At 73.5% G+C, this 57,101-nt stretch carries 47 protein-coding genes and 1 tRNA gene; 26 read left to right on the top strand and 22 right to left on the bottom strand.

Features of this window, described 5'->3' with window-relative positions; genetic code table 11:
• Positions 1-115: 115 nt before the first annotated feature.
• The 3 genes from ACFVYI_RS16775 to pdhA form a co-directional block, all read right to left on the bottom strand.
• Positions 116-1,504 carry a dihydrolipoamide acetyltransferase family protein gene (locus tag ACFVYI_RS16775; RefSeq protein ID WP_387886015.1) on the bottom strand — a complete coding sequence of 463 codons (1,389 nt, stop codon included), beginning with the start codon at positions 1,502-1,504 and terminating at the stop codon, positions 116-118.
• 5 nt (positions 1,505-1,509) lie between these two features.
• A complete protein-coding gene (locus tag ACFVYI_RS16770) occupies positions 1,510-2,472 on the bottom strand; it encodes an alpha-ketoacid dehydrogenase subunit beta (protein ID WP_387886014.1) in 963 nt (320 codons plus the stop codon).
• 83 nt (positions 2,473-2,555) lie between these two features.
• Complete coding sequence (gene pdhA, locus ACFVYI_RS16765) at positions 2,556-3,698, bottom strand: pyruvate dehydrogenase (acetyl-transferring) E1 component subunit alpha (protein ID WP_387885900.1); 1,143 nt, start codon at positions 3,696-3,698, stop codon at positions 2,556-2,558.
• A 148-nt stretch (positions 3,699-3,846) separates the two neighbouring features.
• Between pdhA and ACFVYI_RS16760 the strand changes: the two genes are divergently transcribed.
• On the top strand, positions 3,847-4,308 hold the full coding sequence (locus ACFVYI_RS16760) for an Lrp/AsnC family transcriptional regulator (RefSeq protein ID WP_387885898.1): 462 nt from the start codon (positions 3,847-3,849) through the stop codon (positions 4,306-4,308).
• A gap of 377 nt (positions 4,309-4,685) precedes the next feature.
• On the opposite strand, the gene ACFVYI_RS16755 is transcribed toward ACFVYI_RS16760, so the two are convergent.
• The gene (locus tag ACFVYI_RS16755; protein ID WP_387885896.1) at positions 4,686-5,270 is read right to left on the bottom strand and encodes a TetR/AcrR family transcriptional regulator; all 585 of its coding nucleotides are present in this window, start codon (positions 5,268-5,270) and stop codon (positions 4,686-4,688) included.
• Between the two features lie 126 nt (positions 5,271-5,396).
• On the opposite strand from ACFVYI_RS16755, the gene ACFVYI_RS16750 reads away from it, so the two are divergent.
• The 3 genes from ACFVYI_RS16750 to ACFVYI_RS16740 all read left to right on the top strand — a co-directional run bounded on the left by ACFVYI_RS16750 (position 5,397) and on the right by ACFVYI_RS16740 (position 10,195).
• Complete coding sequence (locus tag ACFVYI_RS16750) at positions 5,397-6,665, top strand: hypothetical protein (protein ID WP_387885893.1); 1,269 nt, start codon at positions 5,397-5,399, stop codon at positions 6,663-6,665.
• A gap of 148 nt (positions 6,666-6,813) precedes the next feature.
• The gene (paaN, locus tag ACFVYI_RS16745; RefSeq protein WP_387885891.1) at positions 6,814-8,514 is read left to right on the top strand and encodes a phenylacetic acid degradation protein PaaN; all 1,701 of its coding nucleotides are present in this window, start codon (positions 6,814-6,816) and stop codon (positions 8,512-8,514) included.
• A 151-nt stretch (positions 8,515-8,665) separates the two neighbouring features.
• Entirely contained in the window at positions 8,666-10,195 is a 1,530-nt protein-coding gene (locus tag ACFVYI_RS16740; protein ID WP_387885888.1) for an FAD-dependent monooxygenase, read from the top strand.
• A 64-nt stretch (positions 10,196-10,259) separates the two neighbouring features.
• On the opposite strand, the gene ACFVYI_RS16735 is transcribed toward ACFVYI_RS16740, so the two are convergent.
• A complete protein-coding gene (locus tag ACFVYI_RS16735) occupies positions 10,260-10,826 on the bottom strand; it encodes a CGNR zinc finger domain-containing protein (RefSeq protein WP_387885886.1) in 567 nt (188 codons plus the stop codon).
• Between the two features lie 263 nt (positions 10,827-11,089).
• Between ACFVYI_RS16735 and ACFVYI_RS16730 the strand changes: the two genes are divergently transcribed.
• On the top strand, positions 11,090-13,249 hold the full coding sequence (locus ACFVYI_RS16730; protein ID WP_387885884.1) for a protease pro-enzyme activation domain-containing protein: 2,160 nt from the start codon (positions 11,090-11,092) through the stop codon (positions 13,247-13,249).
• Between the two features lie 243 nt (positions 13,250-13,492).
• Positions 13,493-14,533: a hypothetical protein gene (locus ACFVYI_RS16725; RefSeq protein ID WP_387885882.1), complete on the top strand. Its 1,041-nt coding sequence runs from the start codon at positions 13,493-13,495 to the stop codon at positions 14,531-14,533.
• A 39-nt stretch (positions 14,534-14,572) separates the two neighbouring features.
• Here the strand turns inward: ACFVYI_RS16725 and ACFVYI_RS16720 are convergent, their stop codons facing one another.
• From ACFVYI_RS16720 to ACFVYI_RS16710, 3 genes are read right to left on the bottom strand one after another with little or no spacing between them, the layout of a single operon-like run.
• Positions 14,573-14,710 (bottom strand): hypothetical protein, encoded by a 138-nt coding sequence (locus ACFVYI_RS16720; protein ID WP_387885879.1) that lies wholly within the window; start codon positions 14,708-14,710, stop codon positions 14,573-14,575.
• Positions 14,711-14,731: 21 nt separating this feature from the next.
• Positions 14,732-15,064 carry a DMT family transporter gene (locus ACFVYI_RS16715; protein WP_387885876.1) on the bottom strand — a complete coding sequence of 111 codons (333 nt, stop codon included), beginning with the start codon at positions 15,062-15,064 and terminating at the stop codon, positions 14,732-14,734.
• A gap of 28 nt (positions 15,065-15,092) precedes the next feature.
• The gene (locus ACFVYI_RS16710) at positions 15,093-15,623 is read right to left on the bottom strand and encodes a TetR/AcrR family transcriptional regulator (RefSeq protein ID WP_387885874.1); all 531 of its coding nucleotides are present in this window, start codon (positions 15,621-15,623) and stop codon (positions 15,093-15,095) included.
• Between the two features lie 653 nt (positions 15,624-16,276).
• On the opposite strand from ACFVYI_RS16710, the gene ACFVYI_RS16705 reads away from it, so the two are divergent.
• The 9 genes from ACFVYI_RS16705 to ACFVYI_RS16665 all read left to right on the top strand — a co-directional run bounded on the left by ACFVYI_RS16705 (position 16,277) and on the right by ACFVYI_RS16665 (position 26,404).
• On the top strand, positions 16,277-17,467 hold the full coding sequence (locus tag ACFVYI_RS16705; protein ID WP_387885871.1) for an aminotransferase class I/II-fold pyridoxal phosphate-dependent enzyme: 1,191 nt from the start codon (positions 16,277-16,279) through the stop codon (positions 17,465-17,467).
• Positions 17,464-18,066: a hypothetical protein gene (locus tag ACFVYI_RS16700; RefSeq protein ID WP_387885868.1), complete on the top strand. Its 603-nt coding sequence runs from the start codon at positions 17,464-17,466 to the stop codon at positions 18,064-18,066. The genes ACFVYI_RS16705 and ACFVYI_RS16700 overlap by 4 nt, the downstream gene beginning before the upstream one ends.
• Positions 18,063-19,001 (top strand): class I SAM-dependent methyltransferase, encoded by a 939-nt coding sequence (locus tag ACFVYI_RS16695; RefSeq protein WP_387885867.1) that lies wholly within the window; start codon positions 18,063-18,065, stop codon positions 18,999-19,001. Before ACFVYI_RS16700 ends, ACFVYI_RS16695 begins: the two co-directional genes overlap by 4 nt.
• Positions 18,998-21,547, top strand: coding sequence for an MMPL family transporter (locus tag ACFVYI_RS16690; RefSeq protein ID WP_387885864.1), 2,550 nt, complete (start codon positions 18,998-19,000; stop codon positions 21,545-21,547). Before ACFVYI_RS16695 ends, ACFVYI_RS16690 begins: the two co-directional genes overlap by 4 nt.
• Complete coding sequence (locus ACFVYI_RS16685; RefSeq protein WP_387885861.1) at positions 21,544-22,293, top strand: type II CAAX prenyl endopeptidase Rce1 family protein; 750 nt, start codon at positions 21,544-21,546, stop codon at positions 22,291-22,293. Before ACFVYI_RS16690 ends, ACFVYI_RS16685 begins: the two co-directional genes overlap by 4 nt.
• A gap of 61 nt (positions 22,294-22,354) precedes the next feature.
• Positions 22,355-23,308, top strand: a complete 954-nt coding sequence (locus tag ACFVYI_RS16680; protein ID WP_387885859.1) for a PfkB family carbohydrate kinase — start codon at positions 22,355-22,357, stop codon at positions 23,306-23,308.
• 87 nt (positions 23,309-23,395) lie between these two features.
• Positions 23,396-23,863, top strand: coding sequence for a VOC family protein (locus ACFVYI_RS16675; protein WP_387885856.1), 468 nt, complete (start codon positions 23,396-23,398; stop codon positions 23,861-23,863).
• A gap of 30 nt (positions 23,864-23,893) precedes the next feature.
• On the top strand, positions 23,894-24,811 hold the full coding sequence (locus ACFVYI_RS16670) for a pyridoxamine 5'-phosphate oxidase family protein (RefSeq protein WP_387885853.1): 918 nt from the start codon (positions 23,894-23,896) through the stop codon (positions 24,809-24,811).
• Between the two features lie 252 nt (positions 24,812-25,063).
• Positions 25,064-26,404 carry a peptidoglycan-binding protein gene (locus tag ACFVYI_RS16665; protein ID WP_387885850.1) on the top strand — a complete coding sequence of 447 codons (1,341 nt, stop codon included), beginning with the start codon at positions 25,064-25,066 and terminating at the stop codon, positions 26,402-26,404.
• A gap of 5 nt (positions 26,405-26,409) precedes the next feature.
• On the opposite strand, the gene ACFVYI_RS16660 is transcribed toward ACFVYI_RS16665, so the two are convergent.
• The 5 genes from ACFVYI_RS16660 to ACFVYI_RS16640 form a co-directional block, all read right to left on the bottom strand.
• Positions 26,410-27,195, bottom strand: coding sequence for a TrmH family RNA methyltransferase (locus tag ACFVYI_RS16660; RefSeq protein WP_387885847.1), 786 nt, complete (start codon positions 27,193-27,195; stop codon positions 26,410-26,412).
• A 118-nt stretch (positions 27,196-27,313) separates the two neighbouring features.
• Positions 27,314-29,485: an FUSC family protein gene (locus ACFVYI_RS16655; RefSeq protein WP_387885844.1), complete on the bottom strand. Its 2,172-nt coding sequence runs from the start codon at positions 29,483-29,485 to the stop codon at positions 27,314-27,316.
• Positions 29,486-29,495: 10 nt separating this feature from the next.
• Entirely contained in the window at positions 29,496-30,752 is a 1,257-nt protein-coding gene (locus ACFVYI_RS16650) for an HTTM domain-containing protein (RefSeq protein ID WP_387885842.1), read from the bottom strand.
• Positions 30,749-31,408: a DUF5819 family protein gene (locus tag ACFVYI_RS16645; RefSeq protein WP_387885839.1), complete on the bottom strand. Its 660-nt coding sequence runs from the start codon at positions 31,406-31,408 to the stop codon at positions 30,749-30,751. The genes ACFVYI_RS16650 and ACFVYI_RS16645 overlap by 4 nt, the downstream gene beginning before the upstream one ends.
• A gap of 120 nt (positions 31,409-31,528) precedes the next feature.
• Positions 31,529-32,692, bottom strand: coding sequence for a rhodanese-like domain-containing protein (locus ACFVYI_RS16640; protein ID WP_387885836.1), 1,164 nt, complete (start codon positions 32,690-32,692; stop codon positions 31,529-31,531).
• Between the two features lie 304 nt (positions 32,693-32,996).
• On the opposite strand from ACFVYI_RS16640, the gene ACFVYI_RS16635 reads away from it, so the two are divergent.
• Positions 32,997-35,780: a SpoIIE family protein phosphatase gene (locus ACFVYI_RS16635; RefSeq protein WP_387885833.1), complete on the top strand. Its 2,784-nt coding sequence runs from the start codon at positions 32,997-32,999 to the stop codon at positions 35,778-35,780.
• A 341-nt stretch (positions 35,781-36,121) separates the two neighbouring features.
• Here the strand turns inward: ACFVYI_RS16635 and ACFVYI_RS16630 are convergent, their stop codons facing one another.
• Positions 36,122-36,811, bottom strand: a complete 690-nt coding sequence (locus tag ACFVYI_RS16630) for a hypothetical protein (protein WP_387885830.1) — start codon at positions 36,809-36,811, stop codon at positions 36,122-36,124.
• A gap of 288 nt (positions 36,812-37,099) precedes the next feature.
• The gene (locus ACFVYI_RS16625; RefSeq protein WP_387885827.1) at positions 37,100-38,929 is read right to left on the bottom strand and encodes a phosphatidylglycerol lysyltransferase domain-containing protein; all 1,830 of its coding nucleotides are present in this window, start codon (positions 38,927-38,929) and stop codon (positions 37,100-37,102) included.
• A 253-nt stretch (positions 38,930-39,182) separates the two neighbouring features.
• Between ACFVYI_RS16625 and ACFVYI_RS16620 the strand changes: the two genes are divergently transcribed.
• Positions 39,183-39,917 (top strand): response regulator, encoded by a 735-nt coding sequence (locus ACFVYI_RS16620; protein ID WP_387885825.1) that lies wholly within the window; start codon positions 39,183-39,185, stop codon positions 39,915-39,917.
• The gene (locus ACFVYI_RS16615; protein ID WP_387885822.1) at positions 39,914-41,059 is read left to right on the top strand and encodes a sensor histidine kinase; all 1,146 of its coding nucleotides are present in this window, start codon (positions 39,914-39,916) and stop codon (positions 41,057-41,059) included. The genes ACFVYI_RS16620 and ACFVYI_RS16615 overlap by 4 nt, the downstream gene beginning before the upstream one ends.
• 85 nt (positions 41,060-41,144) lie before the next feature.
• On the opposite strand, the gene ACFVYI_RS16610 is transcribed toward ACFVYI_RS16615, so the two are convergent.
• Positions 41,145-41,228: transfer RNA gene (locus tag ACFVYI_RS16610), tRNA-Leu, on the bottom strand.
• 421 nt (positions 41,229-41,649) lie between these two features.
• Here ACFVYI_RS16610 and ACFVYI_RS16605 point away from each other — a divergent pair.
• From ACFVYI_RS16605 to pknB, 6 genes are all read left to right on the top strand, one after another.
• On the top strand, positions 41,650-42,528 hold the full coding sequence (locus tag ACFVYI_RS16605) for an FhaA domain-containing protein (protein ID WP_387885819.1): 879 nt from the start codon (positions 41,650-41,652) through the stop codon (positions 42,526-42,528).
• Between the two features lie 46 nt (positions 42,529-42,574).
• A complete protein-coding gene (locus ACFVYI_RS16600) occupies positions 42,575-43,117 on the top strand; it encodes an FHA domain-containing protein (protein ID WP_387885817.1) in 543 nt (180 codons plus the stop codon).
• Positions 43,118-43,170: 53 nt separating this feature from the next.
• Positions 43,171-44,820, top strand: coding sequence for a PP2C family protein-serine/threonine phosphatase (locus ACFVYI_RS16595; protein ID WP_387885814.1), 1,650 nt, complete (start codon positions 43,171-43,173; stop codon positions 44,818-44,820).
• A gap of 172 nt (positions 44,821-44,992) precedes the next feature.
• Entirely contained in the window at positions 44,993-46,369 is a 1,377-nt protein-coding gene (locus tag ACFVYI_RS16590) for an FtsW/RodA/SpoVE family cell cycle protein (protein WP_360632745.1), read from the top strand.
• On the top strand, positions 46,366-47,823 hold the full coding sequence (locus tag ACFVYI_RS16585) for a peptidoglycan D,D-transpeptidase FtsI family protein (RefSeq protein WP_387885811.1): 1,458 nt from the start codon (positions 46,366-46,368) through the stop codon (positions 47,821-47,823). Before ACFVYI_RS16590 ends, ACFVYI_RS16585 begins: the two co-directional genes overlap by 4 nt.
• Before the next feature lie 261 nt (positions 47,824-48,084).
• A complete protein-coding gene (pknB, locus tag ACFVYI_RS16580; RefSeq protein ID WP_387885809.1) occupies positions 48,085-50,226 on the top strand; it encodes a Stk1 family PASTA domain-containing Ser/Thr kinase in 2,142 nt (713 codons plus the stop codon).
• Positions 50,227-50,314: 88 nt separating this feature from the next.
• On the opposite strand, the gene ACFVYI_RS16575 is transcribed toward pknB, so the two are convergent.
• The 5 genes from ACFVYI_RS16575 to ACFVYI_RS16555 all read right to left on the bottom strand — a co-directional run bounded on the left by ACFVYI_RS16575 (position 50,315) and on the right by ACFVYI_RS16555 (position 54,213).
• Positions 50,315-51,163, bottom strand: coding sequence for a class E sortase (locus tag ACFVYI_RS16575; protein ID WP_387885806.1), 849 nt, complete (start codon positions 51,161-51,163; stop codon positions 50,315-50,317).
• A 55-nt stretch (positions 51,164-51,218) separates the two neighbouring features.
• Positions 51,219-52,400, bottom strand: a complete 1,182-nt coding sequence (locus ACFVYI_RS16570; RefSeq protein WP_387885803.1) for a class E sortase — start codon at positions 52,398-52,400, stop codon at positions 51,219-51,221.
• Between the two features lie 5 nt (positions 52,401-52,405).
• Positions 52,406-53,068: an aminodeoxychorismate/anthranilate synthase component II gene (locus tag ACFVYI_RS16565; RefSeq protein WP_387885802.1), complete on the bottom strand. Its 663-nt coding sequence runs from the start codon at positions 53,066-53,068 to the stop codon at positions 52,406-52,408.
• 55 nt (positions 53,069-53,123) lie between these two features.
• Positions 53,124-53,300 (bottom strand): hypothetical protein, encoded by a 177-nt coding sequence (locus ACFVYI_RS16560; RefSeq protein ID WP_329488814.1) that lies wholly within the window; start codon positions 53,298-53,300, stop codon positions 53,124-53,126.
• A gap of 151 nt (positions 53,301-53,451) precedes the next feature.
• A complete protein-coding gene (locus ACFVYI_RS16555) occupies positions 53,452-54,213 on the bottom strand; it encodes a DUF881 domain-containing protein (RefSeq protein WP_387885799.1) in 762 nt (253 codons plus the stop codon).
• A gap of 168 nt (positions 54,214-54,381) precedes the next feature.
• Here ACFVYI_RS16555 and crgA point away from each other — a divergent pair, with 168 nt between their 5' ends.
• Positions 54,382-54,630, top strand: a complete 249-nt coding sequence (gene crgA / locus ACFVYI_RS16550) for a cell division protein CrgA (RefSeq protein WP_387885797.1) — start codon at positions 54,382-54,384, stop codon at positions 54,628-54,630.
• Between the two features lie 314 nt (positions 54,631-54,944).
• Here the strand turns inward: crgA and ACFVYI_RS16545 are convergent, their stop codons facing one another.
• Positions 54,945-55,847, bottom strand: coding sequence for a rhomboid family intramembrane serine protease (locus ACFVYI_RS16545; RefSeq protein ID WP_387885795.1), 903 nt, complete (start codon positions 55,845-55,847; stop codon positions 54,945-54,947).
• Positions 55,848-56,109: 262 nt separating this feature from the next.
• On the opposite strand from ACFVYI_RS16545, the gene ACFVYI_RS16540 reads away from it, so the two are divergent.
• A complete protein-coding gene (locus ACFVYI_RS16540) occupies positions 56,110-56,985 on the top strand; it encodes a DUF5324 family protein (protein ID WP_387885793.1) in 876 nt (291 codons plus the stop codon).
• Positions 56,986-57,101: the final 116 nt, after the last annotated feature.

Genomic DNA, 57,101 nt, shown 5'->3' with positions numbered 1-57,101 from the left:
CCGACAAATCGCGCGAAGCCCGGACACCCGCCCCCCGTACGCGCTACTCTCGCTCGATCTGCGGTCGCCCTGGGTGTCCGGGCAGCCACCCAAGGCGACCGCCCGGACCCTTTGGTCACAACTGCCGTAGCAGCATGCCCGGTTGCTCGACACAGTCCGCGACGAACCGCAGGAACCCGCCCGCCGTACCACCGTCGCAGACCCGGTGGTCGAAGGTGAACGACAGCTGGGTCACCTCGCGCACCGCCAACTCGCCCTGGTGGACCCAGGGTTTGGCGACGATCCGGCCCACACCGAGCATCGCCGCCTCGGGGTGGTTGAGGATCGGGGTGGAGCCGTCCACGCCGAACACCCCGTAGTTGTTCAGGGTGAACGTCCCACCCGTGAGTTCGGCCGGAGTGAGCGCACCCGTCCGGGCCGACTCGGTCAACCTCCCCAGCTCGGAGCCGAGTTGCTCGGTGCTCAGCCGCTGGGCATCACGCACGACCGGGACGACCAGACCGCGCTCGCCCTGGGCGGCGAAGCCCAGGTGCACCGACGAGTGCCGCAGGATTCCCGAACCGTCCTCGGTGACACTGGAGTTGAGCTCTGGGAAGCGGGCGAGCGCCACCGTGCAGATCCGGGCGAGCAGCGCCAGCACACTCACCTTCGGCCCGGGCGTGGCGTTCAACTGACGCCGCAGCGCCATCAGTTCGGTGGCATCCGCGTCGACCCAGCAGGTCGCCGCCGGGATCTCGCGGTGGCTGCGGGAGAGCTTCTCGGCCACTGCCCTGCGCAGGCCGCGCAGCGGGACCACCTCGGCCGCCGCCGACGCCCCCGCCGACGCCCCCGCCCACGGCTGCGTCCCGCCGTGCACCGGCGCCTGCGCCAGGGCACCGCCCGAGGCCAGCGCCGCGACCGCCCGTTCGACGTCCGCACGCATGATCAGGCCGTCCGGCCCGCTGCCGGTCAGCGCCGCGAGATCGATCCCGTGCTCCCGGGCCGACCGCCGGACCAGCGGCGAGATCACCGGCACCACCGCCGGAGCGACCGCAGCCGCCACCGGAGCAACGGCGGTCGTCACCGGAGCAACGGCGGTCGTCACCGGAGCAGCAGGAGCCGCCGGAGCCGCCACCGCGGCCGACGCACCCGCCACCGCGGCCATCGCGCCGGCCGGAGCCCCGACCCGGCGCCGCCGGCCGCCGCGGTCCGGCTCCGCGACCCCGTAGCCGACCAGCGGGCGCTCCACCTCGGCGGCCGGGGACGGCGCCCCCGCCGCCGGCGACACCGCGACCGTCACCAGCGGCGCACCGACCGCCACCTCCTCGCCCGGCTCGCCGTAGCGGGCGGTGACCACCCCGCCGTACGGGCAGGGCACCTCGACCACGGCCTTGGCCGTCTCCACCTCCACCACCGGCTGGTCTACGGCGATCACCTCGCCGACCTCGACCATCCAGCGCACCACCTCCGCCCCGGTGAGCCCCTCACCGAGGTCGGGCAGGGTGAACTCGCGTACGACGGGCATCATCCTCAGGCCTCCCACTGCAGCCGGGCGACCGCGTCCAGGATCCGGTCCACCCCGGGCAGGTGGTGGTGCTCCAGCATCGGCGGCGGGTACGGAATGTCGAAGCCGGTGACCCGCAGCACCGGTGCGGCCAGGTGGTGGAAGCAGCGCTCGGTCACCCGGGCGGCGATCTCCGCGCCGGTGCCGCCGAAGCCGGTCGCCTCGTGCACCACCACGGCCCGGCCGAGCGAGCGCACCACCCGGCAGACCGTCTCGTCGTCGAAGGGCACCAGGGTGCGCAGGTCGAGCACCGCGAGGTCCCAGCCCTCGGCCTTGGCCGCCTCGGCCGCCTCCAGGCAGACCGGCAGCGAGGGACCGTAGGTGATCAGCACCGCCGACGTCCCGGTCCGCCGCAGGACGGCCCGCCCGATCGGCTCGACCGGCGCCGCCGGGTCGAACTCCGCCTTGCCCCAGTACAGCCGCTTGGGCTCCAGGAAGACCACCGGGTCGTCCGAGGCGATCGAGGCCCGCAGCAGCCCGTAGGCGTCGGCCACCGTGGCCGGGGTGACCACGTGCAGGCCGGGGGTGCTGGCGTAGTACGCCTCGGAGGCGTCGCTGTGGTGCTCCACACCACCGATGCCGCCGCCGTACGGGATGCGGACGGTGATCGGCAGCGGCAGCCGGCCGGCCGTGCGGTTGCGCATCTTGGCGACGTGCGAGAAGAGCTGCTCCAGCGCCGGGTAGGCGAAGGCGTCGAACTGCATCTCGACCACCGGGCGCAACCCGTACATCGCCATGCCGATCGCGGTGCCGAGGATGCCGGCCTCGGCCAGCGGGGTGTCCAGGCAGCGGTCGGCGCCGAACTCGGCGCCCAGGCCGTCGGTGATCCGGAAGACACCGCCGAGCGCGCCGACGTCCTCGCCGAGCACGTGCACGGACGGGTCCTCGCGCAGGGCGTCCCGCAGCGCGGAGTTGAGCGCCTGCGCCATGGTGGCGGTGCGCGGGCCGGCCGGGGAGTGCCGCACGGCGGGCCGGCCGAGGGCGGGGGCGGGCGACGAATGGGCGGTGTTGCTCATGGGTGCTGCACCTCGGCCTCGGCGGCCAGCTCGGCGGACAACTGGGCGGCCTGCTCCCGCAGTTGCGGAGTGGGCTCGGCGTACACATGGGCGAACAGCGCCATCGGGTCCAGCACCGCGTCGGCGTGGAACTCGGCCCGCATCCGGGCCGCCAGCGCCTCCGCCTCGTCGGCCGACTCCTGCACCTGGGCGTCGTCCAGCAGACCGAGCCGGCGCAGGGCGCGCTCCATCAGCAGGATCGGGTCGTGCTCGCGCCAGGCGGCCACCTCGGCGTCGTCCCGGTAGCGGGTGGCGTCGTCGGCGTTGGTGTGCGCCTCGACGCGGTAGGTCAGCGCCTCGACCAGGGTCGGGCCGCCACCGGTCCGGGCCCGCTCGACCGCCTCGGTCAGCACGCTGTGCACGGCGGGTGCGTCGTTGCCGTCCACCAGCCGGCCCGGTATGCCGTAGCCGACCGCCTTGTGGGCGAGCGTCGGCGCGGCGGACTGCGCGGTGAGCGGGACGGAGATCGCGTACCCGTTGTTCTGGACCAGGAAGACCACCGGGGCGTTCAGCACGGCGGCGAAGTTCAGCGCCTCGTGGAAGTCGCCCTCGCTGGTGCCGCCGTCGCCGAGCAGCGCCAGCGCGACCACCGGATCACCGGCGAGCCGGGCGGCGTGCGCCAGTCCGACGGCGTGCGGGGCCTGGGTCGCCAGCGGGGTGCAGAGCGGCGCCGTCCGGGCCGCCACCGGGTCGTAGCCGGTGTGCGCGTTGCCGCGCAGCAGGGTCAGCGCCTCCAGCGGGTCGACGCCGCGGGAGACCACCGCGAGGGTGTCGCGGTAGCTCGGGAAGAGCCAGTCGCGCTCGCCGAGCGCCAGCGCGGCGGCGACCTGGCAGGCCTCCTGGCCGGTGGACGCCGGGTAGACGGCCAGCCGGCCCTGCTTGGTCAGGGTGGTGGCCTGCTGGTTGTAGCGGCGGCCGACCACCAGGCGGCGGTACAGCTCCCGCAGCAGCGCGGGGTCGTACTTCTCCAGCTCGGGAGTGCCGAGCACGCGGACCGGTGAGGCGTCCGGAAGCAGCGGGGCCGGGTCACTGCGCGGGGCGGTCGCCCCGGGCAGCCAACCGGGCACCGCCGTGTGGTGTCTGTGGTCGAGAACGGTCATCTCGGGCACCTCCAGGGGTGGCGGGGGCTCCCTACCGATTGTTCGGTCGTCTGTTCATCTTGACCAGAAGCGTGACAAGGTGCTGGACAATCGGCCCGGGTGGCGGTCGACTGATGGCAGTGCGTCCAATCCTTGGGGGTGGGGGGTCATGTCGGCTGAACAGACGTCCAGACTCGACCGTGTCGACCGGGCGATCCTGCGGCTGCTGCAGCAGGACGGTCGCGCCTCGATCCGCTCGGTGGCCGAGCGGGTCCATGTGTCCAGGGCGAACGCGTACGCCCGGATCTCCAGGATGGTCGAGGACGGCGTCATTCGCGGCTTCACCGCCCGGGTCGACCACGAAAAGGCAGGTCAGGGCGCATCCGCGTACGTCACCCTGAAAATCGTGCAGAACTCCTGGCGGACGGTGCGCGAGCAACTGCTGGAGCTGCCCGGGGTCGCGCACATCGCCCTGGTGGGCGGAGACTTCGACGTCCTGCTCCTGGTGCACACCGCCGACAACCACGCCCTGCGCGAGCTGGTGCTGGGCAGCATCCAGTCCATCCCGCAGGTGCTCGGCACCCGCACCATGCTGGTCTTCGAGGAGACCGACCAGGTGCCGCCTGTCTAGATTTGGGCGCCCACTCGCCTCCGGGCCGCTTGACCCGGCGCCGACAGTCGGCGCTCCCTCGCTCTCCCCCAGCCTCCGGCCGGGGGTGCCCCCAACGTCGCTCCGTCCCTTGCCCTCCTTGCCCGGCATCGGGCAGGAGGGGCCCACCCTTTCGGCACCGGCGCGGCCCTTCGGTTCGGGGCGCGTGGGCGCGGGGTGCCCGATCGGGAACGCGCGCGGCCCCTCGGTCGGGGCGCGCCTGTGCGGGGCCGGGGCTTGAGACCAGTGGCCGGGCTTCAGGCGCCGGGGCCGGCCGTCCGGGCTGCCGGGGCGACCGGGGCGGGGTGCCCTTTCGGGACGGATGGGTGGCCCTTTGGCGCGGTTGCCCGCGCTCCGCGCTACCGGGCCCGGAGGCCGTCGAAGGCCAGGTGGACGACCGCGTCCGCGACGCCGTCGGCCGCCTTGAGGCCCGGCCGGTACCACTCCACGATCGAGTTGATCATGCCGAAGAGCAGCCGGGTGGCCAGCCGGGGCTCGACGTCCGCCCGCAGTGAGCCGTCCGCGACGGCGGCCCGCAGCAGCTCGGCCACCTGGTGGTCGAAGTCCCGGCGGCGCTCCAGCGCCCACTGCTCGGTGGCCGTGTTGCCGCGCACCCGCAGCAGCAGGGTGACGTACGGCAGCTCGGTCAGCAGCACCTCGGCGGTGCGCCGCACCACGTGCTCCAGCCGCTCCACCGCCGGGCCCTCGACCGCGCGCGGTTCGGCGAGGATGCCGAACAGCCCGTCCAGGGCCCGCCCGACGGCCAGCCGGAGCAGCTCCTCCTTGCCCCGCACATGGTGGTAGATCGAGGACTTGGAGATCCCGGCCGCCCGGGACAGGTCCTCCATCGACGTGCCGTCGTAGCCGCGTTCGTTGAAGACGTCGACGGTCACGGCGAGCAGCGACTCCACGGTGTACGCGGTACGCGTGGTGTGATCGGCCATCCTCCGAGTATCCCCGTACCCACTGCGCCGGATGCGCCCGGGTCCATTGGTCCGCACCACCGGCGCGGGCGACGGCCTAGAATCTGCGGACCAGCGTCCATGGCCAGCAGGGTGGGGTCCAGTCTGATGAGCGCAATACCGGCAGTCGCCTCCGACGTGCCCGAGCAGCGCAGCGAGGAGCCGGGAGCCGCGGCGAAGACCGGCCCGCGCGAGCGTGCCCGCGCCCTGGTCCTGCGGTTCGGGCCGGCCGTCTGGTGCTACGCGGTGCTCAAGCTGCTCGGCTTCACCGTCTTCATGAAACTGCTCGCCTACTCGGGCGACTACCTCAAGAAGCACCCGCGGTTCGGCGGCGGAGCGAACCCCTGGGACGTGCTGGCCAGCTGGGACGGCTGGTGGTACCAGCAGATCGCCCAGTTCGGCTACCACCCGGCGCTGGTCCCGATCCCCGGCGGCACCCCCGGTTTCACCATCGAGCAGAACTCGGCCGCCTTCTTCCCGCTCTACCCGGGTCTGATGCGGCTGGTCTCGGACGGCACCGGGCTCGGCCTGTACGGCGCCGGGATGCTGGTCTCGGTGGTGGCCTCGCTGTTCGCCGCCGCCGGGATCTACGCGGTGGTCGACCGGCTGGCCGGCCCGCGCGCGGGTGTGATCGCGGCCGGGCTCTGGGCGATCGCCCCGGGCTCCGGCGCCGAGTGGGCGCTCTACTCCGACTCGCTGTTCGTCGCGCTCGCCGCCTGGGCCTGCTACTGCGTGATGACCAAGCAGTGGATCGCCGCCGGTGTGATCACGCTGGTCGCCGGTCTCAACCGGCCGACCGCCGCGGCGCTGATCGGCGCCGTCGGCCTGGCCGCGCTGGTCGAGCTGTACCGGCGCGAGAGCGGCGTCGTCCGCCCGGTGACCGCGATGCTGCTGGCCCCGCTCGGCCTGCTCGGCTACGTCGGCTGGGTCGGCTGGCGGGTGGACGACTGGGGCGGCTACTTCAAGCTCCAGCACGACGCCTGGCTGCACTACTTCGACTTCGGCCAGGGCACCTTCGAGGCGATCCGCGGCGTGCTGCTGGGCCGCTCGGACTACCCGTTCGCCTGGCCGGTGACCGACCTGCTGGCCACCTTGATCGTGCTGACGCTGCCGGTGCTGATCGTGCTGCTGATCCGGCTGCGTCCGCCGCTGGTGCTGACCGCCTACACGCTGGCCACCATCGTCTCGGTCCTCGGCAGCCTGGGCATCTTCGGCAACACCTCGCGCTACCTGCTCCCGGCGTTCCCGCTGCTGATCGCCCTGGCGGTGGCGATGCGCAAGCTGAGCTGGCCGGTGCTGGCGGCGGTGCTCGGCACCGGTGCCCTCGCCTCCGGCTGGTACGGCGGCTACGTCATATTCGAGCTCGGCATCCCGTAAGCCGGCACCCGTCCGACCGCGGGGGCGCGTCCGTTCCGGACGCGCCCCCGCGCGTTTACCGGATCGGACCCCGCGCACCCTCTTGAGCCGACCGATCGTTCGGTTACTCTGTGACGTGTCCCGTCCTCCCCTCTGAGGAGCGCACACCATGTCCGCAGCGGTCACCCACCCCCTCGTCGCCGAGCTGGTCGCACGCCACCAGGCCACCCTGGACGCCGCGCTCGCCGCCGCCGCGTCGCGCGACTACTGGTCGCCCTACCCCGAGTTCCCGAAGGCCTACGGGGAGAGCGGCGCCGCTGACGGCAAGGCCGCCTTCGAGGCGCTGCTGAACCAGCCGTTCGCCCTCGACGGCCACCCCGCCGACGGCGACCTGATCGGCGGCGAGGCCTCCCCGTACGGCGTCGAGCTGGGCGTCGGCTACCCGCACGCCGGGCCGGACGCGCTGATCGCCGCGCTGCTCGTGGCCCGGCCCGGCTGGGCCGCCGCCACCCCGCTCACCCGGGCCGCCGTCTGCCTGGAGATCCTGGCCCGGATCAACGCCCGCTCGCACGAGTTCGCGCACGCGGTGATGCACACCACCGGCCAGGCCTACGGCATGGCCTTCCAGGCCGGCGGCCCGCACGCCCAGGACCGCGGCCTGGAGGCGGTCACCTACGCGTACGCCGAGCAGACCCGGCTGCCCGCCAGCGCCGGCTGGACCAAGCCGCAGGGCAAGCGCGACCCGCTGGTGATGACCAAGGAGTTCACCGTCGTCCCGCGCGGCCTGGCGCTGCTGATCGGCTGCAACACCTTCCCCACCTGGAACGGCTACCCGGGCCTGTTCGCCTCGCTGGCCACCGGCAACCCCGTCCTGGTCAAGCCGCACCCGCGCGCCGTGCTGCCGCTCGCGCTGACCGTGCGGATCGCCCGCGAGGTGCTCGCCGAGGCCGGCTTCGACCCCAACCTGGTCTGCCTGGCCGCCGAGCACGAGGGCGGCACCGTCGCCCAGACGCTCGCCGTCCGCCCCGAGGTGAAGCTGATCGACTACACCGGCTCCACGGCCTTCGGCGACTGGCTGGAGGAGCACGCGCGGCAGGCCGAGGTCTACACCGAGAAGGCCGGCGTGAACACCGTGGTCGTCGACTCCACCGACGACTACCGGGGCATGCTGAACAACCTGGCCTTCTCGCTCTCGCTCTACAGCGGCCAGATGTGCACCACCCCGCAGAACCTGCTGATCCCGCGCACCGGCATCGACACCGACCAGGGCGCCAAGTCCTACGACGAGGTGGTGACCGACCTCGCCGGCGCCATCGACGGCCTGCTCTCCGACGACGCCCGCGCCGCGGCCGTGCTCGGCGCCGTCGTCAACCCCGGCGTGCTCCAGCGCACGGTCGCCGCGGCCGGCGGCGAGTACGGCGAACTCGCCCTCGCCCCGCGCGTGGTCTCCTCGCCCGAGTTCCCCGCCGCCACCGTCCGCACCCCCGCGCTGGTCAAGCTGGACGCCGACAAGCCGGACGACCGGGCGGTCTTCCGCAGCGAGTGCTTCGGCCCGGTCTCCTTCGCCGTCGCGGTGGAGTCCACCGCCGCCGCGGTCGAGCTGCTGCGCGACACCGTCCGGACCCAGGGCGCGATGACCGCGGCCGGCTACACCACCTCGCCCGAGGTCGAGGCCGCCCTGGTCGAGGCCTCGCTCGACTCCGGTGTCTCGCTCTCGCTCAACCTCACCGGCGGCGTGTACGCCAACCAGACCGCCGCCTTCTCCGACCTGCACGGCACCGGCGCCAACCCGGCCGCCAACGCCGCCTACTGCGACGGCGCCTTCGTCGCCAGCCGGTTCCGCACCGTGGAGATCCGCCGCCACAGCTGAGCCGATCGGGTTCCGGGCCCCGGCACTGCCACGCCGGGGCCCGGTTCCGTTCCGCGGAGATTCACAGCCCCGCCCCGAGCCAGCGATGATGGAGACCGGGAGGACGCCCGGACCGGCGTCCAACCTCCGTCCGAGCACCGGGAGCTGACACATGACCGCGAAGCAGACCGTCACCGACGTCCTGATCGTCGGGGCCGGACCGACCGGCCTGCTGCTGGCCGGGGACCTGGCGACCGCCGGGGTCCGGGTCACCGTCCTGGAGAAGCGCGACACCGAGTCCAACCTCACCCGGGCCTTCGCGGTGCACGCCCGCAGCCTGGAGCTGCTGGACGCCCGGGGCCTGGCCGACGACCTGATCGCCACCGGCCGCCCGCTCACCTCGCTGCGGCTCTTCGACCGGCTCCGGGTCGACCTCGGCAGCCTGCCGAGCCGCTTCCCGTTCGTCCTGATCACCCCGCAGTACCACACCGAACGCCTGCTCCAGGAGCGCGCGCTGAAGGCCGGTGCGACCATCCTGCGCGGCGCCGAGGTCGTCGGGCTGCGGCAGGACGCCGAGGGCGTCACCGTCGAGACCCTCCCCCGCGACCGCGGTGGCGAGGCCCCCGCGGACGGCGCCACCGAGACCCACCGGGCCCGCTACGCGGTCGGCACCGACGGCGTCCACTCCACCGTCCGCGACCTGCTCGGCATCCCCTTCCCGGGCGAGTCGGTGGTCAACTCCGTCGTCCTGGCCGACGTCCGGCTGGACCGCGCCCCCGACGAGCTGGTCACCGTCGGCGCCGCCGAGGGCGGCTTCGCCTTCCTCGCGCCGTTCGGCGACGGCTGGTACCGGGTCATCGCCTGGGACCGCGCCGAGCAGCACGCGGACGGCACCCCGCCCGCGCTCGACCGGATCGCCGAGATGACCCGCAACGCCCTCGGCGAGGACTACGGCCTGCACGACGCCCGGTGGAGCTCGACCTTCCACAGCGACGAGCGCCAGGTGCCCAACTACCGCTCCGGCCGGGTCTTCCTGGCCGGCGACGCGGCCCACTGCCACTCCCCGGCCGGCGGCCAGGGCATGAACACCGGCCTCCAGGACGCCGCCAACCTCTCCTGGAAGCTCGCCGCCGCCGTCCGCGGCCGGGCCACCGACGCCCTGCTGGACACCTACCAGACCGAGCGGCACCCCGTCGGCAAGTCGGTGCTGCGCACCTCCGGCGCGCTGATCCGCCTCGCCCTCGCCCAGTCCGCGCCCACCCGGGCCCTGCGCGGCGCCCTCACCTCCCTGGCCGACCACCTCGACGTGGTCGCCGAGCGCGGCGCCCGGACGATCTCCGGGATCGGCATCCGGTACGCCGCGCCCAGGGACGCCCACCCGCTGGCCGGCCGGCGCGTGCCCGACCTGCGGCTGACCGGCCTGGAGCAGACCCGGGAGGGCGAGCCGGCCGCACCCGAGCGGCTCTACGAGGCGCTGCGCGCGGGCACGTTCGTCCTGGTCAGCAATGACCAGCTGCCCGCCGCCGAGCCGTGGGCGGGCCGGGTGCTGACCGTCGCCCCGGCGGACCCGCACGGCAAGCTGCGCGACACCGTGCTGCTGGTCCGCCCCGACGGCTACGCCGCCTGGGCGGCCGTCGACCCGGGCCGGGGCGAGATCCGCGCCGCGCTGGCCCAGTGGCTCGGCGCCCCCGACGAGGACTGAGGGCCCGGCGGGGGTGCGGCGGCGGTCCGCCGCCGCACCCCCCGGTCCGCTCGACCGAAAAGCCCTAGGCGCGCGCCTTCTCGTAGTGCCGCGCCGCCTTCGCGCGGTTCCCGCAGACCGCCATCGAGCACCATCGGCGACGCCCGTTCTGCGATGTGTCGAGAAAGTGCAGAATGCAGGCCTCGTGCGCACATTTCTTGATCCGGTGCGCGCCCCGGCCGAGCAGGGCGAGGAAATCGTCCACCGCCAGCCAGGCGGCCAGCCACTGCGGCCCGTCCACCTCGACGTGCTCCGCCGGCCCCGCCGCGCCGAGCTCGCGCCGCAGCCTCCCGTGCCGCAGCACCTCGTTCAGCCCGGCCGCCGCCGACCCGCTCACCGCGCCCCGCTCGTCCAGGTCCCGGACGGCCGCGGCGAGCGCCTCCCGGGCCTGCCGCAGCGCCACGAGTCCCGCCCCGTCGGCCCGGCAGCGGTCCGCCAGCCCGGCGGAGGAGAGCCAGATCCGCAGGCCGTCCGGCTCGTCCAGCAGGTCGTTCACCGGGGTGCCCGCCCACCGCGTGTTCAGCAGATCGAGCGCGAGCGGCTCGCCGATCAGCGGGCGGGGGTCGTGCGGGTCAGCCGTCCGGTCCGTCATCGGAATACTCCCTCGGTCTCGCCCGGTACCCGATTCTACGTCGCCCCGCCGCCCCCGAATCGGTGGGGCCGGAGCATGAATTCCGGCCGTTAACTGTATGGAGGCGTCTCCATTCCGTTCTCCACAGTTGACTGTTTTTTAGCAACGAATTGCTTGACCATAAGCCAATTCCCGGAACCCCTCTGACATGTTCTAGCCAGCGTTTCACCCCAGAAACGTCCTGGCCCCTGCCGGCCCCCACATGCCGGCCAGAGGAGGATTCCGTGCGCCCTCGCTCCCTCGCCCTTGCCGCGGCCCTTGCCGTCCTGCCGCTGTCCGCGGTCTCGCTCGGCGTGACCGCCGCGCAGGCCGCCCCGGCCCCCAACGCCGCCGCGCCCCGCGTCTCGCTGCCGAACACGGTGACCCCCGCGGTGGCCCGCTCCGAGAAGAAGGGCGACGTCCCCGCCGACCAGCAGCTCTCGGTCGCCGTCAGCCTGAAGCTGCGCGACACCGCCGAGCTGGACCGCTTCCTCGCCGCGATCGCCACCCCCGGCACCCCGGAGTTCGGCAGGCACCTGACGCCGCAGCAGTTCACCGAGCGGTTCGGCCCGACCCAGGCCGCCGTCGACCAGGTCCGCGCCTTCCTGACCGCCCAGGGCCTGACCGTCTCCGGGGTCAGCGACAACCGCCAGGTGGTCGACGCGCACGGCACCGCCGAGCAGATCGCCACGGCCTTCGGCACCCACGAGAGCGCCTACCTGGACCCGCAGCAGCAGCGCACCTTCTTCGCGAACGACGCGGCCGCCTCCGTCCCGGCCGCCCTCGCCGACGTGGTGCAGGGCATATCCGGTCTGAACAACCACACCGTCCGGACCACCCGCAACGTCAAGCCGTCCACGCCCGCCGCCCCCGCCGGGACCCTGGCCGCCCCCAGCGGCTTCGGTCCGAGCCAGTACGACGGCGCGTACAACCTGAACAAGACCGGCGCCGACGGCACCGGCGTCAGCGTCGCGCTCTGGGAGTTCGACGGCTACAGCGCCAACAACCTGAAGACCTACGACACCCAGTACGGGCTCACCGGTCCGGCCGTCTCCACCGTGTCGGTGGACGGCGCGAACTACGACTCCTCCCCCGGCGAGGGCCAGGGCGAGGTCGAGCTGGACAGCGAGATCGTGCGCGGCGTCGCCCCCAAGGCGACCCAGCTGGTCTACGAGGCCCCCAACAGCGACCAGGGCGAGATCGACATGGCCGCCAAGATCGTCGCGGACAACCGGGTCTCGGTCATCTCCATCTCCTGGGGCTCCTGCGAGCCGGACACCACCGCCTCCTCCATGACGGCGGTCGACAACTCCTTCAAGCAGGCCGCCGCCCAGGGCATCTCGATCTTCTCGGCCTCCGGTGACGACGGCTCGCGCGACTGCACCCGCTCCACCAGCGGCTCCGGCGTCAAGGCGGTCGACTTCCCGGCGTCCAGCCCGCACCAGACCGGCGTCGGCGGGACCAACCTCAAGGTCTCCGGCAGCGCCTACTCCTCCGAGAGCGCCTGGAGCACCGCCGGCGGCGGCGTCTCCACCGTCTTCGCCAAGCCGAGCTGGCAGACCGGCACCGGCGTGAGCGGCACCATGCGCACCGTCCCGGACATCTCCTCCAACGCCGACCCGGCCAGCGGTTTCGCCATCTACACCGCCGGCGGCTGGCAGGTCTACGGCGGCACCAGCGCGGCCGCCCCGCTGTGGTCCGGCTACGCCGCCCAGTTCAACCAGAAGGCCAAGGCTGCCGGGCAGCCCGTCCTCGGCGAGGCGAGCCCGCGGCTGTACGCCGTGGCCAACAGCAGCAGCTACGGCACCGCGTTCCACGACGTGACCACCGGCAAGAACCAGGACTTCTCCACCAAGGCCGGCTACGACCAGGTCACCGGCTGGGGCAGCCCGATCGCGGACGCCCTGAACGCGGCGCTGCTCGGCGGCACCACCACGCCGCCCACCGGCGGCTGCACCTCGGCCCAGCTCATCGGCAACGGCGGCTTCGAGACCGGCACCGCCGCGCCGTGGACGGCGTCCACCGGCGTGGTCGACAACACCTCCGGCGAGGCCGCGCACGCCGGCTCCTGGAAGGCCTGGCTGGACGGCTACGGCAGCGCCCACAGCGACAGCCTGGCGCAGACCGTCTCGATCCCGGCCGGCTGCAAGGCCACGCTCTCCTTCTGGGTGCACATCGACACCGCCGAGTCCGGCAGCACCGCGTACGACAAGCTGACCGTCCAGGCCGGCTCGACCACGCTGGCCACCCTGTCCAACGCCAACGCGGCCACCGGCTACGTCCAGAAGTCCTTCGACCTCTCGGCCTTCGCCGGCCAGACGGTGACGGTGAAGTTCACCGGCACCGAGGACGCCTCGCTCAAGACCAGCTTCGTGATCGACGACGCCGCGCTCAGCGTCTCCTGACCACCGCTGTGGCCCCACACCGTCGGGGCGGTCCTTGTGCGGACCGCCCCGACGGTGTGTTTCCGTTCTGTTTCAAGATCGATAACCCTGCGGTCGACCGCTCGTGACCACTGTCATACGCACGACTGATGACGTAGCCTCTCGACCGTGCATAGGGTTCCCCACAGCTCGGTGAAGCCGTTCACGGCGCGCCTCGGCGCCGGACCTGCCGCGCCGAACCCGCTTGCTGGGGAAGGTAACCGCATGGGCTCACAACACCCCCAGGACGCCCGGCTCCGGCTGGTCGGACCGCGCCCCGGCGCGCCCGCACCCGCCCCCGTGCCCCCCGTCACCACCACGACCGCCGTCACCACGACCGCCGCCACCGCCTCGGGCACCGGCCGACCCGCCCCCGCCGGGGGCTTCGCCGACACCCTGCACCTGGCCATCGAGGCCAGCGGCCTGAGCCTCGACCGGATCCGCGCCGCACTGGCCCAACGCGGCGTCAGGGTCAGCGTGACGACGCTGAGTTACTGGCGTCGCGGCCGCAGCCAGCCCGAGCGGGCCAGCTCGCTGCGCGCCGTCCACCTGCTGGAGGAACTGCTCGGCCTGCCGCACTCCACGCTGTCCGCCCTGCTCGGCCCGCCGCGCCCGCGGGGCCGCTGGGCGGCCGCCGCCAACACCGCGCACCTGCGGCTGGAGGACGTCTGGCCGGGGGAGCAGGAGATCGCCGACGTCTTCGCCGAGCTGGACGCCCCGCCGGTCGGCGAGCTGGAGCGGCTGAGCATCCACGACTCCTACTACGTCGACGCCGAGCGCCGCGGCAACCTGCTGCGGATGCGCCAGGTGGTCCGCGCCACCGTCGGCGGCGTCGGCCGCTGCCTGGTCGTGCACAAGGCGGACGAGGAGGCCACCGGCTGCCCCGAGATCACCTCGGTCCGGCACGGCCGGCTCGGCCGGGTCCGCCGCAGGCCGAAGGCGGGTCTGGTGGTCGGCGAGCTGATGCTGGACCGCCCGCTCGGGCAGGGGGACAGCACGGTCTTCGAGTACGAGGTGGAGATCCCGCCCGGCGGCCCGACCATGGAGTACAGCCGCCGCTTCGCCATCCCGGTGCGCGAGTACGTGCTCCAGGTGCACTTCGACCCGGCGGCCGTGCCCGTCCACTGCGAGCGCTACGACCGCGCCCCGGGCGAGGCCGTCGACCGGCGCCGTGAACAGCTCTGGATCGGCGCCTCCGCCAGCGCCCACGTGCTCGCCCCCGACCAGCAGCCGGGCCACGTCGGCATCCGCTGGGAGTGGGAGTAGCGGCTCGGGGGCCCCGCCCGGTGCGGGCGCGGCGGCGGCTCAGGCCCGCGGCGGCGCCATCCGCACCAGGGCGACCATCCCCGGGATCGGGAACAGCGGCGGGAAACCGACATCGGTGACCACCATGGACGCCTTGGTGAAGCGCAGGACCCCGCCGGGGGCGGCGGTGTCGCTCATGTTCCCTCCTCCGTCATGCGCTCACTCGTGGCTCAGCCCCCCGCCGAGGTACATCACCGCGACCCCGCCGACCACCAGCGCCGCCCCGATCAGCGAGGCCGGCTTGACCGGCTCGCCGAACACGACCGCGCCGCCGACCAGCGCCCCGACCGTGCCGAGCCCCGACCAGACCGCGTAGACCGGGCCCACGTTCAGCGACTTCAGCGCCTGGGCCAGCAGCACGAACGCGGCGACGTACCCGACCGCGACCACCGCGCTGGGCGCCAGCCTGGTCAGCCCGTGCGAGGCCCGCAGGGCCAGTGTCGCCGTCACCTCGGCCGCGATGGCCGCTCCGACCAGCAGGTACGCCGTCATGTCCGTCCCCCGTCTCGCTTCGGATGACCTAGCTTCTGCCGCCGACGAGTTCGACCAGCAGATTGCGCAACTCACGGTGCAGCCCGTCGTGCGGCGGGCTGAGGTCGAGCAGTCGGGCCGACCACCAGCCGTCCACGGCCATCCGCACGAGCGTGGCCACGGCCGGGTCCAGACCGTCCTCGGTGAGACGCCGCTGCCACCGCTCGTAGCGGGCCCGCAGCACGTCGAGCAGTTCCGGCCCGCCGGCCGCGGCGAGCAGGGCGACCGGTACCTGATCGGCTCCGCTGGTGTCCCCGGCCGGTGACTCCTCGGGGATGCTCGCCTCCAACCAGGCGAGCGCGAAGGCTCCGGGAGGCGCCCCGGGACCGGGCAGTACGGCCTCGAACCGGTCGGCCAGCCGCTCGACCACTCCCTGGACGAGCGCCCGCTTGCTGGGGAAGTGGTGCAGCAGCCCACCCTTGCTGACGCCGGCCTCCTCGGCCACCGCGTCCAGACGCACCGCGTCCAGACCTCCCCGCACCAGCAGCCGCTCGACAGCATCGAGCAGGTGATCACGCACCGGTCGTCCCTCTCTCCGTGTTACAGACCGTCCAGACGGTCGGCGCCCACCCTAGCAGAACCGGACCGGTCCGCCCGGAAATCACAAGATGCCCGAAACGGAAGGGTGTTGACAGTTTCGAATGAGGCGTGCTTACGTTTCCTCGGCCGAAAACCGGCGAGATCCAGGGGGATCGCCGACCGGCCACCTCAAGATTCATGTGCACGATGATCGAAGAAGCGGCGCCGGGGTTTCCACCGCGCCAGGGGGAACGCTGTTCGACATCAACGGGGGATCATGCGAGACATACGGATTCGACGATGTCCGCGCGGGCCGGCGGCCCAGAAACGCTAGCTGACAGCTAGTCAACAAGGCTCCGGGATCGGGTCATTGTGCCCACGTCAACCACAACGTCGGCCCATCCGCATGCCCGGCCGCAGTTCCGACCACGCCCGGGGCGCCCTGCGCAATGACGCGCACCGCCCGGGGCCAGGGCTCCGCACGGCCCCGTCCGATTCGGCCGGCCCGGCCATGCCCACAGCGGCGGGTATTTCGTTCGAACCAGGGTCAAAATTCGCGTGAACCGATGCGTCGAATACGCCGATCATCGAATTCGAGGGAATCTGGTGGACATTTTCTCCAAGGTATCCGAATATCGCGCCGCCCGGGATGCCATGGCGGCGGGGATCTACCCCTACTTCCTCCCGCTCACCGGCCACGAAGGCACGACGGTCACCCTGGGTGACCGTGAGCTGGTCATGTGCGGCTCCAACAACTACCTGGGCCTGACCTCCGACCCCCGGGTAAGAAAGGCCGCCGCCGACGCGCTCGACCGGTACGGCCCGTCCTGCACCGGCTCCCGTTTCCTCAACGGAAACCTGGACCTGCACGACCAGTTGGAGGGCGAACTCGCCGATTTCTACGGCAAGCCCGCGGCGGCCGTGCTCTCCACCGGCTACCAGGCCAACCTCGGCACGATCAGCGCCGTGGCCGGCCGCGGCGACGTCGTCTTCGCCGACCGCGACGCCCACGCCTCCATCGTCGACGGCTGCGTGCTCAGCGGCGCCAAGCACCGCCGCTTCCGGCACAACGACGCCCACGCGCTGGACCGCGGCCTGGCCGCCGTCCCGGCCCAGGCCGGCAAGCTCGTCGTGGTCGACGGCGTCTACTCGATGGAGGGCGACCTCTGCGCGCTGCCGGAGATCGTCGAGGTCTGCGAGCGCCACGGAGCCCGCCTGATCGTCGACGACGCGCACGGCCTCGGCGTCCTGGACCAGGGCCGGGGCACCTGCTCCCACTTCGGCCTCACCGACCGGGTCGACCTCATCACGGTCACCTTCAGCAAGTCGCTGGCCTCCCTGGGCGGAGCCGTCGTCGGCGACGACGACGTCATCCACTACATCAAGCACCACGCCCGCAGCCTGATCTTCAGCGCCTCCGCGACCCCCGCCAGCATGGCCGCCGCCCTCACCGCGCTCCGCATCCTGCGCGAGGAGCCCTGGCGCCCCGAGCGGGCCCAGCAGAACGCCGACTACCTGCGGGCCGGCCTGGTCTCCCTCGGCATCAGCCCGGGCGAGAGCAGCACCCCGGTGATCCCGCTGCGCACCCGGGGGGTCATCGACACCCTGCTGCTCTGGCGCCGGCTCATCGACAACGGCGTCTACACCAACCCGGTGGTGCCGCCGGCCGCCTCGCCCCGGTTGCGGCTCAGCCTGATGGCCACCCACACCACCGAGCACCTGAACCGGGTCCTGGACGCGCTGGCCGGCGAGACGGCCATGTTCCTGCACGAGGACGAACCGGACGCCGCCGACGGGATGGCCGAGCTCGCCGAGCTCGCCGACTCGTCCGCCGCCCGGCCGTGAACCGCGCGCCGGATCCCACGACGGACGCACCGGCCGGCCCGGCGACCGACCCCGCACCGCCCCTCCTCCCGGGCCCCGCGACGGTCGCCGCACTGGCCGGCGGCGCGGCCGGCGCCGTCCTCGGCGCGGGCCTGCCCCCCGCCGGCGGCGGTGCGCCCGACTGGCCCTGGTGCGCGGCCGCCGCGGCCGGAGCCGTCCTCACCCTCGTGGCCGCCGCGGTGCACCGCCGCGGCGCCGCCGCCCGCCCGCCGGGCCCGCCCCACCGGGCCCCGGCGGCCGGGCTGCTGCTGCTCGGCGCCGCCCTGCCCGCCTCGGCCACCACCGCGAACCCCGCCCTCGCGGCCGTGGTCACCGCCGTCGCGGCGCTCACCGTCGCGGTGGCACCCCGCCCGTCCCGCACCACCACCTCCAGGACGCCCGTCCCGGCCCCGGCGGCGTTCGCCCTGGTCGCGGGCACCGCGGCCGGGGCGACGGCCCCCTCGGTCGCCGCGGCCGTCCTCGGCACCCTGGCCGGCCTGGCCGGCCTCCTGCTCGTCGCCTGCGCGGCACCGGCCGCGCAGCCCTCGGAACCCGACCACACCAGAAGGAGCCAGCCATGAGTCGCCTCGGACTCGCCGCGCGTGCCCTGCGTCTCACCCTGAGCCGCACCCACGCCGACACCACGCCCGACTACGACGCCGCGAGTTCCAGCTACGACAGCTACTTCAGCCCGGTGATGGGCGTGCACTCGCTCGCAGCCCTCAACGAGGTGAAGATCCGCCCGGGCGACGACGTCCTGGAACTCGCCTGCGGCACCGGGCACCTGACCCATGAGATCGTCCGCCGTCTGGAGGGTCGCGGCTCGGTGCACGCGGTGGACAAGTCCCCCGGCATGCTGGCGGTGGCCCAGGCCAAGATCCTGCCCGACACCCTGCACGCGCCGGAGCTCGAAGTCTCCCTGCAGGAGGGGGACATGGAGGACTTCCTGCGCAGCCGGCCGACCGCCTCCGCCGACCTGGTCGTGGTCGGCTGGGCGATCTGCTACAGCAAGCCGGTCAAGCTGCTGGAGCAGGTCAAGCGGGTGCTGCGGCCCGGCGGCCGGGTGGTGGTGATCGAGACCCGCGGCGACGCGCTCAAGACCCTGATCACCCAGTTGGAGAAGGTCTTCGCCGCGGACCCGTCGCTGCTCACCGGCATGATCCGGGTGAACCTGCCGAAGGACGCCGCCACGGTGGCCCGCTGGTTCACCAAGGCCGGTCTGACCGTCGACGTCCAGCGCGACGGCCACCAGGTGCTGCCCGCCGACACCCCGGAGGCGGCCCTGGAGTGGGTGCAGCGCTCCGGCGCGGCGGCCGGCTTCAAGGACGCCGTCGACCACCGCCGCGAGGACCACGCGCTGGAGCTGATCCGCGCCGGACTGGCCGAACACGTCGCCCGCAACGGCACGTTGGAGCTGCGGCACACCTTCGCCGTGGTCACCGGCACCAGCCCGAGCAGCCCCTCCGCCGGCACCGGCCCGGGCGGGCGCCACCGCGAGGGAGTCGGCACCGCATGACCGCGACCGTCACTCCCGCAACACCGGAGACCACCCACGGCACGGTGCAGCGCCGTCTGCTGCGCCTCGCCGGAGTGCTCACCGCCCGCCCGAAGACCGTGCTCGCCCTCTGGGTCGTGGTCATCGCGATCTGCTTCCCGTTCGCCTCGCAGTTGAACGACGTCCTGACCAAACAGGGCGCGTCCAAGGTCGTCCCGGGCACCAGCAGTGCCCGGGCCGACCAGCTCGTCGAGCAGTCCTTCCCGGACCGCTCACAGCGCGAGTCGATCGTGGCGATCGGCGCCCCGGACGTCCGGAGCGAGCAGCTGCGCAAACTGCTGGCCGAACTGGACGGACGCATCGCCGAGAAGGAGCGCACCGGCGAAGTCCGGCAGTCCGTCTCGGCGTACACCCTGTACCGGGACTCCACCGCCGAGTACCTGCGGCAGCTGCGCACCCAGGTGGACCGCGACCTCACCGCCGCCCAGGCCGGCTCCTCCCCGCAGGCGCGCCGGCAGGCGGTGGACGCGGCCGTGGCGGCCGGCCAGGTCCCGGCCGCCCTCGCCGACCTGGCGCGCCGGGCGGTGGACGCCGACGACGCGGCGCTGCCCGGTCTCGCCGCGGGCTTCGCGGCCGATACCGACTGGCGTTCCTTCCCGGTGCCGGTGCCCGCCGACGCCGTGGACCGCCTGCTGGCCAAGGACGGCCGGGCGGCCCTGGTCACGGTCAGCTTCGCCCGGCAGGCCGGGCACGACCCGGACGTGGACTGGCTGCGCTCCGCCATCGACGGCGCGCTCCGCGGCGTCGGCGCCGGCCCGGAGGTCGACGCCCACGTCACCGGCGAGCTCGCCCTGATCAAGGACACCTACAAGAAGGCCGAGGACGACAACGCGCTGATGGAGACGGTCGCCTACGCGATCATCTTCGTGGTGCTGCTGCTGTTCTTCCGCGCCGTGGTGCCCGCCGTGCTGACGGTGGCCGCGATCGGGCTGGCCATGACGGTCAGCCAGGCCGCGCTGTTCGCGCTCGGCCACGGCGTGACGCTCACCCAGTTCACCATCACGATCATGAACTTCGTGATGTTGGGCGCGGGCGTCGACTACAGCATGCTGCTCTCCTCGCGCTACCGGCAGGAGCGGCTGGCCGGCCGCTCGCCCGAGGAGGCGGCGGTGCACGCCACCGCGCACGCGGGCGAGTCCATGCTGCTCGCCGCGATCGCCGTGGTCCTCGCCTTCGGGGCCACCCTGCTCTCCCCGGTGGACTGGATCCCGCCGCTCGGCTACGGCGGGCTGATCGGCATCCCGATCGTGCTGCTCGCCGCGCTCACCCTGACGCCCGCGCTGCTGGTGCTGCTCGGCGACCGGTTCTTCGCCCTCGGCCGGCGCCCGCTGAGCGACCTGGAGCACGAGAGCGCCCTGGGCCGGCACCTGGCCAGGGCCGCCGATCTGGCCCGGCGCCGCAAGGTGGCGATCGTGCTGGTGTTCGCCGTGATCACGGTGCCGTTCGCGGTGATCACCGCCCAGCACCGCTCGACCGCCGACCCGGTGGCGCTCAGCCCGGCCACCGACTCCAAGGCCGGCTTCGAGCTGGTCGCCGAGAAGTGGGGCGACGCGACCGTGCTGCCCACCCTGGTGGTCGCCCGGCCGGCCGCGGGTGTGGTCGACCCGGCCGCCCACCGGCTCACCGACACCGGCCGCACCGCGGTGACGGCGCTCACCGACCGGCTGGCCGCCGTCCCCGGCGTCGCCCGGGTCTCCGGGGTGACCAGGCCGTTCGGCACCGCGCTGCCGGCCGACCAGATCGACGCCCTGACCGCGGACGTACGGCGGGACTACCTGGCCGACGACGGCGCCCTGCGGATCGTGGTCGAGCTCGCCGACCCGCCCTACTCCGAGGCCGCGGTCGCCACCGTCGACCGCATCCAGGACGTCACCGAGGGCGCGAAGGACGTCGGAGCGCTCCAGGTCGGTGGCGCCACCCAGGTCGACCGCCAATACGGCAACGCGCTCAACTCCAGCTTCTGGCAGATGATCGGGCTGGTCTCGCTCGGTGTCTTCGTGATGCTGGTGATCGCCCTGCGCTCGCTGCTGATCCCGATCCGGCTGATCCTCACGATCATGATGAGCAACGTCTGGGCGATCGGCATCACCGTGCTGATCTTCCACTTCTGGCTCGACCGGGCGATCATCGACGACCTGCCGATCTTCCTCACCGTCCTGATGATGGGGCTCGGCATGGACTACGAGATCTTCCTGGTCACCCGGGTCCGCGACCTGGTGCGCGGCGGGGCCGACCAGGAGAGCGCCACCATCGGCGCGGTGGTCGACACCGGCCGGGTGATCAACGCGGCCGGCCTGGTGATGGCGGGCAGCCTCGGCACGATGGCGCTCTCCTCCACGGTGATGCTCCAGGAGTACGGCGCCGGTCTCGGCCTCGCCGTCCTGCTGGACGCCACCCTGATCCGGATGCTCTTCGTCCCGGCCACCCTGCTGCTGTTCCGCCGCTACAACTGGTGGCTGCCCTCGCTGCGCCGCACCCCCGCGGCGGCGGAGGTGGGCCCCCGATGACCGCGAACCGTCCGGTGGTGGCGTCCGCGTCCCCCGAGCCCGCCACCACCGGACGGGCTCGCACCGTCCACCGCCTGCGCGACCGCCACCGCGCGGCGCCGCTCGCCTCGGCCGCCCTGCTGTTCGCGGTCCTGGCCGCGGTCCGGATCGCCGGGGCGTTCGCGATCCCGCTGATGGTCCTCTCGGTGGGCCTGAGCGCGCTGGTCCTGGCCGTACTGGACCGCCCGGACCGCGCCGCCGCCGGGCTGCGCCGCTTCCGGTTCGGGCCCACGGCGGCCGGGACGGCCCTGGTGGTGCTCGCCTACGCCGACACCGTCTTCGCCACCCGGGCCGCCTTCGGCCGGGGCGAGGGCAACTGGACGTCGCTGATCCCGGAGCTGTTCCGGCAGCTGGCGCCGGGCGCCCCGGTGGTGGCGGGCCTGGCCATGGTGCTCTGCATGGGCGTCCTGGTGCCGCTGGTCGAGGAGGTCTGCTACCGGGGCGTGCTGTACCACGCGGTGGAGCGCGGCCGGGGCCCGGTGGTGGCGATCGCCGCCACCTCGGCCGCCTGGGCCCTGGTCCACCTCGGCGACTACGGCCTCAACCCGTTCGACACCCGGGTGATCTGCGGGGTCCTGCCGTCCGTCTTCACCATGGGCCTCGCCCTCGGCATCTGCCGTGCCTGGACGGGCTCGGCCCTGGCCAGCGCCGTCGCCCAGGGCACCGCCAACCTCCTGCTCCTCGGCTGGGTCCTCTGGGCCCTCTAGGGCCCGTCGTCAAACTCCGGACGGTCCCGTCCGGCCCCTCCACGGTGAGGCAGGCATTCCCATGCGAATCGCGGTCACCGGCCCGATCGTCATCGACAACCTGATGACCTTCCCCGGCCGTTTCACCCACCAGTTGCTGCCCGCCCAGCTCAAGCACCTGTCGCTGTCCTTCCTGGTCGACGACCTGGAGGTGCGCTACGGCGGCGTGGCCGCCAACGTCGCGTACGGGCTCGGCCGCCTCGGCCGCCGGCCGCTGCTGCTGGGCGCGGCCGGCCGGGACTTCGGCGACTACCGGGAGCGGCTGGCGGAGGCCGGGGTGGACACCTCCCTGGTACGGATCTCGACCGAGCTGGCCACCGCCCGCTACACCAGCACCACCGACGCCGACCGGAACCGGATCACCTCCTTCCACCCCGGGGCACTGGCCGAGGACGTCAGCCCGGGCCCGCCGGGCTGGGCCGCGGGCGTCGGGCTGGTCTTCCTCGGCCCCGCCGGGGCGGAGGTGATGGCCGCCCGCGCCGCCGAGTGCCGGCGGCTGGGCCTGCCGTACCTGGTGGACGTGGCCGGCCGGACGGCGGAGCTCGGCGCGGACGGCGCCGAGGCCGTGCTGACCGGGGCGGACTGCCTCGTCACCAACCGCCGCGAGCGCGGCCTGCTGCTGGAGCACACCGGGTGGACCGCCGAGGACGTGCTGCGCCGGGTCGGCAGCTGGGTCACCACCCTCGGCCCCGAGGGCGTCTGGATCGACTACCCGGACGAGCCCTCGCTCGCCGTCCCGGCCGCCCCGATCTCCCGGCTGCCGGACGGCGCGGGCGCGGGCGGCGCGTTCCGGGCGGGCTTCCTGGCGGGCCTGGCCGACGGCCTGCCGGACGACGCCTCGGCCCGGATGGGCTGCGTGCTGGCGGCGTACGCGCTGGAGTCGGCCGGCAGCCAGGACTACCTGTTCACGGCCGAGGCGTTCCGCAGCCGGCTCGCCGAGACCTACCTAACCGCTTCGGAGCCCGGTAGCGGTTGACGCGGCATCAGACTAACCACTACCGTTCCTTGTACAGGTTAGGGAGCGGGCGCCTCCGGGCGCCCCGGGCCACGGGAGTGATCAGCCATGTCCAGCACCACCACCAGCACCCTGCAGACCGGCCACATCGGCCTGAACGTCACCGACCTCGACCGCTCGACCGCCTTCTACCGCAGCGTCCTCGGGCTGGAGCTGGTGAACGAGGGCACCGACCCCGAGCGCCGCTTCGCCTTCCTGGGCCGCGACGGGCGCCTGGTGCTCACCCTCTGGCAGCAGAGCGCGGGCACCTTCGCCACCGCCGCCCCCGGCCTGCACCACCTCTCCTTCCAGGTCGACAGCCTCGACGAGGTCCGCGCCGCCGAGCGGCTGCTGCGCGAGCTGGGCGCCGAGTTCGCCCACGACGGCGTCGTCCCGCACGGCGAGGGCGCGGCCTCCGGCGGGATCTTCTTCACCGACCCCGACGGCATCCGGCTGGAGATCTACGCCCCGAAGGGCGTGGACGAGACGGGCGCCACCGCTCCCACCGGGGCGGCCCCCACCTGCGGGTTCTTCTAGGCCGGCCGACCGGACCAGGAGGCAGCCGCCATGACGGACAGCAGCACGCCGTACCACCCGGGCGAGCGCGCGGTGCAGGCCCGGGCCGGCCGGGTGGAGCGGGCCGACCACTCCGGCCGCGCGATCGGCCGCACCATCCCGGCCGTGGCCGCCCGCTTCCTGGCCGAGCGGCGGGTCCTGGTGCTCGGCGCCGCCGACGCCGACGGCCGGCTCTGGGCCACCCAGCTCACCGGCGGCCCGGGCTTCCTGCGGGCCCCCGACGAGACGACCCTCACGGTGGCGGCCGGGCCCGCCGCCGAGGACCCGTTGGCCGCCGTCCTGGCCGGTCCGGCCGAGGTCGGCACCATCGCACTGGACCCGGCCGGCCGGCGCCGGATGCGGCTCAACGGCCGCTCCGTGCCGGACGGCCGCGGCGGCCTGGTGATCACCGCCGACCAGGTCTACGCCAACTGCCCGAAGTACATCCAGCGCCGCAGCCCGCTGGAGCAGTCGGCGGGCACCCCGCACGTGGTCGCCGCCGGCCCGGTCCTGTCCACCGCCCAACAGCTGACCGTGGCCACCGCCGACACCTTCTTCATCGCCACCGCCGGCCCGGACGGCCGGGTGGACGCCTCGCACCGGGGCGGCAACCCCGGCTTCCTCCGGGCCGTCGGCCCGGACCGGCTGCGCTGGCCCGAGTACGCCGGCAACAGCATGTTCATGACGCTGGGCAACCTGGAGCTCGACCCGCGCGCCGGGCTGCTGCTGCCGGACTTCGAGACCGGCGGGGCACTGCTGGTCACCGGCGAGGCCCGCACCGACTGGTCCGAACGGTCGGCGGCCGGCCTGCCGGGGGCCGAACGGGTGGTCGACCTCACCGTCACCGGCGTCCTCGAACTCGCCGACGCCACCCCGCTCACCTGGACCGGCCCCGAGTACTCCCCGGCCAATCCGCCGGCCGCCGCCTGACGGCCGGTCGGCTCCCGGCCGCCGTCCGACCGCGGCCGCCGGGAGCCGACCGCGCAGCCGATCACCCCGGCACTACCGCCTCCCGTTTGCGCGCGCCACGCCCGGGCCGCCGAACGGTCGTCACCCGGGCGGCTCAACCCGCCGCGCCGAGTACCCGTCCGATTTGGGACTTTGGTCCCGATAACACGCGATACCGGCCTGGGAAGGTCCCTCCTGTCGTGCCATCAGGACTGACCGGGAAAGAGGCGGAGAATGACCCCTACCGAGCAATCGACCCCGTTGCTGGAATTCGACGAGGTCGCACCGGACGAGGACTGCATATGCGGGGGCTGCCGTGACCGCCGCCGCGCCCGGCTGCACGCCGCACCGGTGCACGAGGGCGGGCACGCCGCGGCCCGGAGCACCCGCCGCCGGGCCGCGGTGCTGATGGCCGCGGTCGGCACCGTCCTGGGCGGCGGGGCGGCCGGGGCCGCGGCGGCCCCCGCACCCACCCCCGGCGGCAACAGCGCCGCCGAGGCGCCGACCACGCCGCAGGGCGGGGTCAGCGGTCTCCACGGCGAGGCCCCCGGTGCCCGCGCCCCCGCCGGTCCGCGGGCCACCGCGCAGCCGCTCACCCGGGCGCAGATCATCGAGCGGGCACAGGCCTGGGTCGCCCAGAAGGTCCCGTACAGCATGAGCCGCTACTGGTCCGACGGCTACCGCCAGGACTGCTCCGGCTTCGTCTCGATGGCCTGGGGCCTGGGCAGCAGTCAGACCACCTGGACGCTGCCCGACTTCGCCGACCGGATCACCAAGGCGGACCTCCAGCCCGGCGACATCCTGATCTACAACAACCCGGCCAACCCGCAGGCCGGTTCGCACGTCACCGTCTTCGGCGGCTGGACGAACTCCTCCCGCACCCGCTACCTGGCCTACGAGCAGACCTCTCCCGGCACCACCAAGCGGGACACCCCGTACGCCTACTGGAACAACTCCGCCTCGTACGTCCCGTACCGCGCCAAGGCCCTCTCGGGCGGCACCAGCAACGACGGCTCCGCGTCGACCGCCTACCCCGGCGCCGACAAGTTCGGCCCGGGCGCGAACAACGCGTACGTCACCAAGCTCGGCCAGATGCTGGTCCAGCGCGGCGGCGGCCGGTTCTACACCGAGGGCCCCGGCCCGCGCTGGGGCGAGGCCGACCGCAGGGCCACCGAGGCCTTCCAGCTCGCCCAGGGCTGGCGCGGAAGCGAGGCCGACGGCCTCCCCGGCAAGGACACCTGGGACTACCTGGTCAACCACAAGGGCCGCGACATCGCCGCGGCCACCACCCCGCTCCCGCCGCCCCCGGTCACCCCCGGCACCGGTGACGGGGTGCCCGCCTTCCCCGGCGCGGACGCGTTCCGCCCGGGAGCCGCCAACGCCTCCGTCACCCGGCTCGGGGAGCAGCTGGTCCGCAAGGGCTTCGGCCGCTCCTACACCCAGGGCCCCGGGCCGCGCTGGACGGAGAGCGACCGGCAGGCCGTCCAGGCCTTCCAGCAGGCCCAGGGCTGGCGCGGCGCCGAGGCCGACGGCTACCCCGGGCCGGACACCTGGCGCCGGCTGTTCGACCGGTAGGCGCGTCAGGCGCCCGCGGGCCCGCCCGGCAGGGGAACACCGGGCGGGCGGCCCGACATCCAGTGGAAGAGCCCCATCGCCACGCTGGTCGCCAGGTTGAAGCTGGAGACCCCGGGCTGCATCGGCACCGCGACCAGCCGGTCCGCGCGCTCCCTCAGCTCCGCCGAGACGCCGTGCCGCTCGGTACCGAAGGCCAGCAGCGCGTCGTCCGGCACGGCCACCGTCCGGATGTCCGCCCCCTCCGGGTCCAGCACGTACAGCGGGCCGGCGGGCAGCTCGGGCAGCGCCAGCCGTTCGACGGCGGTGGCGAAGTGCAGGCCGGCGCTGCCCCGCACCACGTTCGGGTGCCAGGGGTCGAGGTCCCCGGTGGTCACCACGCCGGTGGCGCCGAAGCCGGCCGCCAGCCGGATCACCGCGCCCACGTTGCCCAGGTTGCGCGGGTTCTCCAGCAGGACGACCGGCGCCGTCCGGGGCTGCCGGCCGAGGACCGCCAGGTTGGCCCCGGTGGTCGGGCGGCCGGCCAGTGCGATCACCCCGGTGGGGTGCGGCCTGGGCACCAGCGTCCGCAGCGCGGGCTCCGGCAGCTCCGTGGCCAGGCCGGCCAGCGCGGGGGCGACGTCCTCGGCCAGTTCGGCGGCGAGCGCCAGCAGCGCGGCCCGGTCGGCGGTCAGCACCTGGCGGACGTCCCCGCCGAAGCGCAGCGCGTGCTTGAGTGCGTGGAATCCGTCCAGCAGCACCGTGTCCGGTGCCGCCGCGCCCGCCCGCCAGGCGCGTACCGGCTCGTCGTTCATGCCGCTCACTCTGCCACCCCCGGCCCGCCGGGCCGGCCGGCGGCCCCGTGCCCGCCGACGCGCCCTACCCGCCGCGCCCCGCCCGACGTGCCCCGCCCGACGTGCCCCGCCCCGGGGCCTAACGCGCCGTGGACTCCTGCGCGCGCTGCTCCGCGGTGGCCGAACCGCCCCCGCGCAGCGCACGCTCCAGGTCCTTCAGCGCCTGGAGCAGCAGGCGGCTGCTCGTCCGGACGACCTCCCGCTGCACGCTCGCCGGCGCCCCGGCCAGCCGCTCCTCCAACCGGGCCTGCGCCTCCCGCACGGAGTCGAACTCCACCGGACGCTCGGTGAGCAGCGCGGCCGCCGCCAGCGCGGTGGCCAGCCGCAGCTCCTCGGCGAACTCGGCCGCGCCGGGCACCGGTTCGGCGTCGGCGGTGGGCAGATGGGCCTCCAGCAGCACGGCGACCCGCCCGAGGTGGCCGACCGCCGCCCGGGCCCGGTCCAGCTGGCGGCGGCTGACCCCGGGCAGCCCGGAGGCGTGCCGGCCGGGCTCCGCGTCGGCCCGCTGCATGGCCTGGAGCAGCTCGGAGCGGGCCTCCCGGGAGTCCAGCAGCGCCGAGCGGACCTCCCGCCCGCGCGGGGCGCCCGGGTTCTCGTAGACGGCGAGCACCGCGCCCGCGTAGCGCCCGGCGGCGGCCAGCCACTCGGCCAGCCGCTCCCCGAGCCGGGCGGTCTGCCAGGTCGGGAACAGCGCGTAGGCGAGCAGCGCGACGGAGCCGCCGAGGAAGGTCAGACCGACCCGCTCGAAGGCGGTGACCAGCGGGTTCCCCTCCTGCAGACCGAGCAGGAAGACGACGTACGAGGAGATGCAGACCGTCATCAGCGCGTAGCCGGTGCGCAGGGTGAGGTACGCGCCGCCGATGCAGAGCACCGCGAGCGCGGCCAGCACCCACTCCCCGGGGTGGGCCAGCTGCACCACCAGGGTGGAGACGGCGACGCCGACCATCGTCCCGGCCAGCCGGGCCACCCCCCGGCTGTAGGTCTGCGCGAAGTCGGGCCGCATCACCATGGCGGCGGTCATCGGGGCCCAGTACCCGTGCTCGAAGCCGACCAGCCGGGCGAGCAGATAGGCGAGCACGACGACCCCGGCGAGCCGGACGGCGTGCTGGAAGACCGCCGAGTGCGGCTGGAGCTGGCGCCGCACCGCGCGCAGGGCGACCGGCAGCATCCGGGAGAGCGGCGGCTTCAGCAGCGCCCCGCCGGCGCCGACCACGGGCGTGCTGATGGTGTCCTCGTCGCCGCGCTCCAGGGCGTCGGCGGCCTTGCGCAGCAGCCCGGCCAGCCGGCGGGCGGCCCGTCGGCTGGCGCCCTGCAACTCCGGCCCGTCGGCCGGGGCGGCCAGGGTGAGCGCCGGGCGGAGCGGTGGGGGCACCCCCGGCCGGAGGCTGGGGGACAGTTGCAGCGGATCGCCGGTGCGGACGGCGCGTGCCAGGGCGTCCATCGCCTCGGCGGCGGCGGCCAGCACGGCCCGGGCCCGGTCGCGCTCGGGCCCCTCCTCGGGGGCGCCGACCTTGGGATCGGCGATGGCGGCCAGGGTCGGGCGGACCCGTTCGGCGATGCCGCGCAGGCCGCGCAGCTCGGGCGGTCGGCGGCGGTCCTGCCAGGGCGTCAGCGCGGCCGCGTGCCGGGCCGTCATGAACGGCTCCGGGTCGACGTGCGCGGTCGGGTCCTGGCGCAGCCGCCGGGCGTAGTCGGCGAGTTCGGCGTAGGTGTCGGCGAGCGCCTCCCGTTGGGCGGTCCAACTGCCGATCGGCCAGAGCGTGATGACGGCCGCCTGGACGGCGCCGCCGAGCGCGCAGACCAACCCGTGGCCGAACGCGGTCGCCGCGCTGACCGGGAGCTGGACGACGACCAGCATCACCGCGAGGGTGTTGGCGGCGACCACCCCGGCGGTCGGCCCGATCGCCCAGGCCAGGCCGGCCCCGAAGGCCCAGACCGCGAGCAGCACCGGGAAGGCCCCGGTCACCCCGGCCGCCAGGTAGCCGAGGAAGGTACTGGTGCCGAGCCCGATCCCGGCCGCGACGGCGAGCGTGGGCCGGGGGCGGAAGCTGCGCTGGAAGGTGGCCGTCCCGGCGATGAACGCGCCCATCGCGGCCGAGGTGGCGAGCCGGGCCCCGCCCAGCGCCAGGGTCGGGAAGAGCACCAGGGCGACGGCGACGGCTCCGCGGGCCGCGCGTTTGGGGTCGGTGAGCGCCCGGTCCAGGGTCAGTCCGGTCCGCGCGGTGTCTCGGAGTGCGGCAAACCAGGACATAGTGGTCAGCTTAGGGGAGTGATGCCCTCCGGCTGCGGAAGCTCCCGACGCGCGCCCCCAGGCCCCCGAACCGCGCCCCCGCCCAGAGCAGCACCCCGGTCGGCAGGAAGACCGCGTCCGCCGCGACCATCGCCAGCGAGAACACCGGCAGCCCCAGCAGCACCGCGATCCCCAGGTGCTCGGCCAGCATCACCGCCAGCAGCGCGTTCTTGACCCGTCGGTGGACGAGCGTGAACGGGAACGCCACCTGCAGCAGCACCGTCCCGTACGAGACCAGGAAGACCGGCAGCAGGGCCGAACCGACCAGCCCGGACAGCCCCGGCCAGGGCGTGAAGTAGTCCAGGTGCAGCGGGTAGTAGAGCGCGGTGCCGTCCTGCCAGCGCGAGCCCTGCACCTTGTACCAGCCGGCCGTGGCGTAGATCAGCACCACCTCGGTGGCGATCACCAGCATCGCGCAGTTGTGCACCATGTTCGCCAGCGCGTCCAGCACCGCCCGCGGCTCGCCGTCCGGCCGCAGCCGCCCGAGCACCCACCAGAGCCCGGCCACCGCCCACAGGCCCCAGAACACCGGCGCCCAGCCGACCCGGGGAAAGGCGGCGGTCGTCCAGGTCAGGCTCTCGCCGGAGAAGGCGCCGAGCTGGCAGACCAGCAGCACCGCGCCCAGCACCGCCCAGAGCAGCACCCCGGACCGCCCCGGGGCCGGCCGCCGGGCGTCCAGCGACCAGACCTGCGCGCAGCGGGTGAAGACCAGGTAGACCGCCATCAGATGGACGACGTTGTCGCCGCCGTCACCGAGGAAGACGTTGCGGTTCTGCAGCGACAGCACGGTGACCAGGAACAGCACGGTGCTCGCCCTGGTCCGCCAGCCCAGCAGGACGGCGAGGGCGGCCAGCACCGCCAGGTGGTAGACCAGCTCGAACCAGAGCCGCCCACCGAACCACGGCAGCACGGTCAGCGCCCCGTTGTCGGCCAGCAGCCGCTCGGCCAGGGCGAGCGACCAGGGCGAGGTGTCGCCGTAGAGCAGCCGCCGGTTGGGCCACTCCCGCAGCAGGAAGGCCAGCCAGACCAGCCCGAAGCCGATCCGCACCGCCGCCGCCTGGTGGCGCCCCAGCGCCCGCCCGGTGAACGCCGCGAAGCCCCGCGCGGCCGCCGCGCCGAGCCCCGGGCCGGGCCGCCCGGGGGCCGGCTCCGGCTCCACGTCGGGCGCGGGTTGCCGGGGGATCCCGTCGAGCAGCTCCGGCCCGACCGTCGGCGAGACGTCGTTCACCCGAGCCCCCGGTAGTCCTCGTCGTCCACCGGCCACCACGGCAGCTCCCGGACCTTCGGCGCGGGCGGCGCGGCCTCCCCGCTCCAGCCCGGCGGCGGGACGGTCGCGGCCGTCACCCGGAACTCGATCTGCAGGACCCGCTCGCCGTCGACGCTCCGGCCGATCCGCTGCAGCGCGATCCGCTTCAGGTACTGCTCGGCCAGCTTGCCGCGCGGATTGGTCAGCGTGTCGTCCTGCGCGCTGTGCGAGCCCTCGTAGAAGTCCCAGGCCCGGCGGAGCAGGTTCTGGTCGGCGTGGCTGGGCGCGGGGTTGCCGCGGATCGCCGCGACGTCCCGGGCGGTCAGCCCGGTCCAGTCGTGGGTCCGGGTCGCACCGCCGGCCGCGACCGTGCGCACCCGGGCGTCCAGACTGACGTTCTGCTGCAGCGGGTTGGGCGCGAACAGCTTCCAGTTCTGCTCGAACTCCGGGTACACCAGGCCGTCGACCTGCTCCCGGTACTCCCGGGAGGCCGAGTTGGCCGGGGCCACGTGCAGGAACACCGCGGCGAGGAACAGCCCGGTGCCCGTCACCAGCACGGCGGCGGCCAGCCCGAGCACGGCCAGCGCCGGCGTCGACCAGACCCGCCCGCCGGGCGGTGCCCCGGTGTTCTCGGCCATGGACACTCCCCCACCCCGCCGGACGTACGCCGCCGGTCCGTTCCCGGCTCGGTCGCGCGCCCATCCTGCCCTACCCGGAGGGCGGTCGGTGCCGCGGCGGGGGAGCGAACCGCGCCGGACCTACAGGACGAAGGCGTCCCGGCCGTCGCTGCTCACCATCGGGCGGCCGGCGCCCTCCCACGCGTACATCCCGCCGTCCACGTTGACCGCGTCCCGGCCGTTCTGCACCAGGTACTGGACGACCTGCGCGGAGCGCCCGCCGACCCGGCAGAGCACGTAGAGCTTCCCGTCCGGCAGCTCGCCGAGGCGGGCGATCACCTGGCCCATCGGGATGTGCAGCGCACCGTCCACGTGACCCGCGTCCCACTCGTCCTGCTCACGGACGTCCAGCAGGGCGGCGTCGGCGGGGACGGCGGCGGCTTCGGCGGTGGGGATCTGCGCGAACATCGTCTGGTTCTCCTGGGGCTCGGTCCGGTCCGCTCCATTGTCCCCCACCGGCTGCCCGCCGAGCAGCCGTTCCAGCTCGGCCTGCTGGGCGGAGGCCTTGGCCAGCAGCTGGTCGGCGAGCTCCTCCAGCAGGCCGTCCGGGTCCTGCGGGGCGAGGGCGAGCAGCTGGCCCATCGCGGTGTTCTCCAGCCTGACCTGCTCGGTGGCGGTCTCGGCGATCTTGGCGGTGAGCCACTCCAGCCGCCGGCGCAGCCAGCCGAACCGGTCGGGGGAGTCCAGCGCGGGCGCCGCCTCGGGGGCGGTGGACCACTCGGCTGCGAGACCCTCCAGCGCGACGGCGTCGCCGTACGCGTAGGCCTCGTTGACCCGGGCGATGAAGGCGGCCCGGCGCTGCTGCTCGGCCGGGTCGGTGGTCAGGTCGGGGTGGGCGCGGCGGACGAGCTCGCGGTAGATCCGCTGGGCGTCCCGGCCGGGCCGCACCCGGGTCGGCGCGGCCGGCGGCGCGGTGGCGGCGTCCTGCTCCTGGACGCTGTCGAACAGCGCGTCCAGGTCGGGCAGTTCGTCCACCCGCTGACGCGCCTCGGCGGCCCGCCGGAGGTCCTCGGGGTGCCCGGTCCGGGTGGCCACCGTCTCGGCGATCAACGCGTCCAGCTCGTCCAGCCGGGCGTAGAGCGGGCCGAGCAGCTGATGGTGGATCAGGGCGAAGTTGTCGATCTCGACCCGCAGGGTCTGCATGTCGACGTCCATGGTGAGCCAGGCGAGTTCGGCGGCGGCGACCCGCTCCTCCAGCTCCTGCTGCTCCGGATCCGTCCAACGGGCGGGGCTCTGCGCGGTCACGTCTCGCCTCTGTCTCGTCCTGCCGGCTCGTCCTGCTGCCGTGCCGTCCGCCGTACCGGGAGCGGCACGCCCGCCCCGCGGGGCGGCCCGGCCTGCCACCCTACCTCCGCGCGCGCTGCTCCGACCGGGTGGACGGGGAGTGCGGGCGGGCGTACACAACGGGACGCGCAACAAGTACTGATGAATCTCCTCGTTTCGCTATCGAGCCCGGCCCTCTCCGTGCTTCGCTGGTACGCACAGCGTGCCTCCTCCAGAGAGACGGCCACCTCCAGGCGTGGCGGCCAGGCGGGAGCAGACCGAATCCATGGTGGACGAGCCCAACTCAACACCGCGTCCGGCGGCCGTCACGGCCGGATCCGGAGCCGCACCGGGTGACCAGCCCTCAGGGGTGGTCGCGCTGGTCCGGCTCGCCCTGGTCCTGGTCGACCGGACGGGCCGGGTCGCGCAGTGGAGCAGGGCCGCCGAGGAGCTGTTCGGGCACCGCGCCGACGTCACCCACGACCGCCCCGCCTCCGGCCTGCTGCCCGCCGTCGAGCCGCGCAGCGTCCCCGGACCGGCCGCCGCCCCCGCCCTCCGGCACCGCCGCGACGCGCTGGACACGCTGGCCGAGCTGACCGCCGCCGACCGCCCGTGGGCCGGGCAGATGCCCGTCGTCGACCGCGAGGAGCACCTGCGCGACGTGCTCTGGTGGGCCTATCCACTGCCCGGACCGGCCGGCGGCCTGCTGGCCCTGGCCGCCGACGCCCGCCCGCTGCGCTCCGCCGGGCCGCGGCTCGCGCTCGGCGAGCGCCTGCTGCCGTTCGCCGCCACCCCCGCCGCCCGGGGCGGCTTCCACCGGCTCACCGCCGCCCTCACCGCCCCCGGCCGCCCGGTGCCCGAGCCGCTCGCCCGGCTGCTGCCGGCCGGCTCCGCCGACCGCCGGGCCCAGCTGCTCGACGGGCTGAGCCGGGCCGGCCTGCCCGCCCTGCGGCTGGACGCCACCACCGTGCTCCCCGTGCTGCCGGCCGATCCGCAGGCCGGCACCGCGCACGCGGCCGCGGGCATCGGCCGCCGCTACCCGACCGCCCAGCAGCGCGCCACCCGACTCGGCCCGCCCCCGCAGCCCGAGCAGTCCGCCCCCGGCCGGCGGCCGGCCGGACCGCTGCCCGTCCAGCGCGAGGCCGCCGACCGACCCGCCGCGCCGGCCGCCCGGCCCGCCGGCGCCGTGAGCGGCGTGCCGGCGGCCGCCCCGACCGTCCCGGCACCGCCCAGAGGAGGCGCCACCATCGAGCAGGCCGCCGTCGAGTCGTCCGCCAACGGCCACCAGGTCCACCCCGGCGACCAGGTCCCACCCGTCGCCGTCCCCTCCCCCGCCCCCGCACCCGCCGAGGTCCTGGGCTGCCCGGGCGGCGCCCCGCCGGCCGGGCGGCTCACCCCGTTCCTGACCAACGGCCAGGCCGGCGAGCAGCTGGCCCTGCTCAACGAGGTCGGCGGCAAGGTCGGCACCACCCTCGACCTCGGCTTCACCGCGCGCGAGCTCTGCCAGGTGCTCGTCCCCCGGGTCGCCGACTTCGCCTGCGTCGACCTGGTGGACGGCCTGATCTCCGACTCCGAGCTGCCCGAGGCCCGGCCGGACGACGACACCATGCTGCGCCGGGTCGCCCTGGCCAACAACGACTCCGCCGGCCAGTGGGACCACGTCCTCGCCGAGGGCTCGCTGGTCGCGATGCCCCGCCGCACCCCGCCCGGGATGGCCCTCCAGCTCAACCAGCCGGTCCTGGTCCCGGTGGTCAGCGAGGACGTCGCGGTCGACTACGCCGCCGCGCTCGGCGGCGTCCGGCTCGCCTCGGTGGTCTCCGGCCGCTCGATGCTGGTGGTGCCGCTCTCCGCCCGGGGCACCGTGCTCGGCATCCTCAAGCTGCTCCGGCTGCCCGACCGCGCCCCCTTCGACGAGGGCGACGCCGCCACCCTCAAGGAGCTGGCCGCCCGCGCCGCGCTCTCACTGGACAACGCCCGGCTGCACCGCGCCGAGTCCAAGGTCGCCACCACCCTGCAGCGCTCGATGATCCCGACCCGCCCGCCGCAGATCCCCGGTGTGCAGATCGCCCACCGCTACCTGCCGGGCGACCCCAAGGCCGAGGTCGGCGGGGACTGGTTCGACGCGATCCAGCTGCCCGGCAGCCGGGTCGCCCTGGTGGTCGGCGACGTGATGGGCCACGGCATCCACTCGGCCGCCGCGATGGGCCGCTTCCGCACCGCGATGCAGACCCTCGCCGCCCTGGACCTGCCGCCCGGACAGCTGCTGCGCCACCTGGACAACCTGGCCCAGAAGCTCGGCGACGACCATCTGGCCACCTGCCTGTACGCGGTCTACGACCCGATCAACCGGACCTGCGAGCTGGCCAGCGCCGGCCACGTCCCACCGGTGCTGGTGCACCCGGACGGCACCGGCGAGCTGCTGGAGATCCCGGCCGGGGCGCCGATCGGCGTCGGCGGGGTGCCGTTCGTCGCCAAGACCATCGACGTCTCGGACGGCTCGATGCTGGTGCTCTGCACCGACGGCCTGGTCGAGGTCAGGGGCGGCGACATAGGGACCGGGCTGGCCGCGCTCTGCGGCAACCTGATCGACCCGCAGCGCAGCCCCGAGGAGGCCTGCGACGTCGTCCTGGACCGGCTGCACTCGGACGACCGCAAGGACGACGTCGCCCTGCTGGTGGCCCGCTTCGACGGCGTCGCGCCGACCGAGGTGGCCACCTGGGACCTCACCGTGGACCACCGGGAGGTCCGCCGGGCCCGCGCACTGGTGCGCGAGCAGCTGACCGGCTGGCACCTGGAGGGGCTCTGCGACACCGCCGAGCTGCTGGTCAGCGAGCTGGTGACGAACGCCGTCCGGGTCGCCCGGGACCGCGTCCAGCTCCAGCTGATCCGGGTGGACAAGCTGCTGGTCGAGGTCAGCGACGACAACCACAACCTGCCGTCGCTGGAGCCCGCCGAACAGCTCGGCGAGACCGGCCGCGGACTGACGCTGGTCACCAAGCTCGCCGAACGCTGGGGCACCGCCCGCAAGGCGGTCGGCAAGGTGGTCTGGTTCGAGCTGCCGATTGTTTAGAGCCCTCTCGCCTCCGGGCTGTGTTTTCGCCCGCTCGCCTCCGGGCCGCTTTGGTCCGGTGCCGACGGTCGGCGCTCCGTCGCTCTCCCCCAGCCTCCGGCCGGGGGTGCCCCCAACGTCGCTCCGTCCCTTGCCCTCCTTGCCCGGCATCGGGCAGGAGGGGCCCACCCTTTCGGCACCGGCGCGGCCCTTCGGCTCGGGGCGGGTTCGGCGCGGGGCGGAGCTCAAGACGGGCGGGTGGGGCTTCAGGCGCCGGGGCCCTTTGGCTCGTGGTCTGGCCTGCCGCCGGGCCGCCCCGCTCGCCCACTGTCGGGCAGGAGGGCTCGGCCCTCTGTCGGCGGCTACGCCCGGGCTGCGCCTGCCGAGCGGCGGCGGGCCTCGGTGGCCACCTCGATCGAGGCGGCCGTGGCGACCGAGGCCGCCGCGCCGACCCCGGCCAGCACCCGCGGCCAGAAGTCCCCGAACACCTCCACCGAGACGGCGATCAGCAGCGCGGTGATCACCGCGACGACGTGCTCCAGGCCCGCCAGGTTCGGCAGGACGACCGCCTCGCCGACCATCAGCGCGACCACCAGGCCGGCCGTGAACCAGGCCCGGCAGCGGAACGCGATGCAGATCGCCAGCGCCACCACCGCCGCCGAGGGGCCGGTGTCGCGGACGTAGGCCACCCACTTCGGGAAGCCGAACATGTGGTCCGGGCCGATCGCGACCCCGACCCGGGCGAACAGCGTCCCGGCCAGGGTGCAGGCGTAGGCCACCACCAGCGTCAGCCGCCGCCCGAGCACGATCTCGGCGATTCCGAAGACCAGGAAGACCTGGGCCAGCGCCCCCCAGACCGGCAGGTCCAGCGCCGGCACGTACAGCGACAGCGGTGTGCGCAGCAGCGAGACGTCCAGCGGCAGCGCCGCCTTCACCACCCCGATGCGGGTGACGAACCGCTCGCCGCCCGGCAGGTGCTGCACGATGCTGAACAGCAGGATCAGGGCGGTCGCCGCGCTCGCCAGCGGAACGGCGGCGAACTTCTTCGCCACCAGCCGGTCCCGGACCGTCCCGAACAACGTCCCCCACTCGGCTCCAGCGGCCGCACCGGCAATAGCCAGCGGCCCCTTTCGCACGCCCCCCGCGTGGGTCCTGTAAATCACAACCGTCTCTCCAAATCCCCGAAGCCGCGAACGCCTTCTCGACCACTCCAACATTAGAAGCCGGTTAATGAATCCACATCGGCATAAAAGTTGAGCTGCCTCATCCTCTGGGGGGAGAGAAAACCCCGAAGACCCCCCATCCGGACGACCGGTCCCCTCCGCCCCCCGGCGGAGGGGTTACCCCTTCCCGTCCCGCGCGGCCGCCGGCACCCGGGCGGCCGCGTCGGCGGCTCCCGCGTGTCGGCGACGGAACAGGGCGGGCAGACTCGGTGCGGTGATGAAGCCCTCGGCGCGCGCGCTGGCGATGCCGATGCGCGGAATCTCGCTGCTCTTCTCGAAGAGCAGATAGCGCGGCTCCCAGATCGGCCGGTACTTGGCGTTGGCCCGGTACAGCGATTCGATCTGCCACCAGCGCGAGAAGAAGCCCAGCACCGAGCGCCAGAGCCGCAGGACCGGCCCCGCGCCGAGGCGCGACCCGCGCTCGAAAACGGAACGGAACATTGCGAAGTTCAGCGACACCCGGGCCAGCTGGACCTCGCCCGCGCGCTGCAGGAGTTCGATCACCATGAACTCCATCAGTCCGTTCTCGGTGTCCCGGGCCCGGCGCATCAGGTCCAGCGAGAGCCCGTCCGCACCCCACGGCACGAAGCTCAGCAGCGCCTTCAGCTCGCCGTCCCCGTCGTGGCACTCCAGCATCACGCAGCGCCCGTCGCCCGGGTCGCCGAGGCGGCCGAGCGCCATCGAGAAGCCGCGCTCGGTCGCGCCGTCGCGCCACTGGTCGGCCTTGGCCACCAGCTCGGCCATCTCGCACTCGGGGATGTCCTGGTGGCGCCGGATCCGCACCGTGTAGCCGGCCCGCTTGACCCGGTTGTAGGCCTGGCGGACCACCCGCATCGCCCGGCCGTCCAGCGAGAACTCGTCCAGCTCGACGATCGCCTCGTCGCCCAGTTCCAGCGCGTCCAGCCCGTGCCGGGCGTAGATCACCCCGGCCTCCTCGGAGGCGCCCATCACGGCTGGCGCCCAGGCGTGCTCCCGGGCCTCGGCCAGCCAGGCGTCGATCGCGCCGGGCCAGGCCTCCGGGTCCCCGATCGGGTCGCCCGAGGCCAGCGAGACCCCGCCGACCACCCGGTAGGTCACCGCCGCCTTGCCGCTGGGGGAGAAGACCACCGCCTTGTCGCGGCGCAGCGCGAAGTAGCCCAGCGAGTCCCGGTCGCCCTGCTTGTCCAGCAGGGCCCGCAGCCGCTCCTCGTCCTCCGGGGTCAGCAGTTCCTTGTCCCTGGGGCTGCGGAACGCCACGTAGAGCACCAGGAGGAAGAGCACCCCGCCCATCGCGTTGATGACGGCGTTGACCCAGGTCGGCGCGGTGACCACGGACCGCAGGTGCTCGGAGGGCGTGATGGTGATCATCCGGCCGACCGAGTAGCGGAAGAGGTCCCAGAAGTCGGAGCCCTGGGCGGTGTTGTTCGCCCAGACCAGCAGCGCGCCGACGACACCGCCGAAGGCCAGACCGCCGACGAAGGTGGCCGCCGCCGTCTTCGGGTTGGAGCTGTCGCCCTTGGAGGTGAACTCCCTCCGCCCGACCAGCAGGGCCAGGACGAACAGGCAGGTCAGCACGGTGGAGATGTAGTTCAGCGCGTGGTGGTTGAACTGCTCGCCGGGCAGCGCCATGGCCAGCAGGTAGAGCACCGCGAACAGCCCGGCCAGCGCGATGTTGAAGATCCACGCGGCCCGCTTGCGCCGCCGCATCGCGATCGCCAGGAACACCGACAGCACCGCGCTGCTCAGGCCGGCCGTCATCAGGTACGGGGTGAAGTACTCGCCCTCGTTGTGCTCGGTCACCTGGTCCCGGAACGGCACCAGCAGCACCGTCACGACGTTCAGCAGCGCGATCAGGCGCAGGTACCAGACGGTCGCCGCGGCGGCCCTCGGGCGCCAGCGCTCCAGCAGGCCGGCGGACCCGGGTCCGGCGGACGCGGCGGACGGCTCCGACTTCACAGTGGACGACACAGCTCAATTCCAAACGATCAGATGGTGGGGCGCATCCGCACACAAGCCGGCGCCGGGCATCCGTGCGCCCGACGGACTGACCAGCGACCCTGGCCATGACCGGAAACCGGTGAAGGGGCAGCCAACTCCATCGTTCCGCACCCGAGGTGAGAATTACGTGAACCCGGTAGCGGATTCCGACCCCCGCCGAACGGCGGGGGTGTCCGCCGGGCCGGGCGTTCGGCACCCCGACCCCACTGGCCCTAGTCTCGAAATGCTCAAGACAACTGCACCGAACGGACCGGCCGGGCCCGGCCGCCCGAACCGAGGAGGGACCATCACCACCACCCGCGTGCTGATCGTGGACGACGAGATCCTGGTCCGTTCCGGCCTCGGCCTCATCGTCGGCTCCGCCCACGACCTGGAGGTGGTCGGCGACTGCTCCGGCAGCCAGGCCGAGGAACACGTCCAGCGCCTGCGCCCGCACGTGGTGCTGCTCGACATCCGGATGCCCGACCTCGACGGCATCTCGGTGCTGCGGCGGCTGCGCGCCCTGCCCGACCCGCCGTCGGTGGCGATGCTCACCACCTTCGACACCGACGAGTACATCGGCACCGCGCTGCGCGCCGGCGCGTCCGGCTTCCTGCTCAAGGACACCGCCCCGGACCAGCTGGTGCACGCCGTGCGGGTGCTCGCGGCCGGCGGCAGCATCCTCTCCCCGACCGTCACCCGCACCGTGATCGGCGGCTACGTGGACGGCGGCGGCCCGGACGCCGAGGCCGCCTCGCTGGCCCGCACCCTCACCGGCCGCGAGCTCGACGTCCTGGCGCTGCTGGGCGAGGGCCTGTCCAACGCGGAGATCGCCGACCGGCTCTTCCTGGGCACCGGCACGGTGAAGGACCACATCAGCGCGATCCTCGGCAAGCTCGGCGCCGCCAACCGGGTGCAGGCCGCCGTCGTCGCCCACCGGGCCGGCCTGGTCCGGCCGAAACCCGGCAACGGAGCATGACCGCCACCGAGCTGCCCCCTGCCAGACGGCTGCCGGCCCGGCTCACCGCCCCCTGGCTGATGCTGCTGCTGCCGGCCCTCTACTCCCTGATGGACGCCGCGCTGGTGGCCCGGGGCGCGTCCTGGTGGCAGGTCCTGCTCTCGCTGCTCGCCGCCGTCGTCCTGCCCTGGCGCCGGCGCTTCCCGGTCACCGTGCTGCTGCTCACCATGCCGGGCAGCTATCTCGCCGACATCTGGCTGGCCCCGATCACCGCCGTCTACACGGTGGCCGCCGAACGCCCCGCCCCCCGGGTGGTGGTCCCCTGCGCGACCCTCTTCGCCCTGGTCGAGTTCTTCCACTGGCCGCTCTCCGAGCAGTCCTTCGAACCGACCCGGGAGACGGCGCTGTACGCCATCCAGTCGGTGATGCTGGCCGCCGGACCGGCCGCCACCGGTCTGCTCTCCCGCACCCGCCGGGAGCTGGCGGACCGGCTGGACGAGCTGACCCGGGGCCAGGCACGGGAGAGCCGGCTGCTCGCCGAGCGGGTGCTGATCAGCGAGCGCGGCCGGCTCGCCCGGGAGATGCACGACGTGGTCTCGCACCAGGTCAGCCTGATCAGCATCCAGGCCGGCGCGCTGCAGGTCAGCACCGCGGACCCGGCCGCCGCGACCACCGCCCGGACGATCCGGGAGCTCTCCGTGCGCACCCTGGAGGAGCTGCGGCAGATGGTCGGCGTGCTGCGGGCCGCCGGCGCGCGTCCGGACGCCCCGCTCGCCCCGCAGCCCCGGCTGGCGGACCTGCCCCGGCTGATCGAGGAGAGCGGTCTGGCCGCCGAGGCCGAGCTGTCCCCGGGGGAGCGGCCCTGGCCCGAGGCGGTCGAGCGGGCGGCCTACCGGACGGTCCAGGAGGCGCTCACCAACATCACCAAGTACGCCCCGCAGGCCACCGTCCACGTCCGGGTGCGCGCGCACGGCCGCCGGCTCCGGGTCGAGGTCCGCAACGACGCCCCGCCGGTCCGGCCCGCCGAGACCCTGCCGGGCGGCGGGCACGGCCTGGTCGGCCTGCGCGAACGGGCACAGCTGCTCGGCGGCACCCTCAGCGCCGGCACCACCTCCGACGGCGGCTTCGCGGTGCGGGCCGACCTCCCCGCCGGCCGGGAGTGAGGGCGTCGCCTCCCCGGGGGCGGTGCCGATCCCGTCGGGAACACGAGAAAGCCCCGCAGATCCGAAGATCTGCGGGGCTTCACTGTGCGCGAGGGGGGAGTTGAACCCCCACGCCCTTTCGGGCACTGGAACCTGAATCCAGCGCGTCTGCCTATTCCGCCACCCGCGCATGGGTGTTTGTCGTGGTTGCCAGCCGACCAGCCGATCCGCTCGGTACCATGTGGCCTTCGCGGTTCTTCGGTCCGGCTCCCTTGCGGGCGCCCCTTCCGACGTGGAAAACAGTAGCACGACCTGCGGGCCGCCTCCGAATCCGTTTCCCGGGACGGCCGGGCGCATCCGAACGGATGCCCGGACGAACAGGCGAGCGAGGGATGAGGGGCGGTCGTGACGGGTACCCCTGGCATGCCGCCGCCGGAATGCGTCACCCTGTGTGTCCGAGCCCACCCCCGGGCACCACGCGGTCCGGGAACCGTATGGATGGCCCCGGCGTGGATACGATCAGTACGGAAGTACCGCAAGTAGGCGCGACCGGCTCCCCGGGATCCGGTCGTCAGGCAGGCAGGCGAACGAACCCTGGAAGGGGGTGCCCCATGGGAGTGCTGAAGAAGTTCGAGCAGCGACTTGAGGGTCTCGTCAACGGCACCTTCGCCAAGGTGTTCAAGTCCGAGGTCCAGCCCGTGGAGATCGCCGGTGCGCTGCAGCGTGAGTGCGACAACAACGCGAGCATCTGGAACCGTGACCGCACCGTCGTGCCCAACGACTTCATCGTCGAGCTGAGCCCGCACGACTTCGAGCGCCTGAGCCCCTACTCCAGCCAGCTGGGCACCGAGCTGGCCGGCATGGTCCGCGAGTACGCCGAGGCCCAGCGGTACTCCTTCATGGGCCCGCTCCAGGTGAACCTGGAGAAGGCCGACGACCTGGACACCGGCCTCTACCGGGTGCGCAGCCGCACGCTGGCCGCCGAGGAGCAGCAGCAGCAGCCGCAGCAGGCCCCGGCGCAGCCCACCCAGGGCGGTGGCTACGGCCGGCCGCCGGCCGCCCCGGCCCCCGGCGCACCGTGGCAGCAGCAGGGCGCCGCCCCCTACAGCGCGCCCCCGCCGCCGGCCGCGCCCCCCGCCATGCCCCCCGGCGCCCCGGCGCCCGCGGGCGGCAACGTCCGCCCGTTCCCGGGCGCGGGCCACGGCACCGCCGTCCGCCGCTGGATCGAGGTCAACGGCTCCCGCCACCAGATCACCGGGAACGCCTGCGTGCTCGGCCGTTCCACCGAGGCCGACGTGCGGATCGACGACCCCGGGGTCTCCCGCAAGCACGCCGAGATCCGGCCCGGAACCCCCTCGATGGTGCTCGACCTCGGGTCCACCAACGGCATCGTGGTGGACGGACAGCACACCCAGCGCGCTACGCTCCGCGACGGCTCGCGAATCGTCGTGGGCTCCACCACCATCGTCTACCGACAGGTCGAAGGGTAGTGTCCGATTTGTTCGCTCGCTTCGCTCACTCACGGGCGGGCCGGCCATGTCAGAACTGACCCTGACGGTCATGCGGCTGGGTTTCCTCGCCGTGCTGTGGCTGTTCGTCATCGTCGCGGTCCAGGTGATCCGCAGTGACCTGTTCGGGACCAGGGTGAACCCCCGTTCCTCCCGCCGGGGCGGTGCCGCGACCGCGGCCACCGCCACCACGGCCCCCGTGGCCACGCCCGGGCGGGCCCCGCAGGGCCAGCCCGCCCCCGCCCCCCAGACCCAGGGCGGCGGCCGGCGCCGCGGCGCCCCGACCCAGCTGGTCGTGGTGCAGGGCTCGCTGGCCGGTACGACCGTCGCGCTGCAGGGCCAGACCATCACGCTGGGCCGCGCGCACGACTCCACCATCGTGCTGGACGACGACTACGCGTCCTCCCGGCATGCCAGGATCTATCCGGATCAGACTGGGCAGTGGACGGTCGAGGATCTAGGCTCCACCAACGGCACCTATCTGGAGCGGCAGCGTCTGACCGCGCCGACCCCGCTCCAGCCGGGCATGCCGATCCGTATCGGCAGGACCGTCATCGAACTGCGGAAGTAGTAGCGCATGAGGGACAGCATCCCGTCCATGACCCAGAGGGGGGCTCAGGTCGCATGACCCTGGTGCTGCGCTTCGCCGCCGGCTCCCACAAGGGGCTGATCCGGGAGGGGAACGAGGATTCCGGCTACGCCGGGCCGCGGCTGCTGGCCGTGGCCGACGGCATGGGCGGCGCCGCGGCCGGCGAGGTCGCGTCCTCCGAGGTGCTCGGCTCGATCGTCCGGCTGGACGAGGACGTGCCCGGCGCCGACCTGCTGACCCTGCTCGGTGACGCCGTCCAGGGCGCCAACGACCGACTCCGGCAGATGGTCGAGGAGGACCCGCAGCTGGAGGGCATGGGCTGCACCCTCACCGCGATGCTCTGGACGGGCCAGCGGATGGGCCTGGTGCACGTCGGCGACTCCCGCGCCTACCTGCTGCGGGACGGCTCGCTGGTGCAGATCACCCAGGACCACACCTGGGTGCAGCGCCTGGTCGACGAGGGCCGGATCACGCCCGAGGAGGCCGAGACCCACCCGCAGCGCTCGCTGCTGATGCGGGCGCTGGACGGCCGCGGCCAGGTCGAGCCCGACCTGTCGATCCGCGAGGTCCGGGCCGGCGACCGCTACCTGATCTGCTCCGACGGCCTCTCCGGCCCGGTCAGCCACCAGACCCTCCAGGACACCCTCGGGAGCTTCTACTCCCCCGAGCAGACCGTGCAGGAGCTGATCCAGCTCGCACTGCGCGGCGGCGGTCCGGACAACATCACCTGCATCGTGGCGGACGTCCTCGACGTCGGCGCCACGGACACCCTGAGCGGTCAGTTCAACGACGTCCCGGTGGTGGTCGGCGCGGTCGCCGAGACCCCGCCGTCCTCGACCGCCGCCGACCAGTCGATCCGGGACACCCCGGCCGGACGGGCGGCCGGTCTCGGGCGTTCCCCGCAGGGCGCCTTCGGCCCGGCCGAGGGCTACGACGGCGGCTACGGCGCCGCTCCGGCCGGCTTCGGCCCGGCCGAGGGCTACGACGGCTTCGGCGCCGGCGAGCCCTCGGTGTACGGCACCGAGGAGTTCGACGACGAGGAGCGGCCGAAGCGCAAGGGCAGGGCGCTCAAGCTCTCGCTGGCCGCGCTGGTCGCCCTCGGTGTGCTGGGCGGCGCCGGCTTCTTCGGCTACCAGTGGACCCAGGACCAGTACTACGTCGGTGTGGACGGCGACCACGTCGCGGTCTACCAGGGCCTCAACCAGAGCCTCGCCGGGGTGAGCCTGTCCTCGGTGCACACCTCGTACAAGGACATCGAGCTCAAGTACCTGCCGCAGGACCAGCGCACCCACGTCACCAACACCATCTCGGCCAGCAGCCTCGGCGACGCCGACGACAAGGTGAAGAAGCTGGGCGAGCAGGCGACGTTCTGCCACAAGGTCGCCGACGCCAGGACGGCCGCGGCCAACCCGGCGCTGCCGGGCACCGCGCCGACCGGCCAGCCGGGCGCCACGGCCGCGGTCGCGCACGCCGGGTTCCTGGCGGCCACCGCGCCCGCGCCGTCGCCCTCGGCGACGACCGGCCGGGCCCCGGCCGCCGCCGCGCCCACGACCACCCCGACGCCGACCCCGACCACGGCCGCCCCCAGCCAGAGCACCGCCGCCCCGGCCACCGGGCCCCAGGGCGACCTGCCCGGGCTGACGGACGAGGAGCGGCAGAAGGCCGACTCCTGCCCGAAGCCGTGACGGCCGCGACCCGACATAGGCCCGCCCCGAGCGGGCCTGCCGGCCGTCAGGGAGCGGTCACCACGTGAGCACCTTCGACCTCAGCAACGACGCCGACAGCCGGTCCGGCGACCGCCGGTCCAACGGCGTACCCCCCGACCGCGCCTCCTCCCGGCGCCGGGGCAACACCACCATCTCCGCGCCGGGCACTCCCAACCGGCGCAACACCGAGCTGGCGATGCTGGCCTTCGCGGTGCTGCTGCCGGTCCTCGCGTACGCCAACGTGGGCCTCGCGATGGACGACTCGCTGCCGGCCGGCATGCTGGGCTACGGCCTCGGCATGGGGGCGCTGGCGCTGGTCGCGCACCTGCTGATGCGCCGCTTCGCGCCGTACGCGGACCCGCTGATGCTGCCGATCGCCACCCTGCTCAACGGGCTCGGCGTGGTGATGATCTGGCGGCTCGACAAGGCCGGGAAGCTCCTGCACAACAACTACCCCGCGGCCGCCAACCAGCTGATGTGGTCGGGCCTCGGGGTGGCGTTCTTCATCTTCGTGATGATCTTCCTGAAGGACCACCGGGTCCTCCAGCGCTACACCTACATCTCGATGGCGGCGGCCCTGGTGCTGCTCGCGGCGCCGGCCTTCTTCCCGGCCCGCAAGGAGGACTTCGGCGCCAAGATCTGGATCCGGATGGGCGCCTTCTCGATCCAGCCCGGTGAGTTCGCCAAGATCATCCTGACCGTCTTCTTCGCCGGCTACCTGATGGTCAAGCGCGACGCGCTGGCCCTGGCCAGCCGCCGCTTCATGGGCCTCTACCTGCCCCGCGGCCGCGACCTCGGGCCGATCATCGTGATCTGGCTGCTCAGCCTGCTGATCCTGATCTTCGAGAACGACCTCGGCTCGTCCTTCCTGTACTTCGGCCTCTTCGTGGTGATGCTGTACGTCGCCACCGAGCGCACCAGCTGGATCGTCTTCGGCCTGCTGATGTCCGTCGGCGGCGCCGTCGCGGTGGCCTCCACCGCCAGCCACGTCAAGACCCGCATCGACGCCTGGCTCGACCCGATGGCCGCCTTCGCCCCCAAACCGCCACCGGGTTCGACGGAACAGATCGGCCAGTCGCTGATGGCGCTCGGCTCCGGCGGGGTGACCGGTTCGGGCCTGGGCCAGGGCCGCTCCTGGCTGATCGACTTCGCCGCCAAGAGCGACTTCATCCTCGGCTCGTTCGGCGAGGAGCTCGGCCTCACCGGCATCATGGCGATCTTCATGCTCTACGCCCTGCTGGTCCAGCGCGGCCTGCGCACCGCCATCGCGGCCCGCGACCCGTTCGGCAAGCTGTTCGCCGTCGGCCTCTCCTCGGCCATGGCGCTCCAGGTCTTCGTGGTCGCCGGCGGTGTCACCGGCCTGATCCCGCTGACCGGTATGACCATGCCGTTCCTCGCCCAGGGCGGGTCCTCGGTGGTCGCCAACTGGGCGCTGGTCGCGATCCTGCTGAAGATCAGCGACAGCGCCCGCCGCCCCGGGGTGGAACCGGCCCCGGCCACCGAGCTCCAGGGGGGAGCAGCCTCGTGAACAAGCCGATCCGCCGGGTCTCGATCTTCTGCCTGGTCCTGATCCTGGCCCTGATGGTGCGCACCAACTGGGTGCAGGGCGTCCAGGCCGAGGCCTGGGCCACCAACAAGAACAACAAGCGGCAGGTGTACGACCGGTACGCCCACCCGCGCGGCAACATCATCGTCGGCGGCCAGCCGGTCACCCAGTCCGACTTCGTCAACGGCCTGCGCTACAAGTACAAGCGCTCCTGGGTCGACGGCCCGATGTACGCGCCGGTGACCGGCTACTCCTCGCAGTCCTTCGGCGCCAGCCAGCTGGAGCAGCTGGAGGACGGCATCCTCTCCGGCAGCGACGACCGGCTCTTCTTCCGCAACACCCTGGACATGCTGACCGGGGAGCCGAAGAAGGGCGGCGACGTCGTCACGACGATCAACGCCAAGGCCCAGAAGGCGGCCTTCGACGGCCTCGGCAACAAGAAGGGCGCGGTGGTCGCGCTCGACCCGCGCACCGGCGCGATCCTGGCACTGGTCTCCACCCCGTCCTACGACCCCGGCGCCTTCGCGGGCAGCGAGTCCGCCGACTCCAAGGCCTGGGTGGACCTCAACGCGGACCCGAACAAGCCGATGCTCAACCGCGCGCTGCGCGAGACGTACCCGCCCGGTTCGACGTTCAAGCTGGTCACCGCGACGGCGGCGTTCGAGAACGGCGTGTTCCAGGGCATCGACGACAAGACCCAGACGCCCGATCCCTACACCCTGCCGGGCACCAAGACCAACCTGAACAACGAGAGCCCCGACGAGCGGTGCGAGAACGCCACGCTCAAGTCGGCGATGGACCAGTCCTGCAACACGGTCTACGGCAAGATCGGCGCCGAGCTCGGCGGCGACAAGATGCGCGCCCAGGCCGAGAAGTTCGGCTTCAACAGCACCGTGGACACCCCGGTCCGCTCCGAGAAGAGCTACTTCCCGAGCAGCTCCACCCCGGACGGCACCGCGATGGACTCGATCGGCCAGCACGACACCCGGGCCACCCCGTTGCAGATGGCCATGATCTCCGCCGCGATCGCCAACAACGGCTCGCTGATGCAGCCGTACCTGGTCGACCAGGAGCGCTCCGCCTCGCTGACCACCGTCTCCAAGCACACCGAGAAGCAGTTCTCCCAGCCGATGAGCCCGGCCACCGCGCAGAAGATGCAGGACCTGATGGTCTCGGTGGTCGAGAACGGCACCGGCAGGAACGCCAGGATCCCGGGCCTGACGGTCGGCGGCAAGACCGGCACCGCGCAGCACGGCGAGGACAACGCCGGACTGCCGTTCGCGTGGTTCACCTCCTACGCCAAGACCGCCGACGGCCAGTCGGTCGCGGTGGCGGTCGTGGTCGAGGACGGCTCCAACAACCGTGACGGCATCAGCGGCGGCCGGCTCGCCGCACCCATCGCCAAGGCGGTGATGCAGGCCGCCCTCGGCAAGTAACGGGCGGCCGTCACAGGTGCGTCGAAAGTCACGATCGGGCCCGCCGTCCGGATACCGGTCTGGTATCGGCCGACGGCCGACTCCGGTCCGGCCGGGTGCGACCGGTAGCGTATCCGCAGCAGCGGGTGTGCCCGTTGCCGCCCGCGAGACGCCAGAGGGTCCTGATCGCAGAACCACCCGGGGCCGGACCGGCGTCACCCAGAGCGTGCGGGGACACCTACGTCACAACCTCACCGGCGGGTGAGGGAGAGGGTCGGAACTATGGAAGAGCCTCGTCGCCTAGGCGGCAGGTACGAGCTCGGCGGCGTCCTCGGACGCGGCGGCATGGCCGAGGTGTACCTCGCCCATGACTCCCGGCTCGGCCGTTCCGTCGCAGTGAAGACGCTCCGGGCCGACATGGCCCGTGATCCGTCCTTCCAGGCCCGCTTCCGCCGTGAGGCGCAGTCCGCGGCGTCACTGAACCACCCCGCGATCGTCGCCGTGTACGACACCGGCGAGGACTACATCGACGGCATCTCCATCCCGTACATCGTGATGGAGTACGTCGAGGGGTCCACCCTGCGCGAGCTGCTGCACTCCGGCCGCCGGCTGCTGCCGGAGCGGGCGCTGGAGATGACCATCGGCATCCTGCAGGCCCTGGAGTACTCGCACCGGGCCGGCATCGTGCACCGCGACATCAAGCCCGCCAACGTCATGCTGACCCGGCAGGGCAACGTCAAGGTCATGGACTTCGGCATCGCCCGGGCGATGGGCGACGCCGGGATGACCATGACGCAGACCTCCGCCGTCATCGGGACCGCCCAGTACCTCTCCCCCGAGCAGGCCAAGGGCGAGCAGGTCGACGCCCGCTCCGACCTCTACTCCACCGGCTGCCTGCTGTACGAGCTGCTGACCGTGCGCCCGCCGTTCGTCGGCGACTCGCCGGTCGCGGTGGCCTACCAGCACGTCCGGGAGGAGGCGCAGCCGCCGTCCGTCTTCGACCCCGAGGTGCGCCCCGAGATCGACGCGATCGTGCTGAAGGCGCTCGCCAAGGACCGCGACTACCGGTACCAGAGCGCCGACGAGATGCGCGACGACATCGAGCGCTTCCTCGACGGCCTCCCGGTGGCCGCCGCCCAGCAGGCCGCCGCGTACGGCATGGGCGGCGCGGCCGGGTACGGCTACGACCAGAACGGCTACCCGCAGCAGCACGACCCGTACGGCCAGACCAACGTGCTGCCGCAGCAGCCCGGCGGCGGTCCGACCACGATGCTGCCGCAGGCCGGCGGACAGCCCGGTTACGGCCAGCAGCCCGGCTACCAGGACGACGGCTACGGCCAGACCTACGCCGGCGGCCCGGGCGGCGGCAACGACGACGGCTACGGCCGCGGCGGTGGCCGGCGCGGCGAGGAGCCGCCGAAGAAGAGCAACACCTCCTGGATCCTGCTGGCGGTGGCCGCCGTGCTGGTCCTGGTCGGCACCTTCTTCGTCGCCCAGGCGATGTTCGGCGGCACGAAGGGCGACGACAAGAAGGAAGCCCCCAAGGTCACCGCGCCGAGCCTGGTCGGCAAGTCCCTGGCCGACGCCAAGACCCTGGCCGCGCAGACCGGCCCCAAGCTGGTGGTGACCGAGGGCGAGAAGGTGGCCTGCCCGGACGCCGCCATCAAGAAGGACCAGGTCTGCACCCAGAACCCGGCGGCCGGCGGCCCGATCGCGGAGACCGCCACCATCACGGTGCAGCTCTCCTCGGGCCCGGCCAAGGCCAGCGTGCCGAACGTCGTCGGCAAGACCAAGGACCAGGCGGTCAAGGCGCTCAACGACGCCGGCTTCACCAACGTCACCCCCGAGTACAAGGACGACGACACGGCTCCGCAGGAGCAGGTCACCGGCCAGGACCCGATGCCGGGCGCCCCGGGCGACCCGACCGCGCCGGTGAAGCTGACGGTCTCCCAGGGCAAGACCAAGGTCCAGGTCCCCGGGGTGCTCGGCCAGCAGAAGGAGGCCGCGCAGGCGGCTCTGGAGAGCGCCGGCTTCCAGGTCGACGCCTCGAAGACGACCGCGACCAACGACCCCGCCAAGGTCAACACCGTCGCCTCGCAGTCGCTCCCGCCGAACAGCAAGGCCCCGGCCAACTCGAAGATCACCCTGACGATCTACAAGGCGCCGGACAAGGTCACCGTCCCGCCGCTGCAGAACGTCCTGGTCAAGGAAGCCATCAAGCAGCTGCAGGCGCTCGGCCTGGGCTACACGCTGCTCGGCTCGCAGGACCCGAACGGCACGGTCACGGGTGTCATGCCGATCGCGGGGACCCAGGTGGACCCGAACACCTCGATCACCCTGATGGTGAAGCCGCCTGAGCCCACCAAAGGGGGCGACTCCCCCACCAACCCCTCACCTTCCAACACCAAAGGGGGCAACCCCTAGCCCTCGGTTCCCCTGGTTCTGAGGCAACGCCCGAGGGCCCGTCGCAACTGCTGCGACGGGCCCTCGGGCGTTGCGGCGTCCGGCGCGGTCAGTGGCGCAGCTCGGGCGGCGGGGTACGCGCGGCGTCCACGGCGTCCACCCGCACCAGGCTGCCCCAGACGGCCATCCGGTAGCGCGAGGTGTAGACCGGCGTACAGGTCGTCAGGGTGATGTACCGTCCCGGGGCCTGGTAGCCCGAGCCCTTGGGGACGGGGGCGACGATGCCGGTGTCGTACTTGGAGGTCTCCGGCAGGGTGCTGTCGACCTTGTAGACGTACCACTTGTCCTTGGTCTCGACCACGATCGCGGCGCCCTTGTGGACGGCGTCGAGGTCGTGGAACTTCGCCCCGTGGCCGTCCCGGTGCGCGGCCAGCGCGAAGTTGCCGCTCTCGTCCCAGGGCATCGCGGCGCGGTAGGGCTGCTCGTACACTCCGGCGACGCCCTCGGCCAGGGTGTCGGCGTCGGTGCCCATCCGGATCAGCACCTGGTAGTCCCGGCCCATCGCGGGCACGTGCAGGAAGCCGATCCCCTCGCCCGCCGCGAAGGCCGGGCCGGGCGCAGGGGAGGGGCCCGGGGTGCCGGGGGTGCCGGGGGTGCCGGGGGTGCCGGGGGTGCCGGGGGTGCCGGGGGTGCCGGGGGCGGCCGGGGGAGCGCTCGTCGGCCCCGCCGCCCAGGCGCTGCGCAGCCGGTCGGAGGCCTGCGCGGCGGCCGCGTCGGCCTCCACGTTGGTCCACCAGAGCGAGTAGGCGACGAACAGGCCGAGCACCAGGCCGAGGGTGATCAGCAGTTCGCCGAGGACACCGAGCGCGGCCAGTGCCCGGCCCCGCCGCCGCCGCCGGGCGGGCGCGGGCGGCGGGAAGGCCTCCGTCGCCGGCTCCACCGTCTCGTCCTGGGTCACCTGTACTCCCCCTCGCTCGCTGTACGACCGGTGCGGCGGCCGTCCGCCGCGGCCGCTAACCGACCGTGAGGCCGGCCGGCTTGCCCTGGCTCCGCGGCCGTTCCTCGATCATCTTGCCAAAGATGATCAGACGCGCCTTGGAACTGAACTCCGGGGTGCAGGTGGTCAGGGTGATGTACCGGCCCGCCTGGTTGTACCCCGAGCCGTTGGGCACCGGCTTGATCACGCTCACGTTGGACGGCGGGGTCTCCGGAATGCCGCCGGTGATCTCGTAGACGTAGTACGCGGTGGCGGTCTCCACCACGATCTTGTCGCCCTTACCGAGCTGGTTGATGTGCCGGAACGGCTCGCCGTGGGTGTTGCGGTGCGCGGCCAGCGCGAAGTTGCCCGCCTTGTCGGCCGGCATCCCGGTGCCGGTGTAGTGGCCGACCAGACCCTTGTCGAGCACCGCCGACTTGGACGTGCCCTCGGCGATCGGGAACTTCAGGCCCAGCTTCGGCAGGTGGATGATCGCGAAGCCCTTGCCGGGCTCGAAGGTCTCCGGCTTGGCCGGGTCCGGTGCGGGCTGTCCGGGCGCACCAGGCGCCGGCTGGGCCGCGCCGAACTGCTGCTCCAGCTGGTTGCGGGCGCCGTCGGCGGCCGCGTCGGCCTGCACGTTGGTCCACCAGAGCTGGTAGGAGACGAAGAGCAGCATCACCAGGCCGAGCGTGATGCACAGCTCGCCGACGAGGCGGGCGACCACCACGGCCGGCGACTCCTTGGGCCGCGCCCGGCCCGCGGCGGCCGCGCCGGCCGCCCGCCGGCGCCCGCCGCCCGAGCGCACGGACATCCGGCCCTGCGCGGCGCGCCGGCGCTCGGCCCGGCCGCCGACCGGCGGTGCCTCCTCCTCGCCCAGGGCGGCCGGGAGACGCAGTTGGAGCGTCTGGTCGGCCAACCAGGGGTACTCGGGCTGCTCCTGGTGGGCCCCGGCGCCGGCACCGGGCTGTCCGACCTGCTCGTAGACGCTCCAACCGTCCTCGGCCCCGCCCTGCTCCGGGTGGCCCGGCAGGTGGCCGTCCGGCCCGAGCGGCTGCGCCCCGTACGGGTCGTGCTGCTGGTACTGGCTGTTCGGCGCGTACTGGCCCCGGCCGCCGTACTGCGGGCCCTGCTGCCGGTACTGGCCGCCCGGGCCGTACTCGCCGGCCCCCTGCGGATCCGCCCCCGACTGGTAACGCCCTTCCGGACGCACGGCGGTCATGCCGCTCAGCCCCGGCCGATCACCGGGGCGAGCCCGGCCGAACGGCCGACGGCCTGCGGATCGCCGCACTCGGCCAGCCAGTTGGCGAGCATCCGGTGGCCGCCCTCGGTGAGCACCGACTCCGGGTGGAACTGCACGCCCTCGACCGGCAGCTCGCGGTGGCGCAGGCCCATGATCACGCCGCTCTCGGTCCGGGCGGTCACGATCAGCTCGTCCGGCACGGTGGCCGGCTCGACCGCCAGCGAGTGGTACCGGGTCGCGGTGAGCGGCGAGGGCAGGCCCTCGAAGACCCCGCCGTCCTCGTGCTCCACCAGCGAGGTCTTGCCGTGCAGCAGCTCGGGCGCCCGGCCGACCACCGCGCCGTACGCGACCGCGATCGACTGCAGGCCCAGGCAGACGCCGAAGACCGGCAGCCCGGTCCGTGCGCAGTGGTGGACCATCTCGATGCAGACCCCGGCCTCCTCGGGCGCACCCGGGCCGGGGGAGAGCAGCACCCCGTCGAAGCCCGCCCCGCCCGCGCGGCGCACCGCGTGCTCGACCGTCACCTCGTCGTTGCGCACCACCTCGCAGGTGGCGCCGAGCTGGTAGAGGTACTGGACCAGGTTGAAGACGAAGCTGTCGTAGTTGTCGACGACCAGGATGCGGGGCGAGGTCAGCTGGGGGGTCATTCGCGCGCTATCTCCGTGGGCTGCGGGGACTGGGGGGAGGAGCAGGGCCGCCGGGTCAGCCGGCGGCGCCGCCGTCGCCGTCCACTGTGACGTCGCCGAAGGGGAGCAGCGGTTCCGCCCACGGGAAGACGTACGTGAACAGGAGGTAGACCACCCCCAGGACGAGGAGCAGCGAGATGAGGGCCCGGACCAGGGGGTGCCCCGGAAGGTGTCGCCAGATCCAGCCGTACATGGTGCTCCCTCGACGCAACAGACTGGGGTCAAGAGTAGACCCGTGATCCGGGCCCGTGAGGCGGGCTTCCCCGGCTGTGCCCGCCCGTTGCCCTCCGGCGGCCCGGTCGGCGCTCGCGCCGAGGGTCGGTCGGGCCGTCACCGCCCGCCGGTCACTGGCCCTGGGCCGAGCGCAGGTCGGCCGTGCCGGTGTAGCCGGGCAGGTTGAGGTCGCCGCTCTCCTGGACCTTCCAGCCCAGCCCGTACGCCTGCACGTACTGCAGGTAGTTGCGGATCGTCGGGTCGGCGTCCACCGCGGAACGCAGCGCGTCCGTGCGCCCCACCGCCTTGACGACGTAAGGCGGCGAGTAGACCCGGCCCTGGAGCAGCAGGGTGTTGCCCACGCAGCGGACGGCGCTGGTGGAGATCAGCCGCTGGTCCATCACCTGGACGCCCTCGGCACCGCCCCGCCAGAGCGCGTTGACCACCGCCTGGATGTCCTGCTGGTGGATGACCAGGTCGTTGACCCCGGGCTCGGGCACCCCGGGGATGCGCGCGGTGGCGTTCGGCGGGGCGTCGTTGAGGGTGACGGTCAGTCCGGGCCCCTGCAGCGGCTCCAGCGCGGCCGCCTGCTGGAGGGCGGTCAGCTGCGCGGCGTCGGCGGGGCTGCGGCCCTGCTGGCCGGTGAGCGCCTGGGAGCGCGCCTGGAGGTCGGCGAGCTGCGCCTGGGACTGCTGGTTCTGCGAGCTGCGCTGGCGTATCACGTCGGAGAGGCTCAGCAGCGAGTTGTCGGTGCGCAGATCGGTGCCGCGGGCGGTCTGCGCGCTGATGTAGAAGAGCAGGCCGGCGAGCGCGAAGACGGCGCAGGTCAGGGCACGGCCGACAATTCGGGTACCCGCGGCGCGGGAGCGGGCAGGCCGAGGAGGAATCGACAAATTAGGCACCGTACCCTTATCTCCTTCAGACCCGCCGAGCCACTACGCTAACGGACGCCGGTGGCATGTGCGGGATCGGTTCCCCTAACGTTCTCCACAGCCACCACCAGCCGCCTCACCCGCTGAATCCCTGCGCGGTCTCACAGCGCATCGACAGGAGAGCTCCTCGTGCCGAAGTCTCGACTCCGCAAGAAGTCCGATTACACCCCGCCGACGGCGGCCACGGTGAAGATCAGCTCGGGCCGGAGCTGGGTAGCCCCGCTGATGCTGGCACTGTTCCTGGTCGGTCTGGTCTGGATCGTCACCTATTACGTGACCAGTGGCAGCTGGCCGGTGGAGAGCTGGGCCAACTGGAACATCCTGGTGGGCTTCGGCTTCATCGCGGCGGGATTCGGCGTCTCCACCCAGTGGAAGTGACGCCGGGGCTGCTGCCCTGAGCGTTCTCCCCCGCCGCCCCGGGACAGGTTCCGCGGGGCGGCGTCGTGGTGTGTCCGGATACCGGGCGGCGGTTATCCCGCTTATCGCGCTTATCCACATGGTTATCCACACTGGGGAAAAGTCCGCCCGCCCTGTGGATAACTCGCGTCGGGCGCACTTTCCACACCCCCGCGCGCCCTCCCCCGAATGCCGGGTCCGCACAGCAGGACACGCGTAGAACAGCAGTCCACGGGGCACCCCCGGCACCGGTTGTGCACAACACCCCACCCGCTGTGGACAAACGTACGGGAGCGTCACCCGCCGTAGCGGGCCGTCCCGACGAGGACCATCAGCAGCACCAGACCCGCCATCGCCGCGACCGTCAGCGCCTGGACGACCGCCCGGCGTTCCCGCGGGGCGTACATCAGCCCGATCGCGGTCAGCGTGCCGGCGATCAGCCCGCCGGTGTGCGCGCGCCAGTCGATGCCGGACACCGAGAACGTGACGATCAGGTTGAAGACCAGCAGCGCGATCACCGGTCCGAGCGGCGTCCTGGTCTGCTTGAACATCACCACGGTCGCGCCGAGCAGCCCGAAGACGGCGCCGGAGGCGCCCAGCGAGTTCATGAAGCCGCCGGCCAGCAGGAAGGCGAACGCGCTGCCGGCCAGGCCGGACAACAGGTAGACGGCCAGGAAGCGGACCCGGCCGAGCGCCGCCTCCAGCGACGGGCCGATCACCCAGAGCATCACCATGTTGGTGGCGACGTGCCAGGGCGCGACGTGCAGGAAGGTCGCGGTCAGCAGCCGGTACCACTGGTCCGGCCCGGCCGCGACGCCGTACGGGAAGCCGGTGATCTGCGGACCGACGCTGAACAGCGAGAGGTCCTCGGACAGCCACGGCGTGAGCACGTAGGCGGCCAGCAGGAAGACCGCGAGGTTGATCCCGATCAGGACCTTGGTGACCAGCGCGCCGTCCGCGGTCAGCTGCCCGCCGAACCGGGTGGTCGCCTGCCGTACCCGCCGGTTGTCCCCGCCGACGCACTCCGGGCAGTGGAAGCCCACCGAGGCGTTCACCATGCACCGGGGGCAGATCAGCCGGCCGCACCGGGAGCAGCCGACACCGGTCTCCTGCTCCGGGTGCCGGTAGCAGCGGGACGGCCCGGACCCACCCGGCCGCGGGTCCTCGTCCGTCGGCGGCCTGGACTCGTCCGGGAGCATCAGCGGTAACCCCTTCTCGTACTCGGCTGCGCGGCCCCGCCGGCACCCGCCGGACGGGTGGCGCCGGGATCGTCAGCGTACTGCGGCGGGTCGGCCGCGAGCGATCTCCACCGGCCGGATCCGGACCTCGCCCACCGGGCGGGCCGGGCCGCCCCGTGCCCCGCGTACGGCCCACTCCGGAGTGCTGTCGGACAAATCAGGATGCATGATCAGCATTCAGGTGGATATGTGCATAAAGGACGCCACCCAGGAGGAGAGACTCGTGACCCGTTTGGACTCAGCTCGTGAGACGGCCGGCAAGACCCGGGACACTCTCGCGCCCTACGCCGCCACCGCCAAGGAGACCGCGGTGCACCTCGCGGACGGCGCGAAGCAGCGGCTGGGCCCCGCTGTGGACGCCATCGGGCCGAAGGCCTCCCAGGCGGCCCAGAACGTCCGCGTCCAGTACGCCAAGCACCTCGCCCCGCAGCTGGAACACGCCTTCGCCAGCCTGCCGCCCGAAGCGCAGAAGAGCACCCTCAAAGCCCTGCACCGGGCCCAGGAGGCCGCCCTGGCCACCCGGCTCTCCGCGATCCACGCCGCCGACCAGGCCCGCTCCACCGTGGTCCCCAGGGTCGCCCTCGCGGTCGAGGAGGCCCGCTCCACCGTCGTCCCCGTCGCGCAGGAGGCCCAGACCCGCGGCGCCGCCGCGCTGACCGCGCTGCAGGGCCACGTGACCTCGGCCGAGATCAGCGACCTCGCGGCGCGGAACATCAAGAAGGAGCACCGCAACGGCTGGGCCACCGGCCTCGCCGTGGCGGGCGCCGTCGCGATCGGCAGCGGCATCCTGGTCTGGCACTGGTGGCGCCGGCAGAGCAACCCCGAGTGGCTGGTCGAGCCCCCGAACGGGGATCCCGCCCCGGCGTCCGGGTCCGCGGCCGCGCCCCCGCAGCACGGCGGCTCCCACGCCGCGAGCGGCGGCCCGACGGACAGCACCGCACCGGGCGCCACCACCAGCCCGGTGAACGGCTCCGCCGCCGAGACCTCCGCAGCGCCCGACACCCCGACCGGGTCCGGCGGCGCCGGCCCCGAGCCGGGCCCGGTGGCGCCCGACCACGACGACCACCCCAAGCCGCACGACCCGCGCAAGCCGCACTGACCGGCCCGCACCCCCGCAGAACGCCGATCGGCCGCCGACCCCAAAGCGGGTCGGCGGGCGCTCGCCGGTTCGGCTGTTGGAGGTAAGAGGCGAGGAAAACATACATAATCCGTTAC

It is taken from the genome of Kitasatospora sp. NPDC058218 (genome assembly GCF_042882445.1).
In the GTDB taxonomy this organism is placed as follows: domain Bacteria; phylum Actinomycetota; class Actinomycetes; order Streptomycetales; family Streptomycetaceae; genus Kitasatospora.
Note: the sequence above shows the minus strand (reverse complement) of the source record. Positions and strands in the feature narration are given on the sequence as shown.

Excerpts from the sequence above, each read along its gene's own strand:
- ACFVYI_RS16655 (WP_387885844.1), bottom strand. The coding sequence starts at position 29,485 with ATGTCCTGGTTTGCCGCACTCCGAGACACCGCGCGGACCGGACTGACC.
- pknB (WP_387885809.1), top strand. The coding sequence starts at position 48,085 with ATGGAAGAGCCTCGTCGCCTAGGCGGCAGGTACGAGCTCGGCGGCGTC.
- ACFVYI_RS16595 (WP_387885814.1), top strand. The coding sequence starts at position 43,171 with ATGACCCTGGTGCTGCGCTTCGCCGCCGGCTCCCACAAGGGGCTGATC.
- ACFVYI_RS16615 (WP_387885822.1), top strand. The coding sequence starts at position 39,914 with ATGACCGCCACCGAGCTGCCCCCTGCCAGACGGCTGCCGGCCCGGCTC.
- ACFVYI_RS16670 (WP_387885853.1), top strand. The coding sequence starts at position 23,894 with ATGACGGACAGCAGCACGCCGTACCACCCGGGCGAGCGCGCGGTGCAG.
- ACFVYI_RS16740 (WP_387885888.1), top strand. The coding sequence starts at position 8,666 with ATGACCGCGAAGCAGACCGTCACCGACGTCCTGATCGTCGGGGCCGGA.
- ACFVYI_RS16570 (WP_387885803.1), bottom strand. The coding sequence starts at position 52,400 with ATGACCGCCGTGCGTCCGGAAGGGCGTTACCAGTCGGGGGCGGATCCG.
- ACFVYI_RS16605 (WP_387885819.1), top strand. The coding sequence starts at position 41,650 with ATGGGAGTGCTGAAGAAGTTCGAGCAGCGACTTGAGGGTCTCGTCAAC.
- ACFVYI_RS16635 (WP_387885833.1), top strand. The coding sequence starts at position 32,997 with ATGGTGGACGAGCCCAACTCAACACCGCGTCCGGCGGCCGTCACGGCC.
- ACFVYI_RS16695 (WP_387885867.1), top strand. The coding sequence starts at position 18,063 with ATGAGTCGCCTCGGACTCGCCGCGCGTGCCCTGCGTCTCACCCTGAGC.
- ACFVYI_RS16760 (WP_387885898.1), top strand. The coding sequence starts at position 3,847 with ATGTCGGCTGAACAGACGTCCAGACTCGACCGTGTCGACCGGGCGATC.
- ACFVYI_RS16775 (WP_387886015.1), bottom strand. The coding sequence starts at position 1,504 with ATGCCCGTCGTACGCGAGTTCACCCTGCCCGACCTCGGTGAGGGGCTC.
- ACFVYI_RS16690 (WP_387885864.1), top strand. The coding sequence starts at position 18,998 with ATGACCGCGACCGTCACTCCCGCAACACCGGAGACCACCCACGGCACG.
- pdhA (WP_387885900.1), bottom strand. The coding sequence starts at position 3,698 with ATGACCGTTCTCGACCACAGACACCACACGGCGGTGCCCGGTTGGCTG.
- ACFVYI_RS16735 (WP_387885886.1), bottom strand. The coding sequence starts at position 10,826 with ATGACGGACCGGACGGCTGACCCGCACGACCCCCGCCCGCTGATCGGC.
- ACFVYI_RS16560 (WP_329488814.1), bottom strand. The coding sequence starts at position 53,300 with ATGTACGGCTGGATCTGGCGACACCTTCCGGGGCACCCCCTGGTCCGG.
- ACFVYI_RS16675 (WP_387885856.1), top strand. The coding sequence starts at position 23,396 with ATGTCCAGCACCACCACCAGCACCCTGCAGACCGGCCACATCGGCCTG.
- ACFVYI_RS16600 (WP_387885817.1), top strand. The coding sequence starts at position 42,575 with ATGTCAGAACTGACCCTGACGGTCATGCGGCTGGGTTTCCTCGCCGTG.
- ACFVYI_RS16620 (WP_387885825.1), top strand. The coding sequence starts at position 39,183 with ATGCTCAAGACAACTGCACCGAACGGACCGGCCGGGCCCGGCCGCCCG.
- ACFVYI_RS16565 (WP_387885802.1), bottom strand. The coding sequence starts at position 53,068 with ATGACCCCCCAGCTGACCTCGCCCCGCATCCTGGTCGTCGACAACTAC.
- ACFVYI_RS16545 (WP_387885795.1), bottom strand. The coding sequence starts at position 55,847 with ATGCTCCCGGACGAGTCCAGGCCGCCGACGGACGAGGACCCGCGGCCG.
- ACFVYI_RS16685 (WP_387885861.1), top strand. The coding sequence starts at position 21,544 with ATGACCGCGAACCGTCCGGTGGTGGCGTCCGCGTCCCCCGAGCCCGCC.
- ACFVYI_RS16715 (WP_387885876.1), bottom strand. The coding sequence starts at position 15,064 with ATGACGGCGTACCTGCTGGTCGGAGCGGCCATCGCGGCCGAGGTGACG.
- ACFVYI_RS16720 (WP_387885879.1), bottom strand. The coding sequence starts at position 14,710 with ATGAGCGACACCGCCGCCCCCGGCGGGGTCCTGCGCTTCACCAAGGCG.
- ACFVYI_RS16725 (WP_387885882.1), top strand. The coding sequence starts at position 13,493 with ATGGGCTCACAACACCCCCAGGACGCCCGGCTCCGGCTGGTCGGACCG.
- ACFVYI_RS16665 (WP_387885850.1), top strand. The coding sequence starts at position 25,064 with ATGACCCCTACCGAGCAATCGACCCCGTTGCTGGAATTCGACGAGGTC.
- ACFVYI_RS16680 (WP_387885859.1), top strand. The coding sequence starts at position 22,355 with ATGCGAATCGCGGTCACCGGCCCGATCGTCATCGACAACCTGATGACC.
- ACFVYI_RS16660 (WP_387885847.1), bottom strand. The coding sequence starts at position 27,195 with ATGAACGACGAGCCGGTACGCGCCTGGCGGGCGGGCGCGGCGGCACCG.
- ACFVYI_RS16705 (WP_387885871.1), top strand. The coding sequence starts at position 16,277 with ATGGCGGCGGGGATCTACCCCTACTTCCTCCCGCTCACCGGCCACGAA.
- ACFVYI_RS16770 (WP_387886014.1), bottom strand. The coding sequence starts at position 2,472 with ATGGCGCAGGCGCTCAACTCCGCGCTGCGGGACGCCCTGCGCGAGGAC.
- ACFVYI_RS16750 (WP_387885893.1), top strand. The coding sequence starts at position 5,397 with ATGAGCGCAATACCGGCAGTCGCCTCCGACGTGCCCGAGCAGCGCAGC.
- ACFVYI_RS16645 (WP_387885839.1), bottom strand. The coding sequence starts at position 31,408 with ATGGCCGAGAACACCGGGGCACCGCCCGGCGGGCGGGTCTGGTCGACG.
- ACFVYI_RS16755 (WP_387885896.1), bottom strand. The coding sequence starts at position 5,270 with ATGGCCGATCACACCACGCGTACCGCGTACACCGTGGAGTCGCTGCTC.
- paaN (WP_387885891.1), top strand. The coding sequence starts at position 6,814 with ATGTCCGCAGCGGTCACCCACCCCCTCGTCGCCGAGCTGGTCGCACGC.